Origin of the sequence: Rhodospirillum centenum SW, assembly GCF_000016185.1 — a bacterium.
Taxonomy (GTDB): domain Bacteria; phylum Pseudomonadota; class Alphaproteobacteria; order Azospirillales; family Azospirillaceae; genus Rhodocista; species Rhodocista centena.
Map to the genome: position 1 here is coordinate 562,474 of NC_011420.2, position 56,384 is coordinate 618,857.

General features: G+C 71.2%; 50 protein-coding genes (2 of these 50 only partly in view). 28 read left to right on the plus strand and 22 right to left on the minus strand.

What is annotated here, in order from left to right; genetic code table 11:
- The 7 genes from RC1_RS02485 to RC1_RS02515 form a co-directional block, all read left to right on the plus strand.
- Positions 1–979, plus strand: partial view of an NAD-dependent epimerase/dehydratase family protein gene (locus RC1_RS02485; protein WP_083759233.1) — the 3' portion only. 167 nt of this gene lie to the left of the window's left edge; only the last 979 of its 1,146 coding nucleotides appear in the window; its start codon lies off the left edge, out of view; the stop codon is at positions 977–979.
- 37 nt (positions 980–1,016) lie between these two features.
- A complete protein-coding gene (locus tag RC1_RS02490; protein WP_012565757.1) occupies positions 1,017–2,303 on the plus strand; it encodes a TIGR04295 family B12-binding domain-containing radical SAM protein in 1,287 nt (428 codons plus the stop codon).
- On the plus strand, positions 2,296–3,435 hold the full coding sequence (locus RC1_RS02495) for a glycosyltransferase family 4 protein (RefSeq protein WP_012565758.1): 1,140 nt from the start codon (positions 2,296–2,298) through the stop codon (positions 3,433–3,435). Before RC1_RS02490 ends, RC1_RS02495 begins: the two co-directional genes overlap by 8 nt.
- Positions 3,436–3,440: 5 nt before the next feature.
- A complete protein-coding gene (locus RC1_RS02500) occupies positions 3,441–4,577 on the plus strand; it encodes a CgeB family protein (RefSeq protein WP_012565759.1) in 1,137 nt (378 codons plus the stop codon).
- Positions 4,578–4,580: 3 nt separating this feature from the next.
- Positions 4,581–5,699 (plus strand): CgeB family protein, encoded by a 1,119-nt coding sequence (locus RC1_RS02505; RefSeq protein WP_012565760.1) that lies wholly within the window; start codon positions 4,581–4,583, stop codon positions 5,697–5,699.
- On the plus strand, positions 5,696–6,880 hold the full coding sequence (locus RC1_RS02510; RefSeq protein ID WP_012565761.1) for a CgeB family protein: 1,185 nt from the start codon (positions 5,696–5,698) through the stop codon (positions 6,878–6,880). Before RC1_RS02505 ends, RC1_RS02510 begins: the two co-directional genes overlap by 4 nt.
- Before the next feature lie 97 nt (positions 6,881–6,977).
- Positions 6,978–7,691 carry a protein tyrosine phosphatase family protein gene (locus tag RC1_RS02515; RefSeq protein ID WP_012565762.1) on the plus strand — a complete coding sequence of 238 codons (714 nt, stop codon included), beginning with the start codon at positions 6,978–6,980 and terminating at the stop codon, positions 7,689–7,691.
- A 48-nt stretch (positions 7,692–7,739) separates the two neighbouring features.
- Here RC1_RS02515 and RC1_RS02520 read toward each other — a convergent pair whose 3' ends face one another.
- The 5 genes from RC1_RS02520 to RC1_RS02540 all read right to left on the minus strand — a co-directional run bounded on the left by RC1_RS02520 (position 7,740) and on the right by RC1_RS02540 (position 14,901).
- Positions 7,740–8,885 carry an acyl-CoA dehydrogenase family protein gene (locus RC1_RS02520; protein ID WP_012565763.1) on the minus strand — a complete coding sequence of 382 codons (1,146 nt, stop codon included), beginning with the start codon at positions 8,883–8,885 and terminating at the stop codon, positions 7,740–7,742.
- Between the two features lie 296 nt (positions 8,886–9,181).
- Positions 9,182–9,511, minus strand: coding sequence for a hypothetical protein (locus RC1_RS02525; protein ID WP_012565764.1), 330 nt, complete (start codon positions 9,509–9,511; stop codon positions 9,182–9,184).
- Between the two features lie 498 nt (positions 9,512–10,009).
- Positions 10,010–10,426: a nuclear transport factor 2 family protein gene (locus tag RC1_RS02530; protein WP_012565765.1), complete on the minus strand. Its 417-nt coding sequence runs from the start codon at positions 10,424–10,426 to the stop codon at positions 10,010–10,012.
- Positions 10,427–10,510: 84 nt separating this feature from the next.
- Positions 10,511–11,884 (minus strand): ergothioneine biosynthesis protein EgtB, encoded by a 1,374-nt coding sequence (gene egtB, locus RC1_RS02535; protein WP_012565766.1) that lies wholly within the window; start codon positions 11,882–11,884, stop codon positions 10,511–10,513.
- Positions 11,885–12,273: 389 nt separating this feature from the next.
- The gene (locus tag RC1_RS02540; protein ID WP_012565767.1) at positions 12,274–14,901 is read right to left on the minus strand and encodes a glycosyltransferase; all 2,628 of its coding nucleotides are present in this window, start codon (positions 14,899–14,901) and stop codon (positions 12,274–12,276) included.
- Between the two features lie 364 nt (positions 14,902–15,265).
- On the opposite strand from RC1_RS02540, the gene RC1_RS02545 reads away from it, so the two are divergent.
- Complete coding sequence (locus tag RC1_RS02545) at positions 15,266–15,709, plus strand: HIT domain-containing protein (protein WP_012565768.1); 444 nt, start codon at positions 15,266–15,268, stop codon at positions 15,707–15,709.
- Between the two features lie 175 nt (positions 15,710–15,884).
- Positions 15,885–17,555 (plus strand): methyl-accepting chemotaxis protein, encoded by a 1,671-nt coding sequence (locus RC1_RS02550; protein ID WP_012565769.1) that lies wholly within the window; start codon positions 15,885–15,887, stop codon positions 17,553–17,555.
- Positions 17,556–17,587: 32 nt separating this feature from the next.
- Here the strand turns inward: RC1_RS02550 and RC1_RS02555 are convergent, their stop codons facing one another.
- Positions 17,588–18,709, minus strand: coding sequence for an alpha/beta fold hydrolase (locus tag RC1_RS02555; protein WP_234703819.1), 1,122 nt, complete (start codon positions 18,707–18,709; stop codon positions 17,588–17,590).
- A gap of 591 nt (positions 18,710–19,300) precedes the next feature.
- Between RC1_RS02555 and phaR the strand changes: the two genes are divergently transcribed.
- Positions 19,301–19,900, plus strand: a complete 600-nt coding sequence (phaR, locus tag RC1_RS02560) for a polyhydroxyalkanoate synthesis repressor PhaR (RefSeq protein WP_012565772.1) — start codon at positions 19,301–19,303, stop codon at positions 19,898–19,900.
- 419 nt (positions 19,901–20,319) lie between these two features.
- Here the strand turns inward: phaR and RC1_RS02565 are convergent, their stop codons facing one another.
- The 3 genes from RC1_RS02565 to RC1_RS02575 all read right to left on the minus strand — a co-directional run bounded on the left by RC1_RS02565 (position 20,320) and on the right by RC1_RS02575 (position 23,216).
- Positions 20,320–20,673 (minus strand): type II toxin-antitoxin system HicB family antitoxin, encoded by a 354-nt coding sequence (locus tag RC1_RS02565; RefSeq protein ID WP_041785095.1) that lies wholly within the window; start codon positions 20,671–20,673, stop codon positions 20,320–20,322.
- Positions 20,670–20,924, minus strand: a complete 255-nt coding sequence (locus RC1_RS02570) for a type II toxin-antitoxin system HicA family toxin (RefSeq protein WP_012565775.1) — start codon at positions 20,922–20,924, stop codon at positions 20,670–20,672. The genes RC1_RS02565 and RC1_RS02570 overlap by 4 nt, the downstream gene beginning before the upstream one ends.
- 195 nt (positions 20,925–21,119) lie before the next feature.
- Positions 21,120–23,216, minus strand: coding sequence for a 3-hydroxyacyl-CoA dehydrogenase NAD-binding domain-containing protein (locus RC1_RS02575; protein WP_012565776.1), 2,097 nt, complete (start codon positions 23,214–23,216; stop codon positions 21,120–21,122).
- 235 nt (positions 23,217–23,451) lie between these two features.
- Here RC1_RS02575 and RC1_RS02580 point away from each other — a divergent pair, with 235 nt between their 5' ends.
- The 5 genes from RC1_RS02580 (at position 23,452) to RC1_RS02600 (ending at position 27,947) form a co-directional block, all read left to right on the plus strand.
- Positions 23,452–24,477, plus strand: coding sequence for an NADP-dependent oxidoreductase (locus RC1_RS02580; RefSeq protein WP_012565777.1), 1,026 nt, complete (start codon positions 23,452–23,454; stop codon positions 24,475–24,477).
- A gap of 70 nt (positions 24,478–24,547) precedes the next feature.
- Positions 24,548–25,312 carry a glucose 1-dehydrogenase gene (locus RC1_RS02585; protein WP_012565778.1) on the plus strand — a complete coding sequence of 255 codons (765 nt, stop codon included), beginning with the start codon at positions 24,548–24,550 and terminating at the stop codon, positions 25,310–25,312.
- A 63-nt stretch (positions 25,313–25,375) separates the two neighbouring features.
- The gene (locus RC1_RS02590; protein ID WP_012565779.1) at positions 25,376–26,161 is read left to right on the plus strand and encodes an SDR family NAD(P)-dependent oxidoreductase; all 786 of its coding nucleotides are present in this window, start codon (positions 25,376–25,378) and stop codon (positions 26,159–26,161) included.
- Between the two features lie 14 nt (positions 26,162–26,175).
- On the plus strand, positions 26,176–27,231 hold the full coding sequence (locus RC1_RS02595; protein ID WP_012565780.1) for a phosphotransferase: 1,056 nt from the start codon (positions 26,176–26,178) through the stop codon (positions 27,229–27,231).
- A gap of 275 nt (positions 27,232–27,506) precedes the next feature.
- Entirely contained in the window at positions 27,507–27,947 is a 441-nt protein-coding gene (locus tag RC1_RS02600) for an NUDIX hydrolase (protein ID WP_012565781.1), read from the plus strand.
- A 23-nt stretch (positions 27,948–27,970) separates the two neighbouring features.
- Here the strand turns inward: RC1_RS02600 and RC1_RS19800 are convergent, their stop codons facing one another.
- The 4 genes from RC1_RS19800 to RC1_RS02620 form a co-directional block, all read right to left on the minus strand.
- Positions 27,971–28,624: a biliverdin-producing heme oxygenase gene (locus RC1_RS19800; protein WP_049766628.1), complete on the minus strand. Its 654-nt coding sequence runs from the start codon at positions 28,622–28,624 to the stop codon at positions 27,971–27,973.
- 94 nt (positions 28,625–28,718) lie between these two features.
- Complete coding sequence (locus tag RC1_RS19805) at positions 28,719–29,963, minus strand: divergent polysaccharide deacetylase family protein (RefSeq protein ID WP_148213364.1); 1,245 nt, start codon at positions 29,961–29,963, stop codon at positions 28,719–28,721.
- A 103-nt stretch (positions 29,964–30,066) separates the two neighbouring features.
- Positions 30,067–31,434, minus strand: a complete 1,368-nt coding sequence (locus RC1_RS02615) for a S41 family peptidase (RefSeq protein WP_012565783.1) — start codon at positions 31,432–31,434, stop codon at positions 30,067–30,069.
- Between the two features lies 1 nt (position 31,435).
- Positions 31,436–32,689, minus strand: a complete 1,254-nt coding sequence (locus tag RC1_RS02620) for a murein hydrolase activator EnvC family protein (RefSeq protein WP_012565784.1) — start codon at positions 32,687–32,689, stop codon at positions 31,436–31,438.
- A 379-nt stretch (positions 32,690–33,068) separates the two neighbouring features.
- On the opposite strand from RC1_RS02620, the gene rocD reads away from it, so the two are divergent.
- From rocD to RC1_RS02635, 3 genes are read left to right on the plus strand one after another with little or no spacing between them, the layout of a single operon-like run.
- Positions 33,069–34,307 carry an ornithine--oxo-acid transaminase gene (rocD, locus tag RC1_RS02625; protein ID WP_012565785.1) on the plus strand — a complete coding sequence of 413 codons (1,239 nt, stop codon included), beginning with the start codon at positions 33,069–33,071 and terminating at the stop codon, positions 34,305–34,307.
- A gap of 31 nt (positions 34,308–34,338) precedes the next feature.
- On the plus strand, positions 34,339–35,319 hold the full coding sequence (locus RC1_RS02630) for a dimethylarginine dimethylaminohydrolase family protein (RefSeq protein ID WP_012565786.1): 981 nt from the start codon (positions 34,339–34,341) through the stop codon (positions 35,317–35,319).
- A gap of 53 nt (positions 35,320–35,372) precedes the next feature.
- The gene (locus RC1_RS02635) at positions 35,373–35,870 is read left to right on the plus strand and encodes an Lrp/AsnC family transcriptional regulator (RefSeq protein ID WP_012565787.1); all 498 of its coding nucleotides are present in this window, start codon (positions 35,373–35,375) and stop codon (positions 35,868–35,870) included.
- Between the two features lie 19 nt (positions 35,871–35,889).
- On the opposite strand, the gene RC1_RS02640 is transcribed toward RC1_RS02635, so the two are convergent.
- A complete protein-coding gene (locus tag RC1_RS02640; protein ID WP_012565788.1) occupies positions 35,890–36,246 on the minus strand; it encodes an ArsR/SmtB family transcription factor in 357 nt (118 codons plus the stop codon).
- A gap of 97 nt (positions 36,247–36,343) precedes the next feature.
- Here RC1_RS02640 and RC1_RS02645 point away from each other — a divergent pair, with 97 nt between their 5' ends.
- The 5 genes from RC1_RS02645 to dxs all read left to right on the plus strand — a co-directional run bounded on the left by RC1_RS02645 (position 36,344) and on the right by dxs (position 40,795).
- A complete protein-coding gene (locus tag RC1_RS02645) occupies positions 36,344–36,574 on the plus strand; it encodes a sulfurtransferase TusA family protein (RefSeq protein ID WP_012565789.1) in 231 nt (76 codons plus the stop codon).
- Between the two features lie 97 nt (positions 36,575–36,671).
- Positions 36,672–37,598: a histone deacetylase family protein gene (locus RC1_RS02650; RefSeq protein ID WP_012565790.1), complete on the plus strand. Its 927-nt coding sequence runs from the start codon at positions 36,672–36,674 to the stop codon at positions 37,596–37,598.
- A gap of 58 nt (positions 37,599–37,656) precedes the next feature.
- Positions 37,657–37,908: an exodeoxyribonuclease VII small subunit gene (locus tag RC1_RS02655; RefSeq protein WP_012565791.1), complete on the plus strand. Its 252-nt coding sequence runs from the start codon at positions 37,657–37,659 to the stop codon at positions 37,906–37,908.
- Between the two features lie 14 nt (positions 37,909–37,922).
- Entirely contained in the window at positions 37,923–38,822 is a 900-nt protein-coding gene (locus tag RC1_RS02660) for a polyprenyl synthetase family protein (RefSeq protein WP_041785096.1), read from the plus strand.
- 44 nt (positions 38,823–38,866) lie between these two features.
- Positions 38,867–40,795 (plus strand): 1-deoxy-D-xylulose-5-phosphate synthase, encoded by a 1,929-nt coding sequence (gene dxs, locus RC1_RS02665; protein WP_012565793.1) that lies wholly within the window; start codon positions 38,867–38,869, stop codon positions 40,793–40,795.
- A gap of 61 nt (positions 40,796–40,856) precedes the next feature.
- Here the strand turns inward: dxs and RC1_RS02670 are convergent, their stop codons facing one another.
- Complete coding sequence (locus RC1_RS02670; RefSeq protein WP_012565794.1) at positions 40,857–41,045, minus strand: hypothetical protein; 189 nt, start codon at positions 41,043–41,045, stop codon at positions 40,857–40,859.
- Between the two features lie 445 nt (positions 41,046–41,490).
- Positions 41,491–41,646 (minus strand): entericidin A/B family lipoprotein, encoded by a 156-nt coding sequence (locus RC1_RS02675; protein ID WP_012565796.1) that lies wholly within the window; start codon positions 41,644–41,646, stop codon positions 41,491–41,493.
- A 55-nt stretch (positions 41,647–41,701) separates the two neighbouring features.
- Between RC1_RS02675 and RC1_RS02680 the strand changes: the two genes are divergently transcribed.
- Positions 41,702–42,451, plus strand: coding sequence for a TlyA family RNA methyltransferase (locus tag RC1_RS02680; protein ID WP_148213366.1), 750 nt, complete (start codon positions 41,702–41,704; stop codon positions 42,449–42,451).
- Between the two features lie 77 nt (positions 42,452–42,528).
- Here RC1_RS02680 and sppA read toward each other — a convergent pair whose 3' ends face one another.
- Positions 42,529–44,316: a signal peptide peptidase SppA gene (gene sppA, locus RC1_RS02685; protein ID WP_012565798.1), complete on the minus strand. Its 1,788-nt coding sequence runs from the start codon at positions 44,314–44,316 to the stop codon at positions 42,529–42,531.
- 231 nt (positions 44,317–44,547) lie between these two features.
- Between sppA and pabB the strand changes: the two genes are divergently transcribed.
- Together pabB and RC1_RS02695 are read left to right on the plus strand one after the other, a co-directional pair.
- Positions 44,548–46,047: an aminodeoxychorismate synthase component I gene (gene pabB / locus RC1_RS02690; protein ID WP_012565799.1), complete on the plus strand. Its 1,500-nt coding sequence runs from the start codon at positions 44,548–44,550 to the stop codon at positions 46,045–46,047.
- Positions 46,044–46,859: an aminotransferase class IV gene (locus RC1_RS02695; protein WP_012565800.1), complete on the plus strand. Its 816-nt coding sequence runs from the start codon at positions 46,044–46,046 to the stop codon at positions 46,857–46,859. The genes pabB and RC1_RS02695 overlap by 4 nt, the downstream gene beginning before the upstream one ends.
- Here RC1_RS02695 and RC1_RS02700 read toward each other — a convergent pair.
- The 5 genes from RC1_RS02700 to fabI form a co-directional block, all read right to left on the minus strand.
- A complete protein-coding gene (locus RC1_RS02700) occupies positions 46,834–47,028 on the minus strand; it encodes a YbdD/YjiX family protein (RefSeq protein WP_012565801.1) in 195 nt (64 codons plus the stop codon). The genes RC1_RS02695 and RC1_RS02700 overlap by 26 nt on opposite strands.
- Positions 47,029–47,033: 5 nt before the next feature.
- A complete protein-coding gene (locus RC1_RS02705; protein ID WP_012565802.1) occupies positions 47,034–49,100 on the minus strand; it encodes a carbon starvation CstA family protein in 2,067 nt (688 codons plus the stop codon).
- A 114-nt stretch (positions 49,101–49,214) separates the two neighbouring features.
- Positions 49,215–49,853 carry a 3'-5' exonuclease gene (locus tag RC1_RS02710; RefSeq protein WP_012565803.1) on the minus strand — a complete coding sequence of 213 codons (639 nt, stop codon included), beginning with the start codon at positions 49,851–49,853 and terminating at the stop codon, positions 49,215–49,217.
- Positions 49,854–49,905: 52 nt separating this feature from the next.
- A complete protein-coding gene (gene aroC, locus RC1_RS02715) occupies positions 49,906–51,045 on the minus strand; it encodes a chorismate synthase (protein ID WP_012565804.1) in 1,140 nt (379 codons plus the stop codon).
- A 32-nt stretch (positions 51,046–51,077) separates the two neighbouring features.
- Entirely contained in the window at positions 51,078–51,920 is an 843-nt protein-coding gene (fabI, locus tag RC1_RS02720) for an enoyl-ACP reductase FabI (RefSeq protein WP_012565805.1), read from the minus strand.
- A gap of 230 nt (positions 51,921–52,150) precedes the next feature.
- Here fabI and RC1_RS02725 point away from each other — a divergent pair, with 230 nt between their 5' ends.
- Both RC1_RS02725 and RC1_RS02730 read left to right on the plus strand, forming a co-directional pair.
- The gene (locus RC1_RS02725; protein ID WP_012565806.1) at positions 52,151–53,485 is read left to right on the plus strand and encodes a YihY family inner membrane protein; all 1,335 of its coding nucleotides are present in this window, start codon (positions 52,151–52,153) and stop codon (positions 53,483–53,485) included.
- 332 nt (positions 53,486–53,817) lie between these two features.
- Positions 53,818–56,384: the 5' portion of a TonB-dependent receptor domain-containing protein gene (locus RC1_RS02730; protein ID WP_012565808.1), read on the plus strand. Its footprint extends 400 nt past the window's final position; only the first 2,567 of its 2,967 coding nucleotides appear in the window; the start codon lies at positions 53,818–53,820; its stop codon lies beyond the right edge, outside the window.

Consider the following 56,384-nt stretch of genomic DNA (forward strand, 5'->3'; position numbering starts at 1 on the left):
CGTGCTGGACGATCTGAGCCGCCCCGGCGTGGAGCGCAACCTAGCCTGGCTGCGTGCCATGCACGGCGACCGCATCCTCCCCGAGCTGGCGGACATCCGCGACGGCGAGCGGCTGGGCCGTGCCGTCGCCCGCAGTGCCGCCGTCTTCCACCTTGCCGCCCAGGTGGCGGTGACGACCAGCCTGCGCGACCCCGTCCACGATTTCGAGGTCAATGCCTGCGGCACCCTGCGCGTTCTGGAGGCGGTGCGGGCGCAGCCTGAGCCGCCGCCGCTGGTTTTCAGCTCCACCAACAAGGTCTACGGCGCTCTGCCGGACCTGGAGCTGGTGGAGGAGGCGGACCGCTGCCGTCCGGCAGACCCCGGCCATGCCGGCGGCGTGCGCGAGGACAGGCCGCTGGACTTCCACAGCCCCTACGGCTGTTCCAAGGGGGCGGCGGACCAGTACGTGCTGGACTATGCCCGCAGCTACGGGCTGCCGGCCACGGTCTTCCGCATGAGCTGCATCTACGGCCCGCACCAGTTCGGGACGGAGGACCAGGGCTGGGTGGCGCACTTCCTGATCGCCGCGGCGGAAGGACGGACCATCACCCTGTTCGGCACCGGCCGGCAGGTGCGCGACATCCTGCATGCGGACGATCTGGTGGACGCCTTCCTGCTGGCGCTCGGCAACCGCGACGCGGTTTCCGGCCGCGCCTTCAACATCGGCGGGGGACCCGCCAACGCCGTCAGCCTGCGCGAAGTGCTGGAGCAGATCGCCGGGCTGGACGGCCGCCTGCCGGCCGTGGAGTACGGCCCGTGGCGGACCGGCGACCAGCCCTGGTACGTCGCCGACATCTCCCGCTTCCGGCAGGCCACCGGCTGGACCCCCGGCATCGCGGCTGCCGACGGAATCGCCCGGCTGCACCGCTGGCTGCACGGGGAGCGGCCGGGGCTGCCGCTGGTCGAGGTGGTGGCCCGGTCCCTGCCGGCCGCCCAGTAGCACCCGCCCGACATCCGGGCCGACCGGAGGACAGAGAATGCGCGTGGCGCTGGTGAACCCGAACTGGAGCTTCGAGGGCTCGATCTATTTCGGCTGCCGCGAGCCGCACCTGCCGCTGGAGTTCGGCTACGCCAAGGCCCTGCTGGAGCGCGACGGCCATGTGGCGGAGATCCTGGACGCCCAGCTCCTGGACCTGTCCGACGCGGCGCTGCTGGCCCGGGTGCGGGAGTTCCGGCCGGACATGACGGTGGTGACCACGGCGCCGAGCTATCTGTTCTGGCGCTGCTGTCCGCCGGAACTGCGGGTGCCGCAGGCCGTGGTGCGGCTGCTGCGGCCGGTCGCGGGCACGCTGGTGGGCGTCGGCCCGCACAGCTCCACCACGCCGCGGGCGGCGCTGGCGAAGCTGGGCGTGGACGTGGTGGTGCAGGGCGAGTGCGAGGAGCCGATCGCGCTGCTCGCGTCGGGCCGGGACTGGTGCTCCATCCCCTCCCTCTGCCATGCGCGCGACGGGGCGGTGCGGGTGCAGGGCGGCCCCCATGCCGGGACCTTCACGGATCTGCCGGCGCTGTCCTGGCCCGACGGGTGGATCGCGCGGCACCGCCACCACCATCACCGCTTCGATGCGCCGCCCGCGGGTCCGGGAGCGGAGGTGGAGGCCAGCCGCGGCTGCCCCTATTCCTGCACCTTCTGCGCCAAGGAGAATTTCCGCGACCGCTACCGCCGCCGCCCGGTGGAGGTGGTGATGCGGGAGATCGACGGGCTGATCGCCCAGGGCGTGGAGTATGTCTATTTCATCGACGAGATATTCCTGCCCAACCGGCCGCTGCTGGAGGCGCTGGCGGAGCGGCCGGTGCGCTTCGGGGTACAGACCCGGATCGACATCTGGAAGCCGGAGATGATCGCGCTCCTGGGCCGCGCCGGCTGCGTCTCCATCGAGGCCGGCGTGGAAAGCCTGACGGCGGAAGGGCGGCAGGCGCTCGACAAGGACTGCCGCCTGTCCACGGACGAACTGACGGAGCGGCTGATCCTGGCCCGGCGGCATGTCGCCTTCGTCCAGGCCAACCTGATCGACGCCGGCGACGACGATCCCGAGACGGTCCGCGCCTGGCGCGACCGGCTGCGGCAGCACGGGGTCTGGGCCAACGACCCGGTGCCGCTGTTCCCCTATCCGGGCTCCCCCGACTACCGCAGGCTCTGGGGCCTGCCCGACGACCGCGCCTGGGAACGGGCGCTGGACCATTACCTGGCCGCCCACGGCCGCTTCAGCGACCTCCAGGACGAACGGCCGCGTCCGCTCGCCGAGCTGGAAGCGGCCCATGGCTGAGCGGCCCGAGGTCGAGCGGCCGGCCCGGCCCGGAGAGCCCCTGCATGTCCTGATGACGGCCGACTGCCTGGGCGGCGTCTGGGACCATGCGCTGACGCTGGCGGGACAGCTCGGCCGTGCGGGCGCCCGCACGACCCTGGCCGTGCTGGGCGGACCGCTGGCGCCCGACCAGCGGCAGGCCGCGGCGGCCGTGTCCGGCCTGCACCTGGAGGAGAGCGACTGGCGCCTGGAATGGATGCCGGACGCGGGCGCCGACGTGGCCCGCTCCGGCGACTGGCTGCTGGGGCTGGAGGACCGGCTGCGGCCGAACGTCGTCCATGTCAACGGCTACGCCCACGCCGCCCTGCCGTTCCGGGCGCCGGTGCTGTGCGCGGGGCACTCCTGCGTCCGCTCCTGGTTCGCCGCCGTGCGCGGGGAACCGCCGCTGTCCGACTTCGACCGCTATGCCGAGGGCGTGCGCGCCGGCCTCGCTGCCGCCGGCATGGTGGTGACGCCCAGCCGGACCATGGCGGCGGCGCTGGCCTTCCACTATGGCGTGCCGGTCGAGCCGGTGGTGATCCCCAACGGCGTCGCGGTGGAGGACTTCGCCCCCGCCGCCAAGGACGACCTGATCCTGTCCGTGGGCCGCATCTGGGACGAGGGCAAGAACATCGCCGCCCTGGAGGCCGTGGCCCCCCTGCTGGGCAGCCCGGTTGCCGTGGCCGGGGAGTCGCGGCATCCGGACGGCTCCGAACGGGCGCCGCGCGCCGTGGCCCTGCTGGGCCGGCTGCCGTCGGCGGAGCTGCGCGACTGGTACGCCCGCGCCGCCGTCTTCTGCCTGCCGGCCCGCTACGAGCCGTTCGGGCTGGCCGTGCTGGAAGCGGCGCTGTCGGGCTGCGCCCTGGTGCTGGGGAACAGTCCCGGCCTGCGCGAGAACTGGGACGGAGCGGCGGTCTTCGTCGATCCCGACGACACGGCCGGGCTGGCGCGGGCGCTGAACCGGCTGGTCTGCGACCACGCCCGCCGCTGCGATCTGGCGGAGCGGGCGCGCATCCGCGGCCGCCGCTTCCGGGCCGACACCATGGCCCGGTCCTATCTCGGCGCCTATGCGGCGCTCACCGGGGCGCCGCGGCGCCGCTATGGCGTGGGGTGACGGCCATGCGCTTCGTCTTCTTCGTGCATTCCCTCTTCTCCGACTGGAACCACGGCAATGCGCACTTTCTGCGCGGCGTCGTGACGGAGCTTCTGTCCCGGCGGCACGAGGTCTCCGTCTGGGAGCCGGCGGACGGCTGGAGCCGTGCCAACCTGCTGGCCCAACATGGGGAGGGTGCGCTGGCTGAGATCCGGGCCGCCTTCCCGCACCTGCGATCGCACGACCATGACCTGTCCGATCCCGGTTCCGAGGCGGTGCTGGACCGGGCCCTGGACGGGGCGGACGTGGTGCTGGTCCACGAATGGAACGACCCCGCCCTTGTCGCCGCCCTGGGCAGGCGGCGCGCGCGGGGCGGGCGCTTCCGGCTGCTGTTCCATGACACCCACCACCGCAGCGTCACCGCTCCGGAGGAGATGGCGCGCTACGACCTCTCCGCCTATGACGGGGTGCTGGCCTTCGGTCAGGCGGTGGCGGAGCGCTACCGCGCCCGAGGCTGGGGCCGGCAGGCGCGGGTCTGGCACGAGGCCGCCGACACCCGCCTGTTCCGGCCGCAGCCGACGCCGGAGGCGCGGCGCGACCTGATCTGGATCGGCAACTGGGGCGACGGCGAGCGCACCGCGGAGCTGCACGAGTTCCTGCTGGAGCCGGTGCGCACGCTGGGCCTGCGCGCCCGCGTCCATGGCGTGCGCTATCCGGAGGACGGGCGGCGGGCGCTGGCCGAGGCCGGCATCGCCTACCGCGGCTGGCTGCCGAACCACCGCGCCCCCGCGGCGCTGGCGGCGCACCGGGTGACGGTGCATGTGCCCCGCCGACCCTATGTGAAGGCGCTGCCGGGCATTCCGACCATCCGGGTGTTCGAGGCGCTGGCCTGCGGCATCCCCCTGGTCTCCGCCCCCTGGACGGACAGCGAGGGATTGTTCCGGGCCGGGCGCGACTTCCGCATGGTGCGCTCCGGCACCGAGATGACGAAGGCCCTGCGCGAGCTGCTGTCCGACCCCGACGCCGCGGCGGCGCAGGCGCGCAATGGCGTCGAGACGATCCGCAGCCGCCACACCTGCGCCCACCGGGTGGACGAGCTGCTGGCCTGCTGCGCCGACCTTGGGGTGCGCGGGTCCTCTCCCGCGCTTGCGGAGGTGTCCTGAACCATGACCGGCCTGAGCATCGCCTTCTACGGATCGAGCCTCGTCTCCGCCTACTGGAACGGGGCTGCGACCTACTACCGGGGCATCGTCAAGGAGCTGGCCGCCCGTGGCCACCGCGTCACCTTCTTCGAGCCCGACGCCTATGAACGGCAGAAGCACCGCGACATCCCCGATCCGGACTGGGCCCGCGTCGTCGTCTACGAGGCGACCGAGGCGGGGGTGTCGCGGGCGTTGGAGCAGGGGCGCGGCGCGGACGTGGTGGTGAAGGCCAGCGGCGTCGGCGTCTTCGATGCGCTGCTGGAGGCCGCGGTGCCGGAGATCCGCCGCCCGGACGGGCTGGCCGTGTTCTGGGACGTGGACGCCCCGGCGACGCTCGCGCGCCTGCACGCCGATCCGGCCGATCCCTTCCATGCCGCGCTGCGCCGCTACGATGCGGTGCTGACCTATGGCGGCGGCCAGCCGGTGGTGGACGCCTATGGCGCGCTGGGCGCCCGGGAGTGCGTGCCGGTCTACAACGCCGTCGATCCCGCCACCCACCATCCGGTGCCACCCGACCCGCGCTTCGCGGCGGCGCTGGCCTTCCTGGGCAACCGGCTGCCCGACCGCGAGGCGCGGGTGGAGGAGTCCTTCCTGCGCGCCGCCGCCCTGCTGCCGGGGCGGCCCTGCCTGCTGGGCGGGGCGGGCTGGGGCGACAAGCCGCTGCCGGCCAATGTGCGCCATCTCGGCCATGTCGTCACGGCCGACCACAACGCCTTCAACTGCACCCCGCTGGCCGTGCTGAACGTCAGCCGGGAGAGCATGGCCGCCACCGGCTTCTCCCCCGCCACGCGGGTGTTCGAGGCGGCGGGGGCGGCGGCCTGCCTGATCACCGACGCCTGGGAGGGGATCGGCCAGTTCCTGGAACCGGGACGGGAGGTGCTGGTCGCCCGCGACGGGGCGGAGGTGGCGGAGCTGGTCGCCGGGCTGACGCCGGAGCGCGCCCGCGCCATCGGCGCGGCGGCCCGGACCCGCGTGCTGGCGGAACATACCTACGCCCACCGGGCGGTGCTGGTGGACCGGCTGCTGACCGGGCGGCTGGCGCAGGAGCGGGCGCAGCCGGCCCCGGCGGGGATGCCGGCATGACGGGGGCGCTGGACATCGTCGTGCTGGGCCTGTCCATCACCTCCTCCTGGGGCAACGGGCACGCCACCACCTACCGCGGCCTGCTGCGCGAGCTGGCCGCCCGCGGCCACCGGGTCACCTTCCTGGAGCGCGACGTGCCCTGGTACGCCGCGGCGCGCGACTGCCCCGATCCTGCCGGGGTGCGGACGGCGCTGTACGGCTCCCTGGAGGAGCTGCGCGACCGTTTCGGCGCGGCGGTGCGGGAGGCGGATGCGGTGATCGTCGGCTCCTACGTGCCGGACGGGGTGGCGGTGGGCGACTGGGTGCTGGCCACGGCCCGCGGCCTGACCGCCTTCTACGACATCGACACGCCGGTCACCCTTGCGGCCCTGGCGGGGGGAGGCGGCGGCAACGGGGGCACGGACTATCTGGCGGCTCGCCAGATCGCCGCCTATCGCCTCTATCTCTCCTTCACCGGCGGGCCGACCCTGCGCCGGCTGGAGCGGGAGTTCGGCGCGCCCATGGCGCGGGCGCTCTACTGCTCGGCCGACCCGGCGCTGCACCGGCCGCAGGAGGTCGCGGTGGACTGGGCGCTGGGCTATCTCGGCACCTACAGCCCCGATCGTCAGCCGGTGCTGGAGCGGCTGCTGCTGGAGCCGGCCCGCGCCCTGCCGGGGGAACGCTTCGTCGTTGCCGGGGCGCAGTATCCGGACGGCATCGCCTGGCCCGGCAACGTGGCGCGCATCGCGCATCTGGAGCCGCCCCGCCATCCCGGCTTCTACAGCGCCCAGCGCTTCACCCTGAACGTGACCCGTGCCGACATGGTGCGGGCCGGCTGGTCGCCCAGCGTGCGGCTGTTCGAGGCGGCCTGCTGCGGCACCCCGATCATCAGCGATCCCTGGCCGGGGCTGGACAGCCTGTTCCGGCCGGGGCGGGAGATCGTCGTCGCCCGCACGGCGGCGGAGGTGCTGGAGGTGCTGACCGGGATGACGGCCGAGGCCGCCGCGGCGCTGGGCCGGCGGGCGCGGACACGGGTGCTGGCGGCGCACACGGCCGCCCACCGCGCGGCGGAGCTGGAAGGCCACCTGCACGCGGCCCTGGCCCGTCGCGCGGTGCCTGCCCGGCCCGCGCCCGCTGCGCCGGCAGCACCCCCGTCGGTGTCCGCGCTGCGGCGCATCGCCAAGGGCACGGCGGCCGGCTGACGGCGCCGCATACATTCAGAGGAAATTCACGATCTATGTTGTGGACAGCCGGTCGCCGCTCGGGTTAGCTGGCCCGGGGAGTTGGGGTGAGGCGTCCATGTCTCAGGACCGGGCCGGCGGCGAGCGTGATCTCGCCTGTACCGTCGACCGCTTTGCATTTCTTGCCGACCGGCGCCATCTGGCCGGGCGCTGGATCAATTCGGTGTTCAAGGACCATGCCTTCCTGCGCATGGCCTACAAGAACATGTTCCGGATCTCGCCGGGTATGTACCGGTCGAGCCAGCCGACCCCGGCGCACATCGCCGCCGCCAAGCGGATGGGCATCCGCACCGTCATCAACCTGCGCGGCCGGCGCGACGACTGCGGCTCCTATTTCCTGGAGGAGCGGGCCTGCCGGGAGCACGGGATCACCCTGGTGGACTTCCCGGTCAATTCTCGCGACGCCCCGCGCAAGCACATCCTGCATGCCGCACGCGACATCTGGGCCGGCGTGGAATATCCGGTGCTGATGCACTGCAAGGCCGGGTCGGACCGCGTCGGCTTCATGAGCGCGCTCTACATGCTGGTGCATGAGAAGCGCCCGCTGGAGGAGGCGGTGCGCCAGTTGAACTGGCGCTACGGCCATCTGCGTGCCGCCAAGACCGGCATCCTCGACCAGTTCTTCGAGGAATACGCCGCCCGCAACGCCGAAAGCCCGATCGACTTCTACGACTGGGTGGATCAGGTCTACGATCCGCCGGCGCTGAAGGCCCGCTTCATGTCGCGCTGGTGGGCGAACGTGCTGGTCGACCGCGTGCTGAAGCGGGAATAGCCGGGCAGGGCGGACCCGCCCGGCGCCCCGTGCCGGCTTCCCGCCGCCTCAGGCGGCTTCCTCCAGGCTGCCGAAGCGGCGCAGATGGTGGTCGGTGCTGCCGAAGGCCACCTCGATCGCCATCAGGCGCTTCATGTAGTGCCCGACATTCAGCTCCTCCGTCACGCCCATGGCGCCGTGGAGCTGCACCGCCTGCTGCGCCACGAAGCGGGCGGCCTGCCCGACCTTGGCCTTGGCGGCGGACATGGCGCGGCCCCGCACCGTGGCGTCGGCCGTGTCCCAGTGCCGTGCGGCATAGGCCGCCATGCTGCGGGCCTGCTCCAGGCAGACGGCCATGTCGGCCATCCGGTGCTTGAGCACCTGGAAGCGGGCGATGGGCTGGCCGAACTGCACCCGGGTGCGGGTATACTCCACCGTGGCGGTGACAAGGTGGTCGATGCAGCCCACGGCCTCGGCGCAGAGCGCGGCGATGGCGCGGTCCGTCGCCGCCTCGATGGCCGACAGGGCGCCGCCCTCCGGCCCCAGCAGGGCGTCCGTCGGGACGCTGACTCCGGTCAGCGTCACCTCGGCCGCGCGCTGCCCGTCCAGCGTGGGATAGTCGCGCAGGTCCAGACCCGGCGCTGCACGGTCCACCAGGAACAGGCTGATGCCGTCGCGGTCACGCCGGCCGCCGGCGGTGCGCGCGGCGACGATCAGCCAGTCCGCCGAGGGCGCGTTCAGGACCACGGACTTCCGCCCGTCCAGGACATAGCCGCCGCCCTCCTGCCGCTGCGCCGTCGTGGCGATGTCGAACAGGTCGTAGCGGGCCTGCCGCTCGGCATAGGCCAGCGCGAGCTGGAGCCGGCCCTCCAGCAGGGGTTCCAGCAGCGCCGACCGGCGCCCCCCTTCCGCCAGCGCCGCGACCAGCCCGCCGCACAGGAGGACGGTCGGGAGATAGGGCTCCACCACGAGGCCGCGGCCGAACGCCTCCATCAGGATCGCCACCTCGGGTCCGCCGCCGCCCAGGCCGCCGTCGGCTTCCGCGAAGGGCAGGGCCAGCCAGCCCAGCTCCGCGAAGGTGGCCCAGTGCCGGCGGGAGAAGCCGCCGGCTTCCGCCACCACTGCCTTGCGCTGTTCGAAACCGTAGGCATCGCGGACGAAGCGTTCGACGCTGTCCCGCAGCAGGCGCTGTTCGTCGCTGAGCGACAGATCCATGGCAGACCTCCCCGTTCCGTTCGGTCCGCCGTCCCCGGCGACGGGGCCGGCGGCGTGCGACGTGGCGCGCACGGACTCAGTTCTGGATCGGGGGAGAGGGGCCGTCAACCGGGCGCCCCCGGCCGGACAGGCCCCGCGTCGCGCCCGACCGCTGGGCGGTCTGCGCTGTCCGGGGACAGGGGGCCGGGGCGCAGGGAAGAGAGGAACCGGAAACGACAACGGCCGCCCGGGCGTCCCCGGTGCGGCCGTACCAGACCGCCCCGGCACCGGGCCGGGGCGGGAACCGTCATGTCGGATCAGGCCGCCCAGACTTCGGGCAGCACGCGGCTGGTCATCTTCTCCATGGAGAGCCAGCGGCAGTGCCGGGAGACGGACTGCAGCAGGGCCATGACCGGCTCGTCGCCGTCATTCTCCAGAGTCACCAGACGGAAATACGCGACCATCCGGCCATAGCCGTCGCCGCACACCCGCTCCAGCGCGAAGGCCGTGCCCTGCGCCGCTTCCGCCATCGCCTCGTGGACATCGGCGCCGGCGGGCATGTCGCCCAGCGTCACCGCCACACCGCGCATCGGGAGGTCGCCATGCAGGCCGACCAGGAAATCCGAACACTTCGTGTTCCCGTTCATTCCAACTTCCTTTCAGAACTGAATGGTCGTCGCCCTGGCATTTCCCCGGGTTTCCGCCCGGGTGATTTGCCGGCGCTCCGCCCGGTCCTAACCTGCTGCTCCGCCGACCGCCCTGGTGCGCCGATACCCTGGCGCTCCCGCAGGTTGCATCCCGGACACTCCGCCGTGATCTGCCATCGGACGGCCTGTGCCGGACGACTTTCCCGATGACCTTGACGGGAGATATAATGTCGGCACGCCGAAAAAAACATCTGCCTGGGTGCCGCACCGCGCGCAATGCAGGCCCCACACTGGATTCGTGCGGCCCGACGCCGCAGCGCTCTTCACGGAGCGGGGGTGGCTTCACCAAGTAGAACGCGTTTGAGGTAACGGTCGATTACTTGAATTCGAGTGCCCTGCCGGTTCGTGCAGCGGGGATGCTGCCCGCAGAGTCCTGACCCGGCAGCAGAACCACCTCGGTACGCGGGCCGGGGGGGGCCGGGGCCTGTGCCGGCGCGGTCAGTGCAGGACAGGCGGACCGGAGTGGGGCCGGGCCACATCCCCGGTCCGGATGCGCGCCAGCGGCGTGGCGTGATGCAGCGCCAGACGCCAGACACCGTCCTCCAGCACGAACCCGTTGCAGGCGGCCGTCAGCCCGATGCTGACCTCCTCCTGGCAGATCACCAGGGCAGTGTCCGCCGTCAGTTGCAGCACCTGCTCCCTCTCGATGCGGATCTCCAGAGTGCGTCTCGTGGTGAAGATCTCCCGCCAGCTCCGCAGGATTTCCTCGCGGTCGGTCATGGGGTGCCAGCCGGGATGGATGCAGGCGACCGGGTGGACCCAGGCCCACACGGCCTCCATCACCGGCAGGTCGCCGCCCAGGAAGGCTGCATAGAACCGCCGGTTGACCTCCAGCACCCGATCCCGCTCGTCCATGACACCCGCCCCGCCTGTCCTTTTCTCCGCGAACACTCTATTATGATAGCGGGTCGCGGGGCGGGGTGCACGGACGCGGTTGCCTCAGACATCCTCCGCCAACCGGATACCCGTCATGTGCCAGCGGGATGCGGGCGTCAGATGGTGGCGGAAGCTGGCCCGCACCAGATCGCCCGGCGTCAGCGCGCTGCCGCCCTTCAGCACCATGCGCCCGGCGGCGGGAAGGCCGGCATGTTCGCCCACGGTCTTGTCGCCGGGCGACCAGCGCGGATAGGCGATCAGCGGGCTGGAGGTCCATTCCCAGCAGTCGCCGTAGATCTGCCAGGGACCGTCACCGATGCAGGTGGCCACGGCGGGATGCAGCCGCCCGTAGTCCAGCAGGTTGCCGGTGCGGCGCAGCGGCTGCGCCGCCGCCTCCCATTCCGCTTCGGTCGGCAGGCGCCGGCCGTCCCAGCGGGCGAAGGCCGCGGCCTCATGCCAGCTCACATGGCAGACGGGTTCCTCGCCATCCAGCAGCCTGGTTCCGGAGAGGGTGAACTGGAACCAGTCCGGTCCCCGCCTGAACCAGTAGAGGGGGGCCCGCCAGCCCTCGCGCTGGGCCGTGGCCCAGCCATCGGGGTCCCAGAGGGTCGCGTCGGCATAGCCGCCGTCCTCGATGAATTCCAGGTACTCGGCATTGGTGACCAGCCGGCCGGACAGGCGGAACGGTTCCAGCCAGACGACATGGCGTGGCTCTTCCAGGTCGAAGACGACACCGGGGCCGTCATGCCCGATCCCCTCCGGGCCGCCCGGATGCACGCTCCAGCTCTGCCCTGCGGCGGTCGTCAGGGCCGCGGGCTGCGGCGGCTGATAGGTCGGGCGCAGCGGGTTCTGCCAGAAGGCGTGCTTGATGTCGGCCAGTAGCCGCTCCTGGCAGTACTGCTCATGCTGGAGGGCCAGTTCGATCCGGCGGGCGACACCGCTCCAGTCGGCGTCCGGCGTCTCGTCGATCAGACGCAGCACGGCGGCGTTCACATGGTCGCGGTACTGTCGCAGTTCCTCATGGCCGGGCCGGGAGAGCAGGCCTCGCGCCGCGGCGGGATGGCAGGTCGGCTGCGGTTCGACACAGGTGTTGAAAAGAAAGGCGAAGCGGTCGTCGAAGGCGCGGTAGCCGGGCGCGAAGCGTTCCAGCACATGGCGTTCCAGGGACCAGGAGGTGTGCGCCAGATGCCACTTCACGGGGCTCGTCTCCGGCGCCGACTGGACCATCTGGTCCTCGGGCGTCAGCGGGGCCGCGAGCTGCCCGGTCACGGTGCGGATGCGCCGGAAGCGGGCGGCCAGCAGCGGCCGCAGGTCGGCGGCCGGGGTGACGGTCCGAGCAGTGGGCGGTGGCCGGGCGGTGGCGGTGGCATCGCCGGAGCCGGCACGCTGCGGGGGCTGGAAGGCGGGACCGGCCATGGCCGGGTCGGGCGTGATCATCGGTGCGATCTCCCCTGTCGTCCGCCCGCGGGGCCGTCCCCGCGGGAGTACCGCCGATACCCGACCTTGCCGGGCATGGCGGATCATGGTCCCGGTGAGTGAACGTCACCGGGAAGCAACAGGACCAGTACGCGGATCAGGCGTCGCTCAGTTCAATCGGATGTCCGGCCCCCTTCGGCGGGGGCTCTCCCGGCGGCGCCGGTCGGACCCGTTCCCGGACTGTGCGGGGAGCGGGTGGGCACCGCCTGCCGGGTCTATCTCCCGGGATCAACTGGTCCCGGTTCCCGGTCTTTGCCGTGGCACGCATGATACACCCGCGCGCTTCCCACGGTCCAGGACACTCCGCCGCAGCCCCGCCCGCGAAGGCGCGGGCTGCGGGCGGTGTCGCGTCAGTCGTTGCCGCCGGCTCCCGCCGGGGCCGGCAGGGCGTCGTCGGCGGCGTCGCGGCCCTTGGGCAGGACGTTGAGGCAGGAGACGACCAGGGCCGCGATGTAGGGCAGAGACTGCACCACCAGCATCAGCGACCAGATGTAGGCATCCCGGTTGTCGCCGCCGATGCGCCATGCCACGGCGGCGGCCGCGATCCACAGCCCCAGCATCAGGTAGACCTCCTCCTTGGCGTTGAGGAAGCCCTGGATCAGGGCCGGCTGGTTCTCGCATTTCGGGGTGCGGACGAAGGGGCGGCCCTGCGTGAACAGGCCCTGCCAGACGGCACGGCCGACCGTGTGGGTCAGCGCCATGCCGGCGACGGCGGCGCTGATCTTGTCCAAGAGGCTGCACTGCACCCGCGCCTCGTAGAGCCAGAGGCCGCAGATCACCTTGAAGAAGAACACCGACAGGGTGGGGAACAGGAACACGGTCGGCGGCAGTTCGAAGTAGCGCGGCAGCAGCAGCAGCCCCGCCGACCAGAACACGCCGCCGATCACGAAGGCCATGTGCGCGGCGTCCGCGAACCAGGGCAGCCAGCCGGTGACGAAGTGGTACTTCTGGCCGAAGGTCAGGCGCTTGCCGCCGGGCAGGAACTCCCGCCAGTGGCGCTTGATGATCTGCACCGCACCGTAGGCCCAGCGGAAGCGCTGCGTCTTGTAGCCGGCGAAGCTGTCCGGAACGAGGCCCTGGCCGAAGCTGTCGGGCATGTAGACGGACTCGTAGCCCTGCTCGAACAGGCGCAGACCCAGTTCCGCGTCCTCGCAGATGCACCACTCGGCCCACCAGCCCACATCCTTCAGCACCTGGGTGCGGATCAGGGTCATGGTGCCGTGCTGGATGATCGCGTTGCGCTCGTTGCGCTGGATCATGCCGATCTTGAAGAAGCCCTGGTACTCCCAGTTGATCATCCGGTGGAACGGATGGTCGTTCCACTCCCGGTAGTCCTGCGGCGACTGCACGAAGGCCACCTTGGGATTGCGGAAGTAGGGCACCGTGGCGGACAGCCAGTCCGGCCGCACCTGATAGTCGCTGTCGATGACCGCGATCACCTCGGCGTCCGGTGCCGTCATGGCGATGCCGAAATTCAGCGCGCCGGCCTTGTAGCCCGGCCATTTCGGCAGGTGGAAGAAGCGGAAATTGGCGCCCAGCTTGCGGCAGTGCTCCTCCAGCGGCTTCCAGACCGCCTCGTCCCTGGTGTTGTTGTCGATCACCAGGACTTCGAAGTTCGGGTAGGTCATCCGGGCGAGCGCGTCCAGCGTCTCAATCACCATGTGCGCCGGCTCGTTGTAGCAGGGCACGTGGATGGAGACCTTGGGCGCGTAGCCCGAACTGTCGCCGCGGATCGGTTCGAACCGGCGCTTCCAGTTCTGCGTCCACACCACCTCGGTCAGTTCCAGCCCGTCGATCAGCATGACCGCCAGCAGGATGATCTGCGCCGTCAGCAGCAGCGCGAAGACGATGGTGGAGAGCGGCCCCATGCCCGCGGTCACGGCCTCCGTCCAGGTCCAGACCAGGGCCGAGGCGACCGTCTGGATCAGGGCGCCGTAGAAGAACTGGCCGGCCGGTTTCAGGTCGTCGCGCCGCAGCACGAACCAGAAGATCGGCAGGAAGGCCAGCGCCGTGGCGATGGCGCACAGCACGGGCCAGCCCGGCACCTCCCAGACGCTGCCGTCCATGGGGAATTTGAGCTGACGGTCGGCGTTCCAGATGCCCCAGTTGGCTTCCACGGGGCCGCCCAGCACCCGCTTCCAGGGCTGGTCGAACGCCTCCATGATGTAGAAGTCCCAGCGCTGCTCCCCGGCGAGGTTCAGGAAGCTGCGGATGAAGGTCGCCTGGTTGACCAGGCTGGCCTCCGCCCCGCCGCGGTAGGGACCGTCCGACGGCCAGCCGACCTCACCGATCAGGATGTGCTTGTCGGGATAGGCGGTCTTGATCCGGTTGTATTCGGTCAGGATCTGGTCCATCGCCTGCTCGATCGGGACCTTCTCCCAGTACGGCAGCAGGTGGATGGTGATGAAGTCCACCGCCTCGGCCAGTTCCGGATGCTCATGCCAGACATAGGGCGGTTCGGCGGTGGAGACGGGGACGTCCACCTGCCGCTTCACCCGCTGCACGTAGTCGATGAGCTGCTCGACCTCCAGGTCGCCGCGGTACATGACCTCGTTGCCGACCATCACGCGCTTGACGTTGTCGTTGCGCCGCGCGATGCGGACGAGCGCGTTGATCTGCTGCTCGTTGGCGCCGAGATCCTGGCTGATCCAGGCACCGGCCGTCGCCAGCAGGCCGCGCTGGGCCGCCAGTTCGGGGATGGCCTCCAGCCCGTCCAGCGCGGAATAGGTCCGCACCGACAGCACGTAGGGCGCCACCACGTCCAGGTCGCCGGCGATGTCCTGGCGGGAGGGGTGCTTGCCCTCCGTCGGGTCCTGGCCGACCTTGTAGGGATTGAAGGCGACGCCGGCGATGGTGCCGGACCAGGGGCGCTCGGGCATGGCCGGGCGGTTGGAAAAGGCCCAGGCGCCGATGTTGCCCAGCACGAGCAGCACCAGCACGGCCCAGGCTGAGCCGCGCATCGTCAGGATCTTGCGCATATGCCGTCCTTACAGAGCCCCAGTTCCCCACGCCGGCGGCGCACCGGATGGACCGGGCGCCGACCCGCAACCGCATCAGACCCGCCCCGCCGGGGGTCTTCCGGCCGGTCATCCCGACCGAGCATCCCGATGTGGCAGCCGAATCCGGTATTTCCGTGATTGCCCCACGGCGACCGTCGGACCCCTGCCTTGTCGCATCGGCATGGCTCGGCCCCTGTCGCCGCCGGAATAACAGGATAAGCATCGCCGGAAATACGTCCAGCGGTACTTCTTTCGAGGAGTGATGCGTTTTCCGCAGTCGCACAGACCTGCGCCGTGAATGCCGCGGACTCCCGTATGATCCCGTGACAAGATTGCGACCCCGATGACGACACCCGACGGTTTCGACCTGCATCCCCGGCTCGCGGCGGACACGCTGCCCGTGACGGACCTGCCGCTCTGCCGCGTGCTGCTGATGCGCAACCGCGCCTTTCCCTGGCTGATCCTGGTGCCGCGCCGCGCCGGGGCGCGGGAGATCCACCGGCTGGACGCTGCCGACCGGATGCTGCTGACCGAAGAGCTGGCGCAGGTCTCCGCCGCGCTGGAAGCGGCGGTGCGGCCGGACAAGCTGAACGTGGGGGCGCTCGGCAATCTGGTGCCGCAGCTCCATGTCCATGTCGTCGCCCGCCGCGAGGGCGATCCCGCCTGGCCGGGTCCGGTCTGGGGCAGCGGCGTCCACGAATCCTATGCTGCGGGGGAGGGGGAGGCGCTGGCGGCACGGCTGGCCGCGGCACTGCGTCAGAAGCATGGGCAGAAGGATACATACTGAAGTTAAGGAACGCCGCAGCACCATATCCTTAAGACTATCGCAGCTTCTGGGCGCTTAACATCCTTCCGTGTCAGAATATCCTCGCTCGCCATGACGGCATTCCCTGTCGGAAGACGGATGATTTCTTCCGGCTGGAATGATCGGTTCCACCCGAGCATGATTGCGGAGCGGACCCATGACGACGATCCGTGCCAGACTGCTGGCGGCCATCGGCATCCTTGCCCTGACCATCCTGGCCATTGCGGCCGCAGGCTGGGCGGGTCTCGGCGACTCCCATCGCCGCATCGGTACGATCTATTCCGACCGCGTTGTGCCGCTGCGCGACCTCAAGGTCGTGGCCGATCTCTACGCCGTGAACATCGTGGACGCGGTCCACAAGGTCCGTGGCGGCAGCCTGACCTGGGACCAGGGCACGGCATCGGTGGAGACGGCCAAGGCCGGCATCCGGCAACACTGGGACGCCTACATGGCCACCTGGATGGTGCCGGAGGAAAAGGCGCTGGCCGCGGAGGTGCAGCGGCGGCTGGGACCGGCCGACGCCATGGTGGCCGACCTGCTGCGCATCCTCGCTGCCCGGGACGCCGACGCCCTGGTCCGGCTCGCCGAGAAGAGCCTCTATCCCGTCATCGACCCGGTGAGCGAGGCCGTCACCGCCCTCATCGAGCTTCAGCTCCGCGTCGCCGACCAGGAGTATCAGACCAATGAGATCGTCTCCGGACAGTTCCGCCTGGTCATGACGGGACTGACCCTGCTCGGCTCCGTGGCGGTCGCCTTCGCCCTCTACACGGTGCTGCGCAAGGTGCTGCATCCGCTCAACGGCATCACCGCCGTGATGGGCCGCATGGCCAGCGGCGACCTGCGGGTCGAGGTCGCGGGGGCCGACGGACGCGACGAGGTGGCGGCCATGGCCCGCGCCTTGCGGGTCTTTCGTGACGGGCTGCTGGAGAGCGAGCGGCTGGCCCAGGCCCAGGAGGCGGAGCGCGCCGCCAAGGAACGCCGGGCGGCGGAGGTGGACCGGCTGGTCCGCGGCTTCGACCAGGAGGCGGCTGCCGTGCTGCGCGCCGTCGGCGCCGCCGCGACCGAACTGGACTCCACGGCGCAGTCCATGGCCTCCATCGCCGAGGAGACGAGCCGGCAGGCGGGCGCCGCCGCCACGGCCGCCGGCCAGACGACGGGCAATGTGCGGACCGTCGCCGCCGCGTCGGAAGAGATGGCGGCGAGCATCCGCGAGATCGCCGAGCAGGTCGTCCGCTCCAAGACCGTGGCCGATCAGGCGACCGAGGATCTGCGCCAGACGAACCGCTCCGTCGCCGGCCTTTCCGCCGCGACCGACCGGATCGGGACCGTCGTGCAGCTCATCCAGGAGATCGCCGCCCAGACCAACCTGCTGGCGCTGAACGCCACCATCGAAGCGGCCCGCGCCGGGGAGGCGGGCAAGGGCTTCGCCGTCGTCGCGGCGGAGGTCAAGGCGCTGGCCAACCAGACGGCGAAGGCGACGGAGGAGATCGGGCAGCAGATCGCGGCCGTGCAGTCCGTCTCGGCCGAGGTGGTCGCTGCCATCCGCGGCATCAGCCGGACGGTCGAGGCGGTCAACGAGATCTCCTCCTCCATCGCCGCCGCGATGGACGAGCAGGAGGCCGCGACCTCGGAGATCAGCCGCAACGTCGCCCAGGCCGCCGTCGGCACCGAAGGCGTCTCCGGCAATGTCGAGCAGGTGCTGGAGGCGGCCGGGCAGACCGGCGCCGCCTCCAGCCAGGTGCTCGGCGCCGCGCGGGAACTGGCGCAGCAGTCGGAGACCCTGCGCGCCCGAGTGGAGACGTTCCTGGCCGCGATCCGCGCCGCCTGACCCGCGAGGGGCAGGGGCTTCAGGCAGGGGCTTCAGGCCGGCACCGTCCGCACCAGCCAGTCCCGCAAGGGGCGCCACAGCGTCGCTTCGGCCCCGCCGCTGACGACCATGCCGATATGGCCCAGCGGCGGGTCCCAGCGCTCGGCCCCCGGGATCGCGGCCGCCAGCGCGGCGGCGGAGGCCGGGGGCACGATGCGGTCGCGCGCCGGCACCACCACCAGGGTCGGAAGGGTCAGCCGGGCCGGCCCGACCGGCTCCCCCGCCACATGCCAGCGGCCCCGGCCGGGATCGTTGCGGCCGTACCAGCCGCCCAGGCACTCCCGCGCCACCGGGGCCGGGAGCGGCACCCCGTCGTTCAGCCAGTCCTCCAGCGCCACGAAGTCGTCCGCCTCCTCCGATCCCTCGGGCAGCTCGGCGAAGCGGCTGAACTTCTTCAGTCCCAGCAGCGGGTCCAGCATCAGGAACAGGGTCTGGATCGCGTCCACCGGCAGCTCGCCCAGGACGCCCAGGGCCGGCTCGAAGACCGGCAGCAGCGCCGCCGTCCGCCGGGCTCCGGCGGGGGTGTCGGCATGGAAGTCCCACGGTGTCGCCAGCGCCACCAGGGCGGCCACGTCGTCGGGCCGGCGCTGCGCCGCGGCCACCGTCAGCAGTCCGCCCATGCAGTAGCCGACCAGGGCCGGCCGGCGCCCGTCCAGGTGCCGGCGCGCCGCGGCCAGCGCGCGGGTCAGCCGCCCGGCGATCAGGTCGGTCAGGTCGAAGCTCCGCTCCGCCGCCACCGGCCGGCCCCAGTCCAGCAGCAGCGGCCGCACCCCGTTGCCGGCCAGCCAGCGCAGCAGGCTCCGGTGGCGGGAGAGGTCCAGGATGTAGCCGCGGTTGACCAGCGACGGCACGAACAGGGCGGGCGCGCCCCGCCCGCCGAAGTCCAGCAGCCGTGCGGCGCCTTCCGCCCAGACGGTGGGCGGGTCCTCCAGGTCGCGGTGGTAGGGGTGCCGGCGGTAGCGCTCAATCCCCGTCAGCAGCCGGTCCAGCCGGTGGCGCATCTCCCGATCGACGGCGCGGGCGAGGGCGTCCGCCCCGACGGCCGCGAGGTGCGGTTGCAGCATCGCCGCCCGCTCCCGCAGTTCCGGCCGCCAGGGCAGCGATCCGCTCCTCAAGAAGGGCAATCCGGCGGGACAGCTCAGCAGCACGCTCAGACTCGCCGCCAGATGCAGCCCCAGCGGCCGCGGGCCCTGGCGCCGCGGGGGCGGCGGGGGCGGCGGAGGAGGCGGGGCGGGGCTCATCGGGCCGGCCCGTCCGGTCGGGCACGCCCCAGGGCGCCATCGTGCCGGGCGGAACGGTGAAGGCGGCGGTCGCCATGCGGGTGGCCTGCTCCAGGGTGCGGGCGACATGCTGTGCGGTGCGGACCGCCATGTCCGCCATCTCCGGATCGGCGGCCAGCGCCGCCCACTGGTCCTGCCACAGGTCCAGGCAGCGCCGGGCCAGTTCCTCCAGCGGGGGCGGCTCCTCCCGCGGCGGTTGCTGACCCCCGGGGGGACGGTCGTCGCTCTGCGTCATGGTTCCTGCCTTCCGGCATCCTCTCCCCGCCGGGTTCCGTCCTCCCTGGGCGCAGCGGCGCCGACGGCCGGTATTCCGACCGCGCGGGCGCTGCGGCAGGGCCTGTTCGCCAATGCGGGATGCTTGCGCCGGGACCGCTGCATCGCGTACTTCTACCAAGGACGACGCACATTGCCGGAAAGCGCCCCGATATGGCCGATAAAGAAGATAGCAAGCCCGCGCCGGTCACGATCAAGAAGTATGCTAACCGGCGGCTCTACAACACCGCGACCAGCAGCTATGTGACCCTCGACCATCTCTGCCAGATGGTCAAGGAGGGGACGGATTTCGTGGTGTACGACGCCAAGACGGGGGATGACATCACCCGTTCGGTGCTGACCCAGATCATCGTGGAGGAGGAGGCGAAGGGTCAGAACCTGCTGCCCATCCCGTTCCTCCGGCAGTTGATCAGCTTCTACGGCGACAACATGCAGTGGCTGGTGCCCCGGTATCTGGAGTACAGCATGCAGTCGTTCACCCGCAACCAGGAGAAGATGCGCGACTATTTCCAGAACGCGTTCGGCGGCATGTTCCCGTTCGGACCGTTCGAGGAGATGGGCAAGCAGAACATCGCCATGTTCGAGCGGGCCATGCGCATGTTCGCCCCCTTCGCCGGGGCCGAACCGCCGAAGCCCGACAGCCCCGCGGGGGAGTTCCGCAAGGGCGCGGACGACAAGTTCTCCGAATTGCAGCAGCGCCTGGACGAGTTGCAGAGCCAGCTCGAAACCCTGACGCGCAACAAGGGGTCCTGACCCCCTTCCGTGCGGGGCAGGCCGGGGGTTCCCAGCCCTTCGGTCCTGCCGCCACCGGGCCGGCAGCGCCACCGTCTGCACCCCTGCAACCCGCCCCGACCCCGCCTAGGCTGGGGGGATGCGTGCTGCCCGATTTTCACTTCCCCGTCTGCTCCCCCGGCCGCTCCGTTGCGATGCGCGGTCCGGTTCCCCGGCTCCGTGCTGCCAGCCTGTCCGTGATACCACAGGCCGCGACTCCCCGGACTGTCGGGGGGAGCCGCCCGTCATCGACGCCGAGTTCGTGACGCTGGAGCCGGAGGCCCTTCCACCGCCCCGCCGGCCGGCCGCGGACCTCCCGGCCTTTCGCCGTGCCTGCGCCGCCTACCGCCGGGCCGCCGCCCTGGACGGGGCCGCGGGGCATGAGGTGGAGGTCTGATCCGTCAGGCCGGACCTTGAGCCTCACTGTCGAGATAGCGGCGCAGCGCGTCACTGACGACGGTGTTGAGGGTCTCGCCCCGACGTCTGGCGAGGAGCATGGCACGGCGGTGCAGGTCGGGGCCGGGCCGGACGTTGAAGCTGCCCTTCAGCGGCACATCGGGCTGGCGCCCCTCCGCCTCGCACAGATCAAGATAATCGTCCACGGCCTCGTGGAACGCTGCCTTGAGGCCCCTTGCGTCCACGCCTTCGTAGGTTACCAGATCGCGGATGAACTCCAGCCGGCCATGCAGCACCTCATCCGTGTCGCTGTACTCGACCGAGCCGATATATCCCTTGTATTCCAGCATCGTACTCATATCAGGCCCTCTTCGGCGAGCACCCGCAGCAGGTCTTCGATGACGTACATCTTCACGATGCTGCCGGGGTGGGGCTTGTGCAGCGCGATGGTCGGTGCGGTGGCATGGACAAACCGTCGCCGGGACCCGCCTGTCCTGCCGGTCGGTGCTTCGCTGTAGCCCAGCCCTTCCAGCAGCCTGACCAGTTCGTCCCAGGTGAAGTCCGTCGGCCTGCCCTTGAGCCGGTCCACCAGTTTGTCGCGCCGGCTCATGACGCCGTGCCGCCTCCGTCCCGACTTTCCCTGTCAGTATGGCCCCTTCCCGCCCATTTGCAACCGGACGCGGTTGCAGGTCTGGGACGATGCGGGGTACGGCCAGCGCGGATTCTGGCCGTACTCCGTCCTTCCGCCCCCTGCGGTCGGGCTCTCGACTTATCCACAGGTTGCGTACCACCGGGGGGCCTGGTCCTACCGCCGGCGGTCGTGGGCGGCGAAGCTGCTGCCCTCGGCGGCCAGCCGCTCCAGCAGTGGCGCCGGCGTCCAGTCGCCGCCGAACCGCTGCTGGAAGTCGCGGATGTCGGCCAGCACCGTGGGCAGCCCGACGCTGTCGGCGTAGTGCATCGGGCCGCCGCGCCATGCCGGGAAGCCGTAGCCGTAGAGATAGATGACGTCGATGTCCGACGCCCGCAGGGCCATGCCCTCCTCCAGCGCCTTGGCGCCTTCGTTCACCAGGGCGTAGATCATCCGCTTCACGATCTCCTCGTCGGAGATGGCGCGCGGCTGGATCTGGTGGGTTTCGCGGTGGTTCTCGATCATCCGCTTCACCACGTCGTCGGGCAAGGGCGTGCGCGACCCGGCCTCATAGCGGAACCAGCCGGCGCCGGTCTTCTGGCCGTAGCGGTCCATCAGGTAGAGCCGGTCGGTCAGGGGCGAGCCGGCGGCCTTGCCCTCCGCCAGCCGGCGCTGGCGGATGCGCCAGGTCACGTCCACCCCGGCCAGATCGCCCATGGCGAAGGGCCCCATGGCCATGCCCCAGTCCTGCAGGGCCTTGTCCACCTGCTCCGGCCATGCACCCTCTTCGACCAGCAGTTCCGCCTGCCGGCTGTAGGGCATCAGCATGCGGTTGCCGACGAAGCCGTCGCAGTTGCCGACCAGGACGGAAACCTTGCCGATCTTCCGGCCGGTCTGCATCGCCGTGGCGATGACGTCCCTGGCCGTGGCGCTGCCGCGCACGACCTCCAGCAGCTTCATCACGTTGGCCGGGGAGAAGAAGTGCATGCCGATCACGTCCGCGGGGCGGGAGGTGACGGCGGCGATGGCGTCGATGTCCAGGGTGGAGGTGTTGGTCGCCAGCACGGCACCCGGCTTCGCAACGGTGTCCAGCCGGCGGAACACGTCCTGCTTCACGGCCATGTCCTCGAACACCGCCTCCACCACCATGTCGGCCCCGGCCAGGGCGGCCATGTCCAGGGTAGGGGTGATGAGCGACAGGCGCCGGTCCATCTCCGCCTGGGTCAGCCGGCCCTTGGCGACGGTGCCGGCGTAGTTGCGGGCGATGGTGGCGAGGCCGCGGTCCAGCGCCTCCTGCGAGGTCTCCAGCAGGGTGACGGGGATGCCGGCATTGGCGAAGTTCATGGCGATGCCGCCGCCCATGGTGCCGGCCCCCAGCACGGCCGCCGTCGCCACCGGCCGCGCCGGCGTGTCGGCCGGCACGTCGGGGATCTTGCCGATGGCCCGCTCGGCGAAGAAGACATGGATCAGCGCCGCCGACTGCGGATGCGCCATGCACTGGCCGAACAGCTCGCGCTCGCGCTTCAGCCCTTCCTCGAAGGGCAGCTCGGCCGCGGCCTGCACGGCGTCCACGCAGCGCTGCGGCGCGAACAGGCCGCGCGCCGTCTTCTCCAGGGCGCGGCGCTTCTCGTCGAAGACGGCGCTGCCGCGGTCGGCGGCGATGCGCTCGGCCCGGTCGCGCACCCGCGGGTACGGCCCGGCGAGGTCCAGCGCCTCGGCGAAGCGCACGGCGCCGTCCACCGGATCGCCCTCCACGATGGCATCCAGGATGCCCAGCTCATGCGCCTTGGGGGCGGGCACGAACTCGCCGCTGGTGATCATGGTCAGCGCCACATGGGCACCGACCAGCCGCGGCAGCCGCTGCGTGCCGCCGGCCCCGGGCAGGATGCCCAGCTTCACCTCCGGCAGGCCGACCATGGCCTTCGCCACCGCCACGCGGTAGTGGCAGCCCAGCGCCACCTCCAGCCCGCCGCCGAGTGCCGTGCCGTGGATGGCGGCGACCACCGGCTTCGCGGCGCCCTCGAAGGCGGCGATGACGTCGTTCAGGTCGGGCGGGGCCAGCGGCCGGCCGAATTCGGCGATGTCGGCCCCGGCGATGAAGGTGCGGCCGCCGCCGGCCAGCACCAGCGCCCGGGCGCCATCGTCCTCCAGCCCCTGCCGCAGCGCGTCCAGCAGACCCTGGCGCACCGCCTGGGACAGGGCGTTGACCGGCGGATTCTCCACCAGGATGACGCCGACGGCGCCGCGGCGGCTGTACTGGACGACCTGGGTCATGGTTTCCTCACCCGTCTTGGTTCGCGTTTGCCAGGAACAGACAGGATCGGCCGCGCCGCGGTCAAGCGCACGGTCGGCGGAGAGGCGGCCTTCTCCGGGAGGCGGCCCGCTGGGCGGACATCCTCGGCGGCGCCTGTCGTTCCGGGGCGGGTCTGGTCTATCGTGCCGCGCCGGTCGCCGAGAAGCCGGGCAGGACGCCGTCCCGGCGCAGGAACTTGGGAAAGGAAACAGAGACATGCCCGTGAACCGTCGTATCGTGCTGGCCGAACGGCCGCAGGGGATGCCGACGCCGGAGACCTTCCGGCTGGAGGAAGGGCCGGTTCCGACGGCCGGCCCCGACCAGGTGCTGTTGCGGACCGTCTGGCTGTCGCTCGACCCCTACATGCGCGGCCGGATGAGCGCCGCGAAATCCTATGCCCAGCCGGTGGAGATCGGCGACGTCATGGTCGGCGGCACCGTCTGCGAGGTGGTGCAGTCGAACGCCGAGGGATTCGCGCCCGGCGATCTGGTGCTGGCCCAGACCGGCTGGCAGGACTATGCCGCCGCCGGGGCCAAGGCCGTACAGAAGCTGGACCCCGGCGCCTTTCCGCCCAGTCTGGCGCTGGGCACGCTCGGCATGCCGGGTCTGACCGCCTATGTCGGCCTGCTGGACATCGGGGAGCCGCGCAACGGGGAGACGGTCGTCGTCTCCGCCGCGGCCGGGGCGGTGGGCTCCGTCGTCGGGCAGATCGCCCGGATCAGGGGCTGCCGCGCCGTGGGCATCGCCGGCGGCAAGGACAAGTGCGACTACGTCACCGGCACGCTGGGGTTCGACGCCTGCGTGGACTACAAGGCGCCCGACTTCATGCAGCGCCTGAAGGAAGCCTGCCCCAGCGGCATCGACGTCTATTTCGACAATGTCGGCGGGGACGTGGCGGACGCCTGCATGGCGCTGCTGAACAATTTCGCCCGCGTGCCGGTCTGCGGCCGCATCGCCAACTACAACGACACCGAACTGCCGCCGGGGCCGAACCGGGTGCCGCAGCTCATGGGGCTCGTGCTGACCCGCCGGCTGAAGGTGCAGGGCTTCATCGTCTCCGACCGCTGGCACCGCATGGCGGATTTCCACCACGACATGGGCGCCTGGCTGCGCGACGGCCGGATAAAGTACCGCGAGGACGTGGTGGAAGGGCTGGAAAAGGCGCCGGAGGCGTTCATCGGCCTGCTCCAGGGCCGCAACTTCGGCAAGCTGCTGGTCCGCGTCGGGCCCGACCGGGCCTGACCCGCCGGGCAGGACGACGCGCAGAACCAAAGGCCGGACCCCACCGGCCGGAACGACGGGAGGAACGCCCATGACGGGCCGTCTCAAGGACAAGGTCATCCTCATCACCGGCGGGGCGGGCGGCATCGGGTCCGCCACCGCGCGCCACGCTGCCCGCGAGGGCGCGCGGGTCGTCATCACCGACCTGAGCGCCGCCCGGGGCGAGCAGGCGGCGGCCGAGATCGGCCACGGCACCCTGTTCCTGGAACAGGACGTGCGCGACGAGGCACGCTGGCAGGACGTGGTGGACGCCGTGCTGCGCCACCACGGCCGGCTGGACGGGCTGGTCAACAATGCCGGCGTCGGGGTGCGCGGCTCCATCGTGGAGACGACGCTGGAGGACTGGCGCTTCGTCCACGCGGTCAACACCGAGGGCGTCTTCCTGGGCTGCAAGCACGGCATCCTGGCGATGCGGGAGACGGGGGGCGGGTCCATCGTGAACCTGTCCTCCGTCGCCGGGATGATCGGTGCGCCGGACCTGACCGCCTACTGCTCGTCCAAGGGGGCGGTGCGGCTGCTGACCAAGTCCGTCGCCGTCTGGTGCGCCGAGCAGAAGAACGGCATCCGGGTGAACTCCGTCCACCCGTCGTTCTTGATGACGCCCATGGTGCAGATGATGATCGACACGGCCCCCGACCCGGCCATGGCGCACAGGATGCTGTCGCGCGCCGCCCCGATGGGCCGGCTGGGCGAGCCGGAGGATGCCGCCGGCATGATCGTCTTCCTGCTGTCGGACGAGGCCGGGTTCATGACCGGCGGCGAGTATGTCGTGGACGGCGGCCTGACGGCCCGCTGATCCCCCGCCCGTCCAGGCCAGCAATCACAAGTCTGCAATCATAAGAAGGAAGGAAACGACCCGATGCATCCGTTGTTCGACCTCACCGGCAAGGTCGCCCTCATCACCGGCTCCTCCCGCGGCATCGGCCGCGCCATCGCCGAGGAATACGCCCGCGCCGGCGCCCGCGTGGTGATCTCCTCGCGCAAGCTGGACGTCTGCGAACAGGTGCGCGACGCCATCAACGCCGAGCACGGCGCCGGCCGCGCCATCGCCGTGGCCTGCAACATCGGCCGCAAGGAGGATCTGGAGCGGCTGGTCGCCGAGACGAAGGCGGCGTTCGGACAGATCGACATCCTGGTGGCGAACGCGGCCATCAACCCGGTCTACGGCCCCCTGGCCGCCGTCAGCGACGACGCCTGGGACAAGATCATGGGCACCAACCTGCGCAGCACCTGGTGGCTGTGCAACATGGTGATGCCGGAGATGGCGGAGCGGAAGGGCGGCAGCGTCATCGTGCTGTCCTCCATCGCCGGACTGCGCGGCAACCCGGTGATCGGCGCCTACGGCATCTCCAAGGCGGCGGAAGCCGCACTGGTGCGCAACCTCGCCGTCGAGTACGGCCGCGCCGGGGTCCGCATCAATGCCATCGCCCCCGGCATCATCGAGACGGACTTCGCCAAGGCCCTGACCGACAATCCGGAGATCGCCAAGGCGACGATGCGCAAGACCCCGCTCGGCCGCTTCGGCCGGCCGGTGGAGATCGCCGGCGTTGCCCTGATGCTGGCATCGCCCGCGGGCGGCTACCTGACCGGCCAGACGCTCGTGGTGGACGGCGGCGCCACCATCGGCGATCCCTTGACGGTCTAGGCGGGGAGACGGCCATGGCGTCCGGCGCCGTCCTGATCGACGTCCTGCCACAGCACCGCTTCGACGAGGCGGCGCTGTGGCGCTATCTCTCCACCGCCCTGCCGGAGTTCCAGGAGCCGGCGGAGATCCGGCAGTTCCAGGGCGGGCAGTCGAACCCGACCTTCCTCGTCACCACGCCCTCGGCGCGCTACGTCCTGCGCAAGAAGCCGCCCGGCAAGCTGCTGCCCAGCGCCCACATGGTCGAGCGGGAATACCGCGCCATGCGGGCGCTGCACGACACGGCGGCGCCGGTGCCGACCGTCCGCCTGCTCTGCGAGGACGCGGGTGTGATCGGCACCCCGTTCTACGTGATGGACTACATCGACGGGCGCATCTTCACCGACGTGACCCTGCCCGACCTCGCGCCGGCGGAGCGGACGGCGCTCTACGACAGCATGAACGCCACCCTGGCGGCGCTGCACCAGGTGGACTGGCAGGCCTGCGGGCTGGGCGACTTCGGCCGGCCGGAACAGTACGTGGCCCGGCAGGTGGACCGCTGGACCAAGCAGTACCTCGCCGCCCGGACGGACGAGATTCCGGCCATGGACCGGCTGGTCGACTGGTTGCCGCGGAACATCCCGGCGGGCGACGAGACGACCATCGCGCACGGCGACTTCCGCCTGGGCAACCTGATGGTGGACCGGGACGAGCCCCGCGTCGTCGCCATCCTGGACTGGGAGCTGGCGACCCTGGGCCATCCGCTCAGCGATCTCGCCTACAACTGCATGGCGTGGCATCTGCCGGCGGGAGTGAAGGAGTTCCCGGGCCTGAAGGGCATCGACCTCACGGCCCAGGGCATCCCGACGGAGGAGGAATACGTCGCCGCCTACTGCCGCCGCACGGGCCGCGGGGGCATCCCCGACTGGCCGTTCTACATGGCCTTCTCCTTCTTCCGCATTGCCAGCATCTGCCAGGGGGTCTATGCCCGGGCCTTGCAGGGCAACGCCGCCGACCGCCGCGCCATCGGCTATGGCGAGGTGGCGCGCGTCACGGCCGGGATCGGCTGGTCGCTGATCTCCGACCGGGCCTGACGGGGAGACGGCGGGTCGCGGTGGCGGCGGCCCTGCCTGCCGCCCGGGTGCCCGTGGCCGGCCTCCGACGGGGGGCCGGCAGAGCCGCGCCCGGATGCCGGCAGGGGCCGCATGCTGTGACGACAGGTCCCGTTAACCAATTTGACATTTTCGTTACAGCGTGGGATCGCTGACCCTATCCTTAGGTTTCCGCAAGGAATTGGATTTATGTAGAGCCTGCCCCGGAGGCGCTATCCTGGGGCATGGATGGGCTCATCCCGACGTCAGGAGGGGCTGTGGCGAAGAAGCAGGCGGCCAAGAAGAAGAGAATGCAGGTGGCCGCCCTGCCGTACCAGATGGAGGACGGCCATCTGCGCGTGCTGCTGGTGACATCCCGCGAGACGCGCCGGTGGATTCTGCCCAAGGGCTGGACCGAGAAGGACCTCGACGGTCCCGGCGTGGCTGCGCTCGAAGCCTATGAGGAGGCGGGGGTGCGCGGCGTCGCGGCGCCGAAGCCGATCGGCTCCTACCAGTATTTCAAGCGGCTGAGCACGGGCCGGACGGTTCCGTGCGACGTGAAGGTCTACGCCCTTGAGGTGATGGAGGAGCTGGAGGACTGGCCCGAGGCCAAGGAGCGCCAGCGCCGCTGGATGTCGCCATCGCAGGCGGCGCTGCACATCTCCGAGACGGGGCTGGTGGACCTGCTGCTCCGCCTGGGCATGCCGACGGTCGATTAGGGCCGGATCAGTTTGAACCCGGATCAGACGGGCCGGGGCGCCGCCGCGTCGCACCGCGCCACCCAGGCGTGCAGCGCGTCGAACGTCTCCTGTGCCGCGGCGATGCAGGCGGTTTCCGCCTCCGGATCGGCGCAGGCGGTGGCCAGTGCCTGCTGGAAGGCCCGCCACTGCCGCCCGATGTTGGCGCCGTAGGAGGTGTAGTAGCGCATGGCCCGGCCCCCCAGGCCGCCGAACACCTCCCCGTACTGGCGCACCACCACCTGGCCGCCCAGGGTCGATCCCTCCAGCACGTAGAGCGCGCCGAAGGCCCGTGCCAGCCCGTCCACCGGCGGCAGGTCTGGGCAGTCCGGCGCCGAGTCCGGGTCCAGGCCCAGATCCTCCAGGTCGGCGGCCAGCAGGGCGGTGCGGCGGCGCTGGTCGAAATCCAGCCCCGTCTCCGACCAGTCGAGGCCGCCCAGCACCGACTCGAGCGGGCGGTGGAAGCCCAGCAGGATGCCCAGCCAGCCAAGATAGCCGTCCAGAGTCCGCAGCCGCCGCTCGGGATCGACCTGCGCCTCCAGGGCCACATGCTGGTCGCGGGTGGCGAGGCGGAGCCTCACCGGCAGGTCGGTCTTCCGCGGGGGAGTCCTGGTGGCCTCCGGTCCCGTCGAGCCCGCCTCGATCATCGTACTGTCCATTCCTCTTCCGTATGGCACGGCTGACCCTACGCTCCGACAGGCGGAGTTCCAAGTGCGTGCGATAAAAAAAGGACCATCGCGGCGGCCCCCGTCCTCAGCGGTCGGCCTGCCGGTTCAGCACCGCCGTCACGGGCGCCAGCACGATGCCCCGGTCCTTCAGTCCGGCGGCCCAGGCGGCCAGCCGCTCCAGCGTCGCGGGGAAGGGCTGGGCGAAGCCGACCGCCGCGCCGTTGGCCCGGGCCAGACGCTCCAGCTCCTGCAACTGGGCATCGATGCCGCCGGCGCTGGCCACCCTGTCCACCAGCAGGTCGCTGGTGGCGCGCGGCAGGCCCAGTTCCGTGGACAGCCGGGTGGCGGTGCTCCGCGGCGTCATCCAGGCATCGACGAAGACCAGCCCGCGTCGCTTGAGCTGTTGCAGCACGGCACGCAGATGGTCCCCCTCCGCGGTGAAGCGGGTGCCGCTGGGGCTGGTCAGCCCGACATAGCCGGACGCGGCCGCCAGCGCCTTCTCCAGCCGGCCCAGATTGTCCTGGTCGGTCAGCCGGGTCAGCAGCGTGCCGGGGCCGGGATCGTTGCGGGGATAGCCCTCCGGCTCCATCGGCACGGAGAGCAGGACCTCATGCCCGTTCGTGCGGGAGCGGTCGATCATCTCCTGCACCCCGGTCAGGCCCGCCGGGAAGGCGAAGGTCACCGCCCCCGGCAGCCGGTCGATGGCGCTCTCCAGCATCGTCCGGGACAGGCCGAGATCGAACAGCACGATGGCGATGCGGGGGCGGGTATCCTCCTGCGGGAAGGGGCGGGCGTAGAACTGCCAGGGCGCCACCCCGTCCTCCCCGATCCGGGGCAGCAGGCCGGCCCGGGTCCGCTCCTGCAGGTCCGGATTGCGGGACGGACCCAGGGTCACCGGCAGGTCCACCGGGTCCACGGCGGGTTCCGGGGCCGGCGTTTCCGGCGTCCCGGTCGCGGCGGGTCCGGCGGGGTCCGCATCGGCAGCGGAAGACGCTCCGGGGGCAGCGTCGGGGAAGCGGGGCGTGCCGTCCACGGCCAGCACGGGCGTGCGCAGGACAGGTCCCTGGCGGGCGGCCGCCTCCATCCGGGCCAGCGTGTCCGGGGCGGCCAGCGACAGCCAGACGAGCGTTCCGGCGACGGCCAGCACGAGGCCGGCCACCGTCAGCGGAAAGGCGAGGGCGCGCGTCGGCCGTGCGACGGCCGGCGTGTCCAGGTCGATGTAGGACTCCCCGCCGGCCGCGGCGGCAGCCGTCCCGGCGGCGTTGCCGCGGCGCAGGCCGAAACGGCTGGCCAGCACTGCGGCGCTGTCGGACAGGTTCCCGTCGGTCATGGCCCGCCCGTCCCCGACGCGATCGTCCGCGTCGGGGGTCGGGGCGCCGGCGGCCGCCTTGGCTCGGAACCGGAACAGGGCCACGGGTCGGGACCGCGCAGCGTCAGTTGATCGACTTGCCCTGCGCGAACAGGGCGACCCCGCGCAGCAGGTCCACCGCCCGGGCGAGCTGGTAGTCGAAGGGCTGCTCCTGCCCGGGGCCCTGGGCCGTGGTCGGCTGGGGGGCTGCCGGGGCCTGCACCTCGCCACCAGCCGGGGCCTGCGGGGCCTGCGGGGCGGCGGGGGCGGCCGGCTGCTGGCCCGCGGGCCGGTCGGTGTTGCGCAGGGCGTGCGGGAGGTCCGCCTCGCGCCGGCGCTGGCCCTGCTGGATCTCCTCCAGCCGGGCGGGTTGCACCTCGATGTCCGGGCTGATGCCGAGCTGCTGGATCGAGCGGCCCGACGGCGTGTAGTAGCGCGCCGTCGTCAGCCGCATGGCGCCCTGGCCCTGCAACGGGATGATGGTCTGGACCGAGCCTTTGCCGAAGGACTGCGTGCCCAGGATGATGGCGCGGTGGTGGTCCTGCAAGGCGCCGGCCACGATCTCCGACGCCGAGGCGGAGCCGCCGTTGACCAGCACGACGATGGGCTTGCCGCGGGCCAGATCGCCCGACTTGGCGTTGTAGCGTTCGCCGGTGCCGTTCTTGCGGCCGCGGGTGGAGACGATCTCCCCGCGCTCCAGGAAGGTGTCGGAGACGGAGATCGCCTGCTCCAGCAGGCCGCCGGGGTTGTTGCGCAGGTCGATGACGTAGCCGACCAGCTTGTCGCCCACCTGCTCCTCGATCTTGGCGATGGCCTTCTCCAGCCCCGGCTGGGTCTGCTCGTTGAAGCTGGAGATGCGGATGTAGCCGATGTTCTCCGCCTCCACGCGGAAGCGCACCGACTGCACCTTGATGACCGCGCGGGTCAGGGTGAACTGCAACGGCTCGGCCTGCTCGGCGCGGCGGACCGTGATCCTGATGTCGGTGCCGGCGGGACCGCGCATCTTCTCCACGGCGTCGCTGACCGACATGCCGAGCACGGCCTCGTCATTGATGTGGGTGATGTAGTCGCCCGGCAGGATGCCGGCGCGGTAAGCCGGCGTGTCGTCGATCGGCGACACCACCTTGACGACCCCGTTCTCCTGCGTCACCTCGATGCCCAGCCCGCCGAACTCGCCGCGCGTCTGCACCTGCATGTCGGTGAAGTTCTTGCGGTTCAGATAGCTGGAGTGCGGGTCCAGCGAGGTCAGCATGCCGTTGATCGCTGCCTCGATCAGCTCCTCGTCCGAGACCTGCTCCACATATTCGGAGCGCACCCGCTCGAACACGTCCACGAACAGGTCGAGCTGCTTGTAGGTGTCGGACTTGGCCGGCTGCTTCGACTGGGCGGCGGCGCAGGCCGGCGCGGTGAACAGCAGCGCCACGGTGGCGACCGATGTCAGGAACTTCCTCATGTCAACCTTGTCCTTTGCCGTCGGAGGGCGCAAAGCCGCGCAGGGGGTTGATCGGCTGACCGCCCCGCCGCAGTTCGAAATACAGGGATTGAGATCCATCGGTGGCCATGGCGCCCACAGGTTCGCCCGTCAGTACACGCTGGCCGACCTGACTGTCGATCCTGCCCAAGCCCGCCAAGAGGGAATGATATCCATTGGCGTGTTCCACGATCAAGATCAGCCCATACCCCTTGAAAGGTCCCGCGAACAGGACGGACCCGTCATAGGGGGCCACGACCACGGCGCCGGACCGGCCCTTGAAGGTCAGGCCGCGGCTGGTTCCGCCGAAGGCGTCGGCCTGACCGTAGCGGGTCGTCACCTCACCGGCCACCGGCATGATCATGCCGGTCAATCTGGGCACGCCGGTGGCGCGCCCCAGGGCGGCGACGCTGTCCCGCGCGCGCTTCTCCCGCTCGGCCTCCGCCGTGGCACGGCGGGCGGCCTCTGCCGCGGCCTTGCGGTCCCGCTCCCGGCGCTCGGCTTCCAGCCGGTCCACCAGATCCTTCAGGTCCCCGGCCTTTGCCGCCAGTCCGGTCAGTTTCGTGTCCAGCGCCTTGCGCTCGGCGGCGGTGCTGCGCGACAGCTCCTCCCGCCGGGCCACCAGCACGGCCATTTCCCGCTGCTGCCTGCCCAGGGCCGCCGCCGCGGTTGCCGCGGCGTCGCGGCGGGCCGCCAGATCCGTGCGGACCTCGGCCAGCTTCTCCAGGTCGGCCGCCAGCCCGTCGGCGCGGGTCTTCAGCTCCGGCACCAGCGCGCGCAGCAGCAGCGCGCTGCGCACCGTGTCCGCCGGCTGCTCCGGCCGCGCGATCAGCGCCTCCGGCGGCAGGCGGGACAGCCGTTGCAGAGCCCCCAGCAGCTCGGCCATGGCGGCGCGGTCGGCGTCGATGCGGCGGCTGCGCTCCGCCTCGTCCCGGGCGACGGCCTCCAGGGCGGCCTCGGCATGGGCCAGGGCCTCCTCCTGCCGGCGCTGCTCCGTGGCGGCCTGGACCGCCCGGGCGCGCAGGTCCGCCAGTTCGGACTCCAGTGCCTCCGCAGCGGAGTCGAGTTGCCGGCGCTGCGCCTCGCCCGCCTTCAGGTCCTGCTGCACCCGGTCCAGTTCGCGCTGCGGATCGGGCTGCTTCGTGTCGGCCGCGGTGACCTGCCCGGCCAGCAGGACGGCCAGCAGGCCGGCGCCCGCCGTGGCGATCCGTCTCTTCCGTGCTGGGCCCGTTGCCATCGGCGCCTTTCCTTCCGGGGTATCGTGCGCGGCGGAGTGTAGGCGGCCGGCCGATCGCCGTCGATTGCGCTGTCCGCATCGGACCGTTCCCGCGGCGGACCGTTTCCCCTGCCACCCGACTGAACCCGGTTCCTGGTTAACGGCTGCTTTCCGGACCGCCGGAAGGCACCGGCGAAATGGGGGTGCGCCATGCCTCGGCGCGGTCCGCGATGGCACGGGGCCGCATCGTCGCGGCGGCCGGAACCGGTGCTGGCGGGCGGTCCCGCGGCCCGGTCCTGTCGCCTGCGGCGGCCACTTCGGCCGTTTCGGCTGCCGGCCCCGTGTCATGCTGTTCCGGAAGGGCCGGCACAGGCCCGGCCATGGCAGGCGGGAGAGGCGGATGGACGGCGGCTTCGGAGCGGCGGGCGGCGCGATGGCCATCGAGGCGCGCTGGTGCGCCCGGAACTACCGGCCGCTGCCGGTCGTCATCAGCCGGGCCAAGGGCGTCTGGCTCTGGGACTCCGACGGCCGCCGCTACCTGGACATGATGAGCGCCTATTCGGCCGTCAATGTCGGCCACGGCCATCCACGGGTGCTCGACGCGCTGCAGCAGCAGGCCGGCCGGGTCGCCGTCGTCTCCCGCGCCTTCCACACCGACCGGCTGGGGCCGTTCCTGGCCCGGCTCTGCGCCCTGGCGGGGCTGGACGCCGCCTGCCCCATGAACACCGGGGCGGAGGCGGTGGAGACGGCGATCAAGGCGGCGCGGCGCTGGGGCCACCGGGTCAAGGGCATCCCCGACGGCCATGCGGAGATCATCGTGGCCGAGGGCAACTTCCACGGCCGCACCACGACCATCGTCGGGTTCTCCTCGGAAGCCGACTACCGCGACGGCTTCGGCCCCTTCGCCCCCGGATTCCGGGCGGTGCCCTTCGGCGACGCCGCGGCGGTGGAGGCCGCCATCGGCCCGCACACCGCCGCCGTGCTGGTGGAGCCGATCCAGGGCGAGGCCGGGATCGTGGTGCCGCCCGGGGGCTATCTGCGGCGGCTGCGCGAGATCTGCGACCGCCACGGCGTCCTGCTGATCCTGGACGAGGTGCAGTCCGGCCTGGGCCGTACGGGCGCCTGGTTCGCCTTCGAGCACGAGGGCATCCGCCCCGACGGGCTGTGCCTGGGCAAGGCGCTGGGCGGCGGGGTGATGCCCGTCTCCGCCTTCGTGGCGCGGCGCGGGCTGATCGACATGTTCGAGCCGGGCAACCACGGTTCCACCTTCGGCGGCAACCCGCTGGCCGCGGCCGTGGGCGAGGCCGCCCTGGCGGTGATCGAGGAGGAGGGGCTGGTGGCCCGCTCCGCCGAACTGGGCGCCCACCTGATGGAACGGCTGCGCCGGATCGACTCGCCCCTGGTGCGGGAGGTGCGCGGCCGCGGCCTCTGGGTCGGGGTCGAGATCGACCCGGCCCGCGTCTCCGCCCGGGCCGTCTGCGAGGAACTGATGCGCCGCGGCGTGCTGAGCAAGGAGACGCACGAGACCGTGATCCGGCTGGCGCCGCCGCTGGTGATCGACCGCGAAACCCTGGACCACGGCATCGACCGGCTGGAGGAGGCGCTCGCCGCCCTCGCGGCCGGGCCGGCCGCGGCCTGACCCGCCCCCCATCGCCGACGCGAGGACGACCGTGACCATCGACGTGACCGCACCCGGCCAGCGGCCTTCCGCGCAGCCCGAGCCCGCCCCGCCGCGCATCATCATGTGCGCCCCCGATCATTTCGAGGTCAGCTACACCATCAATCCCTGGATGCGCCCCGACGAATGGGAGGCCCGGCGGTCGGAGCTGAGCGGGGCCGCCGCCGCCGGCTGGTCGGCGCTGCGCCGCCGCCTGCAACAGCTCGGCGCGGCCGTCGAGCTGGTGGCGCCGCGCTCCGGCCTGCCCGATCTGGTCTTCACCGCGAACGCCGCGGTCGTGCTGGACGGCAAGGCGCTGGTCGCCCGCTTCCGCCATCCCGAGCGCCGGCCGGAGGAGCCGCACTTCCGCCGCTTCTTCGACGGGCTGGCCGCCCGCGGGCTGCTGGACGAGGTCCACGACATGCCGCCGGGCGTCTGCCTGGAAGGGGCGGGGGACTGCGTCCACGACGCCGGGCGGGGCGTCTTCTTCCTGGGCCATGGCTTCCGCTCCGACCGGGAGGCCGCGGCGGTCGTGGCCGACCTGTTCGGGGAGGAGGTGGAGCCGCTGGAACTGGTGGACCCGCGTTTCTACCACATGGACACCGCCCTCTGCCCGCTCTCGGGCGGCGAGGTGCTGTACGTGCCGGGCGCCTTCTCCGCCGAGGGGCGCGGCCGGCTGCGCGAGCGGATCGGGGCCGACCGGCTGATCGAGGTGCCGGAGGCGGATGCCGTGCGGCTGGCCGCCAACGCCGTCAATCTCGGCCGCGACGTGGTGCTGGCCGAGGCGTCGGACGATCTGAAGGCGGCGCTGGCCGAGCGGGGCTACAGCGTCCACGAGGTGCCGATCCGCAGCTTCGGGCTTTCCGGCGGATCGGCCTTCTGCCTGACCCTGCGGCTGGACCGCCGTTCCAACCGCCGCTCCGGCCGCCCTGTCGGCGGGACCGGGCCGGGGGCGGCCGCCGACGCACCGGGTCAGCCCGCGCTGCTGGACTGATCCGGCGGCATCGGACAAGCTGGCGCCCGCGGAAACCGGGGGCCGGGGAGGCCATGCGACGCAGGCTGGACCAGATCGACCTGAGAATCCTCCAGGAACTCCAGGACGACGGGCGCATCACCAACCAGGCCCTGTCCGAGCGGGTGGGGCTGTCGCCCCGTCCCTGCCTGGAACGGGTGCGCCGGCTGGAGAAGGAGGGGCTGATCGTCCGCTACCAGGCGCTGGTGGACGTGCGCAAGCTGCAGTCCTGCGTCTTCGTGCTGGCCCAGGTGGCGCTGGAGAAGCAGGGCAGGGACGCGCGGCACCGCTTCGAGCGGCGCCTGCGCGACACGCCCGAGGTGATCGAGTGCTTCGAGGTCAGCGGCCCCTTCGACTACATCGCCAAGCTGGTGTGCGAGGACCTGGACGCCTATCAGGACCTGACCACGGGCTGGATCGACGACCCCGAACTGGGCGTCGCCCGCGTCGTCACCAACGTGGTGCTGCGGCCGGTGCGCGACTTCGGCCGCTATCCCATCTTCGCCGGCGAGGGGCCGGCATCCGCGGGATAGGGCCGGGTGCGGGAGGGGGTCAGAACCCGACCGGCTCCGGCGCACAGGGCGGGCTCTTGCCGTCGCGGCGCACGCGCGGCCCCTCGCTCCCGAACAGCTCCAGGAGCGAGGCCATGATGAGCGGGGCGGCGTCGCCGTTCAGCGAGTAGTAGATGGTCTGGGCGCTGCGGCGGGTCCGCACCAGCTTGTCCCGGCGCAGCCGGGCAAGGTGCTGCGACAGGGCCGACTGGGACAGGCCCACCAGACGCTCCAGCTCACCGACCGATCGCTCCTGCTCCATCAGGTGGCAGAGGATCAGGATGCGGCGCTCGTTCGCCATCGCCTTGAGCAAGGCGGCGGCCCGGCGTGCGTTGACTTTGAGGACGTTCACATTCATGTCAGGGAAATCGGTCGCGCGGCCGTCCGGTCAAGCGGTTCCGGAAAAATTAAGAAAAACACCCTCGGCGCGAACAGAAACAAGGGAAACTCCCCCGATGGATGCCGACCGCAGCCTGGACTGCACCGGCCTGGTCTGCCCGCTTCCGGTCCTGCGGGCGCGCAAGGTGCTGAGCGGCATGGCGCCGGGCCAGGTGCTGGCGGTCAGCGCCACCGATCCCGCCGCCCCGCGCGACTTCGACGCGTTCTGCGCCGCCGCCGGCCACACCCTGCTGGACCGGGAGGAGCGCGACGGCGTCTTCGGCTTCCGCATCCGGCGCGGCGGCTGACCCGGCCCGGCAAACATCGGCCCCATCACAGATTCTTCATGAATCCCGATGCCGTTTGCGGGATGATGCGGGTGGAGGAAGCCACCCAGGAAAAACGATGCATACGGCGTTGTTCACCCACTCCGCCTGTCTCGACCACGACACGGGCGAGGGGCATCCCGAATGCCAGGAGCGGCTGCGGGCCGTGCTGCGGGCGCTGGAGGATGAGGCCTTCATGTTCCTGGACCGGCGCGAAGCCCCCCGCGTGACGCGGGAACAGCTTGAGCGCGTCCACCCGGCCAGCTACCTCGACAGCCTGGAAGCGGCCATGCCGCAGAGCGGCTACGCCACCCTGGATGCCGACACCCTGGTCTCCCCCGGCTCGTGGGAAGCCGCCCTGCGCTCGGCCGGCGCCGTCTGCGCCGCCATCGACGCCGTGCTGGCGGGGGAGGCCCGCAACGCCTTCTGCGCCGTCCGCCCGCCCGGCCACCATGCCGAACCCGACAAGGCCATGGGCTTCTGCCTGTTCAACAATGTCGCGGTCGGGGCTGCCCATGCCCGGGCCTGCGGGCTGCGCCGGGTGGCCATCATCGACTTCGACGTCCACCACGGCAACGGCACCCAGACCTACTGCCAGCACGACCCGTCCCTGCTCTATCTCTCCACCCACCAGTGGCCGCTCTATCCCGGCACCGGCTCCGCGCGGGAGCACGGCGACTACGACAACGTGGTGAACGCCTGCCTGGGGCCGATGTCCGGCAGCCCGGAGTTCCGCCACGCGGTGCAGACCAAGCTGCTGCCGCGGCTGGACGCCTTCCGGCCGGAGATCCTGCTGATCTCCGCCGGGTTCGACGCGCACAGCCGCGACCCCATGGCCGGCCTGCACCTGATGGAGGACGATTTCGCCTGGGTGACGGAGAAGCTGGGGGAGGTGGCGGCGAAGCACGCAGCAGGTCGCATGGTGTCCGCCCTCGAAGGCGGGTACGATCTGCGCGCCTTGGCCAACTCCGCCGCCGTCCACGTCAAGGTGCTGATGGCGGTCTAGCTTGCGGTGATGCGCCAGTGGTCATAGAGTCTCCGGCTCCGCAACGGAACCTGCCGACATGACCGATTCCAGTCTGCCGTCCGACATCGCGGCCCTGTCCTTCGAGGACGCCCTTGCCGAGCTGGAGCGCATCGTGCGCCAGCTCGAAGAGGGCAAAGCCCGGCTGGACGACGCCATTCGATTCTATGAACGCGGGACGCTTCTGAAGCGGCATTGCGAGATGAAACTCCGCGATGCGCAGCAGAAGGTGGACCGCATCACCGTCGCGGCCGACGGCGCGCTTGCCGCCGAACCGGCGCGGCTCGACTGACGCCTCATTTCCGGATGCCCAGCTTGCCCAAGACGCTCACCGCCGCCATGGCCGACACCGTCGAACAGGTGGAAGCCGCCATCGACGTCCTGTTGCCCCGTGTCGACCTGCCCGAAGCCCGCCTGTTCGAGGCGATGCGCTACGGCTGCCTCGGCGGCGGCAAGAGGTTGCGTCCCTTCCTGGTCATGGAAAGCGCGCGCCTGTTCGGGGTGAACCCGGCCTGCGCCCTGCGCGCGGCGGCGGCGGTGGAGTTCATCCACTGCTACAGCCTGGTCCATGACGATCTGCCGGCGATGGACGATTCCGACCTGCGCCGCGGCCGCCCGACCCTGCATCTGGAGTATGACGAGGCCACGGCGATCCTGGCGGGCGACGCCCTGCTGACGGTGGCTTTCGAGATCCTGGCCGATCCGGAGACGCACGAGGATGCGCAGGTGCGCTGCCGTCTCGTCTCCGCCCTGGCCAAGGCGGCCGGCCCGCGCGGCATGGTCGGCGGTCAGATGCTGGACCTGATGGCCGAGGACCGGACCTTCGACATCGGCGCCATCACCCGGCTGCAGCGCCTGAAGACCGGGGAGCTGATCGCCTTCTCCGCGACGGCCGGTGCGATCCTAGGTCGCGCTTCCCCGCCGCAGCATCATGCGCTTCAAGCATACGCGCACGACCTGGGCCTCGCCTTCCAGATCGCCGACGACCTGCTGGACGTCGAGGGGACCGAGGCCGAGACCGGGAAGTCCGTGGGCCGCGACGAGGGCGCCAACAAGGCGACCTTCGTGTCGATCCTGGGCGTGGAACGGGCGCGCGAGCAGGCAGGCCGCCTCGCCGATCAGGCGATGGCGCACCTGGATATTTTCGAGGACCGGGCGGACATGCTGAAGCAGGTCGCCCGCTACGTTGTCGATCGGCGTTCGTGATGCCCCCCGCAGACGGCGGCCCGGCGCTTGGTGGAAGGAATGGGATGATGGTGGAGTCGAAGACGCCGTTGCTCGACACGGTCAATACGCCGGAGGATCTGCGCAAGCTCGACCCCTCGCAACTGCGGCAGTTCGCGGACGAACTGCGCACGGAGACGATCAACGCCGTCTCCGTGACCGGCGGCCATCTCGGCGCCGGGCTGGGTGTCGTCGAGCTGACGGTCGCCCTGCACTATGTCTTCAACACCCCGGCGGACCGGCTGATCTGGGACGTCGGCCACCAGTGCTATCCGCACAAGATCCTGACCGGGCGGCGCGACCGCATCCGCACCCTGCGCATGGGCGGCGGCCTGTCGGGCTTCACCAAGCGGGCGGAGAGCGAGTACGACCCCTTCGGCGCCGGGCACAGCTCGACCAGCATCTCCGCCGCCCTGGGCATGGCGGTGGGGCGCGACCAGCTCGGCCACAAGAACCACGTCATCTGCGTCATCGGTGACGGCTCCATCAGCGCCGGCATGGCCTACGAGGCCATGAACAACGCGGGCGCGATGAACAGCCGCATGATCGTCATCCTGAACGACAACGACATGTCCATCGCCCCGCCGGTGGGCGCGATGAGCGGCTACCTGTCGCGGCTGATCTCCTCGCGCCAGTACCGCGGCCTGCGCGAGCTGGGCAAGCAGGTGGCCGAGCGGCTGCCGCGGCCCTTGCAGGAGGCCGCCCGCCGGGCCGAGGAATACGCCCGCGGCTTCGTCACCGGCGGCACGCTGTTCGAGGAGATGGGCTTCTACTATGTGGGGCCGATCGACGGACACAACCTGGACCACCTGCTGCCGGTCCTGGAGAACATCCGCGACGACCAGGGCACCGGCCCCGTCCTGATCCATGCCGTGACCCAGAAGGGCCGCGGCTACGGCCCGGCCGAGCGGTCCGCGGACAAGCTGCACGCCGTCAGCAAGTTCGACGTCATCACCGGCGCCCAGGCGAAGGCGAAGGCGAACGCGCCGAGCTACACCCGGGTCTTCGCCGACAGCCTGATCCAGGAGGCCGAGGCCGACAGCCGCGTCGTCGCCATCACCGCGGCCATGCCGTCGGGCACCGGCCTGGATCTGTTCGAGAAGCGTTTCCCCGACCGCACCTACGATGTCGGGATCGCCGAGCAGCATGCGGTCACCTTCGCCGCCGGCCTCGCGGCGGAGGGGCTGAAGCCGTTCTGCGCCATCTACTCCACCTTCCTGCAGCGCGCCTACGACCAGGTGGTCCACGACGTCTGCATCCAGAACCTGCCGGTGCGCTTCGCCATCGACCGCGCCGGTCTGGTCGGGTCGGACGGCTGCACCCATGCCGGCAGCTTCGACGTCGCCTATCTCGGCTGCGTGCCGAACATCGTCATCATGGCGGCGGCGGACGAGGCCGAGCTGAAGCACATGGTCGCCACGGCTGCGGCCTACGACCACGGCCCCATCGCCGTGCGCTATCCGCGCGGCGAGGGCGTCGGTCTGGAGATGCCGGAGCGCGGTCAGGTGCTGGAGATCGGCAAGGGCCGCATCGTGAAGGAGGGCACGAAGGTCGCCATCCTGTCGCTGGGCACCCGCCTGAAGGAGGCCCTGCTGGCGGCGGAGGACCTGAACGCCCGCGGTCTTTCCACCACCGTGGCGGACGCCCGCTTCGCCAAGCCGATCGACGAGGCGCTGATCCGCCGGCTGGCGCAGGACCATGAGGTGCTGATCACCGTCGAGGAAGGCTCGATCGGCGGATTCGGCAGCTACGTGCTGCACTTCCTGGCGCAGTCCGGCCTCCTCGACCAGGGCCTGAAGGTGCGGCCGATGGTGCTGCCCGACATCTTCCAGGACCAGGACGCGCCCGCGAAGCAGTACGACGAGGCCGGGCTGAACGCCCGCCACATCGTGGAGACGGCGCTGAAGGCGCTGGGCACGGGTCTGGCGGCGGAAACCCCGGCGGCGCGGGCCTGACCGTCCCGTCACCGGATGCGCGAAGGCCGCGCCGGAGGGGTCCGGCGCGGCCTTTGTCGTGTCATGGGGGCTGGCAGGGGCCGTCCGCCGCCGACAGGGCACGGATCTCGGCCAGGAAGAGCGCCGCATCCTCGCTGTGGATCCGCGTCTCCTCCTCCGAGGGATCGCGCCCGGAACAGTCCGTCTCCATCCGGGCGGCGAAGGCGGCGCTGTAGCGTTCCATGGCATCGAGCGACAGACGGCCGGTCACAGCACCAGCCGCTGGCCCAGCAGGGTCCGCACCCCGGCATGTGCGCGCGGAAACAGGCCCAGAGCGGCCAGCGCCGCGGATGCCGCATGGAACATGGCGTAGCAGGCGCGGTTCAGCGCGGTCCCGGCGAAGCCGCCGGCGAGGGTGGGCTGCCGCCAGGGTCTGCTCTGCCCGTGCCAGCAGGATCTGGACGGACGGTTCCGTCGTCACACCGCGCCCCGTCGCGCACGACCTTCCGGTAGAAGGGATGCTGCTGGTCGATCCCCTTCACCGTCCGCAGCACGGGCGAGATGATGCCCCTGTCCCGCAGTTCGATCGGCACCGCCAGCCGGGTAAGCTGACGCTGTTCGGCCGCCCGGGGCGGATGCGCGCGTCCATGGGGCGCAGCATAGCACCGCTGCCCCGGCGCGGGGAGGCGCGGGTTTGACCGGACCCGGGCGGGCGGCTACTTCTTCCCCTTCTGCCCGGCGCCTTCGATGGCCTGACCGGCCTTCTGGATATCCTTGCCGATGCCCTCGACGGTGTTGCAGGCGGCAAGGGCGAACAGGGCCGCGGCCAGCGTGAGGGCGGCGGCGATGCGGTGGCGTGGCGTGCGCTGCATGGCTGTCCCGGCGGATGGAAACCCGAACGGCCCCCTTACCACGAACGTGCGAACCATGTCCAAAGTGCCGAAGACACGGGTGGACCAGGCCCTGGTGGACCGTGGCCTTGCCGAAAGCCGCAGCAAGGCGCAGGCCCTGGTCCTGGCCGGCCTGGTCTTCACCGGCACGCGGCGGATCGACAAGGCCGGCGATACGGTGGCGGCGGATCAGCCGCTGACCGTGAAGGGGCAGGAGCATCCCTGGGTCAGCCGCGGCGGGCTGAAGCTGGTCAAGGGGCTGGACACCTTCGGCATCGACCCGGCGGGGTTCGTCTGTCTGGATGTCGGGGCCTCCACCGGCGGCTTCACGGACGTGCTGCTCTCCCGCGGGGCGGCGCGGGTCTACGCCGTGGATGTCGGCCACGGCCAGCTTGCCTGGAAGCTGCGCGAGGACCCGCGCGTCGTGGTGCTGGAGAAGACGAACGCCCGCCATCTGACGGCGGAACAGGTGCCCGAGCCGGTGGATCTGGTGGTCTGCGATGCCAGCTTCATCGGGCTGGAGACGGTGCTGCCGGCCCCGCTGGCGCTGGCCCGGCCGGGGGCGGGGCTGGTCGCGCTGATCAAGCCGCAGTTCGAGGTCGGCAAGGGCCGCGTCGGCAAGGGCGGCGTCGTGCGCGAGCCGGAGCTGCACCAGGAGGTCTGCGAGCGCATCGGCGGCTGGCTGGCAGGGCTGCCGGGCTGGAGCGTGCTGGGGATCGTGGAGAGCCCGATTCAGGGGCCGGAGGGCAACCGCGAATTCCTGATCGGCGGCCGCCGGGACGGATAGGGCAGGGGCTCGGAGGCACCGCCGCCCCGCCGGGACGGGTCCCGGCAGGGCGGTCGGCGGCGGACTCAGCGATGGCTTCAGTGGCCGGCGATGCCGACCGGGGGCATCAGCACGGTCTGTTCCTCCGTCCGGGTGGCCCGCAGCAGCGGCTCCACCTGGGTCAGCAGCGGCCGGTACTCCGCCAGCGCGTCGGCCAGCACCCACTGGCCGAGCTGGACCCGCGCACCGCCGTCGAACAGGCTCATGATCAGCTCGAACTGCGACTTCGGCTTCGGGAAGAGGGCGACCCGGACCGGCGCGTCGGCGCTCAGCCCCATCACTTCCCGCGCCAGGGAGAGGGCGGTGGCGTAGCCGCCGAGCGCATCGACCAGCCCGATCTCCTTGGCCTGCCGGCCGGTCCAGACGCGGCCCTTGGCCACCTCCTGCACCTTCTCCAGCGGCAGGTTGCGGCCGGCCGAGACGCCGGTGGTGAACTGCGCGTAGATGTCGTCCAGCAGCGCGGCGCGGCGGTCCAGCTCGGCCGGGGTGTAGGGCTGCTGCGTCGTCCACATGGTGGCGTTCCTGCCGCGGGACGTCATGCCGTAGTTCACGCCCAGCATGTCCGTCAGCCCGCTGGTGACCAGCTTGCCCCCCAGCACGCCGATGGAGCCGGTGAAGGTGCCCGGCTGGGCCACGATGCGGTCGGCGTCCATCGACACCCAGTAGCCGCCCGAGGCCGCGAGGTCGCCCATGGAGACGATCACCGGCTTGCCCTGCTCGCGGGCCCGCTTCACCGCCCGGCGCACGACCTCCGAGCCGACGGCGGAGCCGCCGGGGCTGTTCACCCGGAACAGGATGGCCTTGACGCTGCTGTCGGCGGCGGCGGCGTTGATCGCCTTGGCGACGTCGGTGGCGCCGAAGCCTTCGCTGCCCGTCACCGGGTTGTCGTCGCTCTCGCCGCGGGCGATGCCGCCCTCGCCCACGACCAGGGCGACGACCGGGGCCTGCGCGTCGGTCTCCTCCGCGGCGTCGCGGTAGGCGGTCAGCGCCACCGTCTTCGCCGTCCCCTTGTCGGAGCGGGTGCGCTCCTTGGCCGTTTCGACCAGCTCGTCATAGTAGCCGAGCCGGTCCACCAGCTTCAGCTCCAGCGCCTCCTTGTCCAGCAGGGGGGCGCGGTCCACGGCGGCGTTCACGGCGTCGATGGGCAGCTTGCGGTCGGCCGCGATGCCGGCGACCATCTGCTCGTAGAGATCGCCGATCAGCGACTCCGTCATCTCCTCGTTGGCCGGGGTCGGCTCGCGCTCCATGAACTGCTCGGCGGCGGTCTTGTATTCGTAGCGCTTGTCGATCTGCGGCTCGATCTTCAGCTTCTCCAGCGTGCCGCGCAGCAGCGGCCGCTCCGACAGGATGCCGGTGATGCCCACGGTGCCGACCGGTTGCAGCCAGATCTCGTCGAACGCGGTGGCTAGATAGTAGGACTGCATCCCGGGGGAGAATTCGCCGAACGTCTCGGCATGCACCAGGGCGAACTTGCCGGCGGCACGGAACCGCTCGACGGCGTCGCGCAGCTCCTGGAGGGTGGCGACGCCGCCCTCGGCCGTGCCGGCACGGGCGATCAGCCCCTTCACCCGCGGGTCGCGGGCGGCGCGGTCCAGGGTGGCGACCACATCATGCAGGGTGGCGGTCTGGTCGGAGGACAGGGCGGCAAAGGGGTTGCCCGGCGCCTGTTCCGACAGGGGCTTCTCCAGATCCAGTTCCAGCACGACGCTGTCGGGCAGGGTCGGACGGCCCGGCGACAGCATCATGCCGATGGCGACCGCGCCGCCGACCAGCAGGACGGCAAGCAGGCCGATCACGGCGAATATCCTGACGATGACCTTCATCATGGCGGGTAATGTCGTATCCTGTTGGAAAGGGCGGGCGGGGCCGGACCTGGACAGGTTCCTCTTCCGGCCGGGACATCCCACCACAAAGGCGCGGACCACGCCAGTACCGTTCCGTTACGCGCCGGTTGCTGAACGGTTTCGCTCATCGCGCGGTTGGCGTGTCCCCGGGTGTTCCGGCGGGCATTCCGGCGATGCTTGGCGGTCCGGAGCCGTGCGGCTAAGGTCGCCGCCATGACCGCTGCCCCCGTGATCCTGGACCTGCCGCCGTTCGACCCGGCGGACGCCTTCACCGCCCTGGCCGGGCGCCCGCGCGCCCTGTTGCTGGACGGGGCCGCGTCGCCCGACCGCGGCCGCTTCTCCTACATCGTGGCCGATCCGCTGGCGTGGCTGGAGGCGGGGCCGACCGGCGTGACGCTGGACGGCGTGGCCCCGGAGTCCTGCGGCGGGTCGGGCGATCCCTTCGCCCTGCTGGAGACGCTGCTGGCCCGCGGCCGGCGGCCGGCCGTGCCGGGACTGCCGCCCTTCCAGGGCGGGGCCGTCGGCATCCTGGGCTACGAACTGGGCGGGCGGCTGGAACGGCTGCCACTACCGCAGGCCGCGGGGCTGGCGTTCCCCGACATGGCGGTGGGGCTCTACGACACGGTGGCGGCCTTCGACCATGCGGCCGGGCGGGCCTGGGTGATCGGCCCCGACCGTGCCCGGGCGCAGGCCCTGGCGGATGATCTCCGTCGGGGTGCCGCCCTGGCAGCGGAAACGGCGGCGGGCGAGGCTTCGGCCGGGGAAGGCGAGAGCCTGCTGACCCCGCCGGGCTGGCAGGCGGAACAGACGCCGGAGCGGTTCCGCGCCGCCATCGCCCGCATCCTGGACTACATCCGGGCCGGCGACGTCTATCAGGTCAACTACACCCAGCGTTTCCTGGGCCGGCTGGCGCCGGGGGCGACGCCCTGGCGGGCCTACCGCGCCCTGCGCCGGCGCACCGCCGCGCCGTTCAGCGCCTGTCTCGACCTCGGCGGCGGCCGGGTGGTGGCGTCGGGCTCGCCCGAGCGGTTTCTCTCGCTGACGGCGGACGGCCGCATCGAGACGCGGCCGATCAAGGGGACCCGCCCGCGCGGGGCCACGCCGGAGGCCGACGCCGCCCTTGCCGCCGAGCTGCTGGCCAGCGGCAAGGACCGGGCGGAGAACCTGATGATCGTGGACCTGTTGCGCAACGACCTGTCGCGGGTGGCGGCGGTGGGCAGCGTCCGCGTGCCCGCCCTCCAGACGCTGGAGAGCTACCGCACCGTCCACCATATGGTCTCGGTGGTGGAGGCGCGGCTGCGCCCCGGCCTGGGGCCGGTGGACCTGTTGCGCGCCGCCTTCCCCGGCGGCTCCATCACGGGGGCGCCGAAGATCCGGGCCATGCAGATCATCCGCGATCTGGAACCCGCCCGCCGCGGCCCCTACTGCGGCTCGGTCGTCTGGATCGGCTGGGACGGGGCGATGGACAGCTCCATCGTCATCCGCACCCTCTGCGCCGCCGGCGACCGGGTGCAGGTGCAGGCCGGTGGCGGCATCGTCGCCGACAGCGACCCGGAGGCGGAATACCAGGAGAGCCTGACCAAGGCCCGCGCCGTCCTGCTCGCCCTCGACCCCGCCATGCCCTGGCCCGCCGCGCCCCGGCCCGCCACGCCCCGGCCCGCCACGCCCTGTCCCCCCGCCGCGGACGACGGCGGACAGGAGGCGGCGGAATGACCCCCATCCTCTGGCTTGACGGGACCCTGCGGCCGGCGGGGGAGGGGCGGGTCGATCCGGGGGACCGGGGCCTGCTGCTGGGCGACGGGCTGTTCGAGACGATCTGCGTCCGCGGCGGCCGGGCGCTCCGGCTGGAGGCGCACTTCGCCCGGCTGCGGACAGGGGCGGGCATCCTCGGCCTGCCGGTGCCGGCCGGCGACGACGCCCTGGCCGATGCGCTGGAGCAGGTGGTGCGGGCCAACGGGCTGGCGGACGCCGTCGTGCGGCTGACGCTGACGGCGGGGCCGGGGCCGCGCGGGCTGCCGCGGCCGGCGCCGCCGCGGCCGACGCTGCTGCTGACGGCGGGCCCGCTGCCGCTGCCCCCGCCGCCCGCGCGGCTGCTGGTGGCGCGCAGCACCCGGCGCAACGAGCACTCCCCGCTCAGCCGGGTGAAGAGCCTGAACTACCTGGATTCCATCCTGGCAAGGCGGGAGGCGGCGGCGGCCGGGGCGGACGACGCCGTGCTGCTGAACACCGCCGGACGGGTGGCGGAGGCCAGTGCCGCGAACCTGTTCCTGCGGCTGGACTGCGGCTGGGTCACCCCGCCGGTGAGCGAGGGGGCGCTGCCCGGCACCATGCGCGCCGTGCTGGCGGAGGCCTGGGACGCGGCGGAGCGGCCGGTGACCGTGGCCGACCTGCACCGCGCCGACGCCATCGTCCTGACCACGGCGCTGGGCGTGCGCGAGGTGGCGGGGATGCTGGAGCCCGCCGCGCTTCCCGAGGCAGCCCCGCCCGGGACCTCACCGCTCAGCAGCAACGGGTCACCCCGCTGAACCGCCGGTCCAGTTCCGAGAGGTAGAAGGCCTCCCGGTCCAGCGGCGGTTCCTCGGGGTGGGTGGCGGCGTGCCGCTCCAGGTAGCGGTCATAGGCGTCGTCGCCGGAGATCTCCCGCAACGCCTGCCACGCCGTGCGCAGGAAGGAGGCCGGCCCCGCCACCGCCATGGGGCTCAGTCCCCCGCCGCCGGAACGGCGCCCAGCGGCACCCGCGGCGTCTCCGTCAGCGGCGGCACCGACCGGCCGGCGATGTGCCGGCGGGAGATGCGGACGGCCTCCACGATCGTGACCCAGAGCACGATGACGAAGAAGACCGTCAGCGCCGCGTCCAGGCGCTGGTTGAAGATCAGCTTCGGTGCGGCCGCGAGCTGTGCCGCCGGCAGGGTGCCGGCCGCCAGCTTCGCCGCCAGCGCGTCCGCCCCGGCCAGGAAGCCCACCCGAGGGTCGGCGGAGAACAGCTTCTCCCAGGCCGCGACGGTCGTCGTCACCGCCAGGAAGGCGGCCGGGGCCGCCGTGACCCAGACGTAGCGGAGCTTGCCCGACTTCACCAGGATGGTGGAGGCCACGGCCAGCGCGATGGCCGCCAGCATCTGGTTGGAGATGCCGAACAGCGGCCAGAGGATGTTGATGCCGCCCAGCGGATCGATGACGCCGATATAGAGGAAATACCCCCACATGGCGACGAACACGGCCGAGCAGACGACCGTGGACGGGTAGGAGGAGGTGTTGCCGAGGGGGCGCCAGAGATTGCCCAGCATGTCCTGGAGCATGAAGCGGCCGACGCGGGTGCCGGCATCCACCGCCGTCAGGATGAACAGCGCCTCGAACATGATGGCGAAGTGATACCAGACGGCCAGCAGGCCCTGGCCGAAGGCGCCGGCGAAGATCGTCGCCATGCCCACCGCCAGCGACGGCGCGCCGCCGGTGCGGTGGAACAGCGTGCTCTCCCCCATGGCGGTAGCCAGTTCCTGCATCCGCTCCGGGGTCACCGGGAAGCCCCAGGCGGTGATCGTGGCGGTCGCCTGTTCCGCCGTGGCCCCGACGACGCCGGCGGCGCTGTTGATGGCGAAGTAGACGCCCGGCTCCAGCACGCAGGCGGCGACCAGCGCCATGATGCCGACGAAGCTCTCCATCGCCATGCTGCCGTAGCCGACCAGCCGCAGGTCGGCCTCGTTGGCGATCAGCTTCGGCGTCGTGCCGGAGGAGATCAGGGCATGGAAGCCGGAGACCGCGCCGCAGGCGATGGTGATGAAGAGGAAGGGATAGATGTCGCCCGCCACGACCGGGCCGGTGCCGTCCACGAACCGGGTCAGGGCCGGCATGTGCATGTCCGGTCGCAGGATCACGACGGCGAAGGCCAGCAGCAGGATGGCACCGATCTTGATGAAGGTGCTGATGTAGTCGCGCGGCGCCAGCAGCAGCCAGACCGGCATGATGGCGGCCACCAGACCGTAGCCGATCACCATCAGCGCCAGTTCCGGCCCGTCGAAGTCGAACAGCGGCCCCAGTACCGGGTGATGCGCGACCCAGCCGCCGCCGACGGTGGCGGCCAGCAGCAGGACAAGGCCGATCAGCGAGCCCTCCAGCACCCGGCCGGGGCGGATGGTGCGCATGTAGATGCCGACCAGGATGGCGATGGGGATGGTCATGGCCACCGTGAAGGTGCCCCAGGGGCTGTGCTTCATGGCGTTGACGACGACGAGCCCCAGCACGGCGACGATCAGCACCATGATCAGCAGGGTGCCGATCAGGGCGGCGGTGCCGGCGATCGGCCCCATCTCGTCGCGCGCCATCTGGCCCAGGGTGCGCCCGTCGCGGCGGGTGGAGCACCACAGGATGATCATGTCCTGCACGCAGCCGCCCAGCACGGCGCCGGCCAAGAGCCACAGCGTTCCCGGCAGGTAGCCGAACTGCGCCGCCAGCGTCGGGCCGACCAGCGGCCCCGCGCCGGCGATGGCCGCGAAATGGTGGCCGAAGGTGATCCAGCGGTGGGTCGGAACATAGTCCCGGCCGTCGTTCAGCCGCTGCGCCGGGGTGGCCCGGCCGGGATCGGCCGACATCACCCGCGCCGCGATCCAGCCCGCATAGAGACGGTAGGCGACGGCATAGACGCCCGCCGCGGCGGCGATGAACCAGAAGGCGTTGATCGTCTCGCCCCGGTTCAGGGCGATGACTCCCAGACAGACGGCGCCCAGCGCGCCGATGACGACCCATACCAGATTGCGCATCACCGCTGACATGATCGTTCCGTTCCTCTCCCGACGGCCTGCCCGACTTCGCGGGTCATCCAGGGTAGAACAGGCGATGGGGGCGGAAGGTGCGACGCCATGGCATGGCTGCCCACCCGCGGCGGCTCAGCGCATCACCGCTGTGCGGACAGGCTTCGTGGCGGACCGGGGCAGGGCACGGCAGGGCTGGTGCGTCGCCGGCCCCAGGGCGCCGAGCCCGATCCCCAGCGCCGCTGCCAGTTCCGCCGGGCCCGCGGCACCGCAGTCGGCCATCGCCCGCAAGGCGATCGCGGCGCAGGCGCGGGCATCGCTGCCGGCGCGGTGGTGCTCCAGCTCGATGCCGAACTGCCGGGCCAGGTGGTTCAGCCTGTGCTTCTCAAGATCGGGCCAGGCCCGCCGTGCCGCCACCAGGGTGCAGAGATAGCCGTGGTCCGGCACCGCCAGCCCGTAGGTCCCCAGCATCGCGCGCAGCACGCTCATGTCGAAGCTGGCGTTGTGGGCCAGCAGCACCGCCCCCTCCAGTTCCGGGCGCATCGCGTCCCAGATGTCCGGGAACTCCGGCGCATCGACCACATCCTCCGGCCGGATGCCGTGGATGGCGATGGTGAAGGGGGTGAAGCGCAGTTCCGGCGGCCGGATCAGATACTCGGCCGTCCGCACCACCCGCCCGTTCTCCACCCGGCACAGCCCGATGGAACAGGCGCTGGCGCGCTGTTCGTTGGCGGTCTCGAAATCAATGGCGAGGAGGGGAGGCGGGACAGGCATGACCCGTCCAGCATACACCCGACCGGGCCGCGGAAGGGAAGCGCCGTCGGCGTCAGCCCCCGACCGGGTCGCCGTCTTCGACCGGACCGCCGTTTCCGACCGGGCCAGGGGCGCCGACCAGGGCGCGGTGGCGCAGGAAATGGTCCGCCAGCACGCAGGCCATCATGGCCTCGCCCACCGGCACGGCGCGGATGCCGACGCAGGGGTCGTGCCGGCCCTTGGTGACGATCTCGGTCTCGTGGCCGGCGGTGTCGATGGTCCGGCGCGGCGTCAGGATGGAGCTGGTGGGCTTCACCGCGAAGCGCACCACGATGTCCTGGCCGGTGCTGATGCCGCCCAGGATGCCGCCCGCCCGGTTGGAAAGGAACAGCGGCTGCCCGTCGGGGCCGGCCCGCATCTCGTCGGCGTTCTCCTCCCCCGACAGTTCGGCCGCGGCAAAGCCGGCGCCGATCTCCACGCCCTTGACGGCGTTGATCGTCATCATGGCGCGGGCGAGGTCGCCGTCCAGCTTGTCGTAGATCGGCTCGCCCCAGCCGGCCGGCACGCCCGAGGCCACCACCTCGACCACGGCGCCGATGGAGGAGCCGGCCTTGCGCACGCCGTCCAGATAGTCGGCCCACAGCGCCGCCGTGCCGGCGTCGGGGCAGAAGAAGGGATTGCGCTCCACCTCGGCCCAGTCCCAGCGGGCGCGGTCCACCCGGTGCGGACCGACCTGGACCAGGGCGCCGCGGACCGTCACCGGAGCGGGGGCGGTCTCCAGCACCCGGCGGGCGACGGCGCCGGCCGCGACGCGGCTGGCCGTCTCCCGCGCGGAGGAGCGGCCGCCGCCGCGGTGGTCGCGGATGCCGTACTTGGCCTGATAGGTCCAGTCGGCATGGCCGGGCCGGAACCTGTCCCTGATCTCCCCGTAATCGCGGGAGCGCTGGTCCTGGTTCACGATCTCCAGCATCACCGGCGTGCCGGTGGTCAGACCCTCGAACACGCCCGACAGGATGCGGACCGCGTCCGGCTCCTGCCGCTGGGTGACGAAGCGGGACTGGCCCGGCCGGCGCCGGTCCAGGAACCCCTGGATGAAGGCTTCGTCCAGCGGCAGGCGCGGCGGCACCCCGTCCACGATACAGCCGATGGCGGGGCCATGGCTCTCGCCGAAGGTGGTGAAGCGGAACAGGGTGCCGAAGCTGTTGCCGGCCACGGTCGCGGTTTCCTTGTCTCAGGCCGCCGGGATCAGCCGGCGTCGCCGCCCAGGCTCTGCAGCAGCTTCGCCGTCTCCGCCGCGCTGTCCACGGCGGCCATGCCGACCGTGTGGTAGCCGGCATCGACGTGCAGGTTCTCGCCCGTGACCCCGCCGCCCAGGTCGGACAGCAGGAACAGGGCGGCGTTGCCGACATCCTGGATGGTGACGTTGCGGCGCAGGGGCGCGTTCAGCTCGTTCCACTTCAGGATGAAGCGGAAGTCGCCGATGCCGCTGGCAGCCAGGGTCTTGATCGGGCCGGCGGAGATCGAGTTGACCCGGATGCCCTTCGGCCCGAGATCGTTCGCCAGATACATGACGCTGGATTCCAGCGCGGCCTTGGCGACGCCCATCACGTTGTAGTGCGGCATCACCTGCTCGGCGCCGTAGTAGCTGAGCGTCAGCAGGCTGCCGCCGGGCTGCATCAGCGGCACGGCGCGCTGCGCCACGGCGGTGAAGGAGTAGCAGGAGATGTCCATGGTCCGGGCGAAATTGGCCCGGGTGGTGTTGAGGTAGAGACCGTCCAGCTCGTTCTTGTCGGAGAAGGCGATCGCATGCACCACGAAGTCGAGCCCGCCCCAGCGTTCCTTGACGGTGGCGAAGGCGGCGTCGATGCTGGCCTCGTCGGTCACGTCGCAGGGCAGGATCAGGTCCGATCCGGCCTGTTCGGCCAGCGGCCGGACCCGCTTCAGCAGGGCGTCGCCGACATAGGTGAATCCGAGCTGTGCCCCCTGGGCCCGCACCGCCTGGGCGATGCCCCAGGCAATCGAACGGTCGTTGGCAACGCCCATGATCAGGCCGCGCTTGCCGGCCATGAGGCTGGAACTGGTCGTCATAAAATGCGCTCCGCTGGGAGTGGAATCGCCCTGGCGCGGGCCGTTTCGCGGAAACCGGCCCGGAAAAGCGGCGCGCATCCTACACGAACGTCCTTTGGGGTCAAACAGATGCCGCCCGCCCGGCGGTCGCAGGCCGGGACGGGGGATGCCGCCGGAGGCACCCTGGCACCGATGTCTACGGCGAGAGCGCGGTCGCAGGCCGGGACGGGGGATGCCGCCGGAGGGTGGCGATGCTGACATCCGACCGGCTGCGCGGGATGCTGCGGCGCCTGCCGGGCCGGCTGCCCGACGCCGTCGGGGTGGTCCGCCATGCCGTGCCGCGCTTCTGGAACAACAACGGCTTCGCCATCGCCGCGTCGCTGACCTACACGACGCTGCTGGCGCTGGTGCCGCTGCTGACCGTCACTTTCGCCATCTTCTCCGCGTTTCCGGCCTACGGCCGGCTGCGCGACACGGCGCGGGAACTGATCTTCGACAGCCTCGCCCCGTCCGTCAGCGACGAGGTGCAGGCCTATTTCGACCAGTTCATCAGCAACGCCGCCGCCCTCACCGGGTTCGGGGTGATCGGCCTGTCGCTCACCTCCATCCTGCTGTTCTTCTCCGTCGAAGCGGCGCTGAACGTGATCTTCCGGGCGACCGAGCCGCGGCCGCTGGTGATCCGCCTGCTCTCCTTCTGGGCGGTGCTGACGATCATGCCGCTGCTGCTGGGGGCCAGCCTCTCCGTCACCTCCGGCGTCGTCGCGGACCTCCAGGCAACGGGGCGGGATGCGGTCACCGTTCTGCGCTTCATGCTGCCGGGACTGCTGGAGGCGGCGGCCTTCACGCTGATGTTCCTGATGATTCCGAATCGGGAGGTGCAGTGGTTCGACGCCCTGGTCGGCGGGATCGCGGCGGCCCTGCTGATGGAGGTGTCCAAGGTCGGGTTCGGGCTCTACATCGCCGCCTTCCCGACCTATGAGACGATCTACGGCGCGCTGTCGGTGATCCCGATCTTCCTGTTCTGGCTCTATACCGTGTGGTCGGTCGTGCTGTTCGGGGCGGAGATCACGGCCACCCTGCCGGAATGGCGGGCCGGCAAGATCACCCAGGTCGGGCCGGAGGGGCTGCTGTCGGCGCAGCGGATCGTCGTGGCGGTGGCCATCCTGCACGAGTTGCAGCGGGCCGCGCGGCTGGGCGTCGGCATCCGCCGCGGCACGCTGTCCACCCGCGTGCCGGTGGGGGCCAACGTCATCGACGGCATGCTGGAACAGCTCCAGGCCGCGCACTGGGTGGCGCGGACCCGCGACGGCGCCTGGGTGGCGACGCGCAACCTGAGCGATGCCACGGTGGACGACCTGCGCCACAGCCTGGGCATGGCGATCCGGGGCAATCTGCGCTCGGTCGGCCACCTCAGCGCCGGGTGGCAGAACCGGCTGGCCGATCTGTTCGAGCGGGCCGAGGCGGCCGACCGCGAGGTCCTGGGCGTCTGCTTCGCCGACCTCTTCGCCGATCCACCGTCCGGACAGCCTTCCGGGCAGGTCGAAACGGCCGTGCGCCAGAGGACGGGTCTGCAGGGACGCATCTGACCGCCCTGGAAACCGTTTCAATCAATCATAAGTAGCGATCCGGTCCGGACGGGGCAGGAAATGCCGTCTCTTGCCCGGATGGGTGGGTCTGAGAAACAAACAGCGTCTCCCGGTATGCAAAAATGCAACGCTTCCCCAGGATCTGCTTATGGGTTCTGCCGAAGCGTTGCACCTCCGTGAAGATCGTCTGATATTTCGGGCAGCCAGCTATGCGGAATGCGGAGGGCATGAACCCTCCCGCGCGTATAGCCGCAGCCACAGCTCCCCCGAACGTCGCGTCCAAGCGGCGGATGGGGAGCGACAGTGGACTTCACGGAAAGGGAAAAGAACGGATGAAGATGACTGACACGCAACGCCGGGTTCGGCGCGCGGCCCTTCTGGCCGGCGCGGCCGTCGCGCTCGCCATGCCCGCGATGGTCCCGGTTCATGCGGTCGCCCAGGAAGCGGGCGCTCTTGAGGAGATCGTCGTCACGGGGTCGCGCATCCGCGCGCCGAACCTCGTCAGCACCAGCCCCGTGACCGCCGTCACCGGCGAGGACATCAAGGCCCAGGGCGTGACCCGCGTCGAGGACCTGGTGAACTCGCTGCCGCAGGCGTTCGCCGCCCAGGGCGGGCAGGTCTCCAACGGCTCCACCGGCACGGCGACCGTCAACCTGCGCGGCCTGGGTTCGTCCCGCACCCTGGTCCTGATCGACGGCCGGCGCCTGATGCCGGGCGACCCCTCGGTCCCGTCGCCCGACCTGAACTTCATTCCGTCCTCGCTGGTCCAGCGCGTGGACGTCAACACCGGCGGCGCTTCGGCGGTGTACGGTTCCGACGCCATCGCCGGCGTCGTGAACTTCATCATGGAGCGCGACTTCGAGGGCGTCCGCGTCGATGTGCAGCATGGCTTCTACATGCATCACAACGAGAACGACGACGTCCAGTCGATCATCCGGGCGAAGTCCGCTTCCGCCTCGGTCCCGACGGACTTCGCCGTTCCGGATTCCAACGTGACGGACGGTGAGCAGTCCGAGGCGACCCTGGTGATCGGTGCCAACAGCGCCGACGGCAAGGGCAACGTGACGGCCTATGCCGGCTACCGCGAGATCAAGGCGGTGCTCCAGGGCGACCGCGACTTCAGCGCCTGTTCGCTGAATTCCGGCGACGTGTTCACCTGCGGCGGTTCCGGCACGGCCTATCCGGCCCGCTTCGGTAACTGGGTCGTCGATCCGGCCGGCCCGGGCAACACCTTCCGCGCCCGCAACGCCAGCACCGACGTCTACAACTTCGGTCCGACGAACTACTACCAGCGCCCGGACGAGCGCTACGTGCTGGGCGCCTTCGCCCATTACGAGATCCAGCCGTGGGCGGACGTCTATGCCGACGTCATGTACATGGACGACCGCTCGATCTACCAGATCGCGCCGGGCGGTATCTTCGCCGGCACCTTCTCGGTGAACTGCGACAACCCGTTCATGACCCCGACGCAGCAGCAGCAGCTCTGCGGCGCGAATGCGGGAACCCAGAACAACTTCACCGGCACGATCGCCCGCCGCAACATCGAGGGCGGCGGCCGCCAGGGTGACATGCGTCACTCCGCCTACCGGTTCGTGACGGGTGTCCGCGGCGACATCACCGACGAGTGGAATTACGACGCCTACCTGCAATACGGCGCCACCTCGTTCAACCGGGCTCAGACCGGCTTCTTCCAGACCCAGAAGATCCGCAACGCGCTGATCGCGCGGCGCGACGCCAACGGCAACATCGTCTGCCAAGCGGCGATCGACGGCAGTGACACGAGCTGCGTGCCGTACAACATCTTCAAGATCGGCGGCGTGACGCAGGAAGCGCTGGACTATCTGGAGACCCCCAGCTACGCCACCGGCAACACCGAGGAGATGATCCTCAGCGCCTCGCTGGCGGGTGATCTGACCAACTACGGCGTCGTGTCCCCCTTCGCGACCAGCGGTGTGGGCGTGGCGTTCGGTATCGAGTACCGCAGCGAGTATCTCGACTCCGCCTCCGACTACACGGCGGCTGCCGGCCTGCTGAACGGGTCGGGCGGCGCCAGCCTGCCGGTCGAGGGCGACTTCGACACGAAGGAAATCTACGGCGAAATCCGTATCCCGCTGGTCGAAGACAAGCCCTTCGCCCAGTCGCTGGAGCTGGATGCCGGCTTCCGGTACTCGGAATATTCCTCGGTCGGTTCGACGGACGCCTACAAGGCGGGTCTGATCTGGTCGCCCGTCTCCGATCTCCGCTTCCGCGGCAGCTTCCAGCGCGCCGTCCGCGCGCCGAACATCCTGGAACTGTACGATCCGCAGGTCGTGCAGCTCGACGGTTCGACCGATCCCTGCGCCGGCCTGTCCGCGGGCGACGCCCTGGTCGCCCGCTGCGCCCAGGCGTTCGGCCTGACGGCAGCCCAGGTGCTGGCCATCGAGGAGAACCCGGCTTCCCAGTACAACGGGCAGAACGGCGGTAATCCGAACCTCGATCCGGAAACCTCCGACACCTACTCGATCGGCGTGGTGCTGACCCCCGAGTTCGCCCCGGGCCTGACCGTGTCGTTCGACTACTTCGACATCAAGGTGGAGGACTACATCAGCGGCATCGGCGCCGACCTGATCATCTCCCGCTGCCTTGAGACCCTGGATCCGTACTTCTGCGGTCTGGTGAACCGCGACGCCAACGGTTCGCTGTGGCTGTCCGACCAGGGTTACATCACCAACACCACGCTCAACACCGGCTCGCTGAAGACCACCGGCATCGACGTCAACATCGACTACTCCCTCGACCTGGAGGATGTCGGTCTGAACAATGCCGGCTCGCTGGCCTTCACCATGGCCGGCACCTGGCTGGACACGCTGAAGACCCAGCCGCTGCCGAACGACAAGGCCTATGACTGCACCGGCTACTA

Coding starts and splice junctions, on each gene's coding strand:
- RC1_RS02490 (WP_012565757.1), top strand. CDS start 1,017: ATGCGCGTGGCGCTGGTGAACCCGAACTGGAGCTTCGAGGGCTCGATC.
- RC1_RS02495 (WP_012565758.1), top strand. CDS start 2,296: ATGGCTGAGCGGCCCGAGGTCGAGCGGCCGGCCCGGCCCGGAGAGCCC.
- RC1_RS02500 (WP_012565759.1), top strand. CDS start 3,441: ATGCGCTTCGTCTTCTTCGTGCATTCCCTCTTCTCCGACTGGAACCAC.
- RC1_RS02505 (WP_012565760.1), top strand. CDS start 4,581: ATGACCGGCCTGAGCATCGCCTTCTACGGATCGAGCCTCGTCTCCGCC.
- RC1_RS02510 (WP_012565761.1), top strand. CDS start 5,696: ATGACGGGGGCGCTGGACATCGTCGTGCTGGGCCTGTCCATCACCTCC.
- RC1_RS02515 (WP_012565762.1), top strand. CDS start 6,978: ATGTCTCAGGACCGGGCCGGCGGCGAGCGTGATCTCGCCTGTACCGTC.
- RC1_RS02520 (WP_012565763.1), bottom strand. CDS start 8,885: ATGGATCTGTCGCTCAGCGACGAACAGCGCCTGCTGCGGGACAGCGTC.
- RC1_RS02525 (WP_012565764.1), bottom strand. CDS start 9,511: ATGAACGGGAACACGAAGTGTTCGGATTTCCTGGTCGGCCTGCATGGC.
- RC1_RS02530 (WP_012565765.1), bottom strand. CDS start 10,426: ATGGACGAGCGGGATCGGGTGCTGGAGGTCAACCGGCGGTTCTATGCA.
- egtB (WP_012565766.1), bottom strand. CDS start 11,884: ATGATCACGCCCGACCCGGCCATGGCCGGTCCCGCCTTCCAGCCCCCG.
- RC1_RS02540 (WP_012565767.1), bottom strand. CDS start 14,901: ATGCGCAAGATCCTGACGATGCGCGGCTCAGCCTGGGCCGTGCTGGTG.
- RC1_RS02545 (WP_012565768.1), top strand. CDS start 15,266: ATGACGACACCCGACGGTTTCGACCTGCATCCCCGGCTCGCGGCGGAC.
- RC1_RS02550 (WP_012565769.1), top strand. CDS start 15,885: ATGACGACGATCCGTGCCAGACTGCTGGCGGCCATCGGCATCCTTGCC.
- phaR (WP_012565772.1), top strand. CDS start 19,301: ATGGCCGATAAAGAAGATAGCAAGCCCGCGCCGGTCACGATCAAGAAG.
- RC1_RS02565 (WP_041785095.1), bottom strand. CDS start 20,673: ATGAGTACGATGCTGGAATACAAGGGATATATCGGCTCGGTCGAGTAC.
- RC1_RS02570 (WP_012565775.1), bottom strand. CDS start 20,924: ATGAGCCGGCGCGACAAACTGGTGGACCGGCTCAAGGGCAGGCCGACG.
- RC1_RS02575 (WP_012565776.1), bottom strand. CDS start 23,216: ATGACCCAGGTCGTCCAGTACAGCCGCCGCGGCGCCGTCGGCGTCATC.
- RC1_RS02580 (WP_012565777.1), top strand. CDS start 23,452: ATGCCCGTGAACCGTCGTATCGTGCTGGCCGAACGGCCGCAGGGGATG.
- RC1_RS02585 (WP_012565778.1), top strand. CDS start 24,548: ATGACGGGCCGTCTCAAGGACAAGGTCATCCTCATCACCGGCGGGGCG.
- RC1_RS02590 (WP_012565779.1), top strand. CDS start 25,376: ATGCATCCGTTGTTCGACCTCACCGGCAAGGTCGCCCTCATCACCGGC.
- RC1_RS02595 (WP_012565780.1), top strand. CDS start 26,176: ATGGCGTCCGGCGCCGTCCTGATCGACGTCCTGCCACAGCACCGCTTC.
- RC1_RS19800 (WP_049766628.1), bottom strand. CDS start 28,624: ATGGACAGTACGATGATCGAGGCGGGCTCGACGGGACCGGAGGCCACC.
- RC1_RS19805 (WP_148213364.1), bottom strand. CDS start 29,963: ATGACCGACGGGAACCTGTCCGACAGCGCCGCAGTGCTGGCCAGCCGT.
- RC1_RS02615 (WP_012565783.1), bottom strand. CDS start 31,434: ATGAGGAAGTTCCTGACATCGGTCGCCACCGTGGCGCTGCTGTTCACC.
- RC1_RS02620 (WP_012565784.1), bottom strand. CDS start 32,689: ATGGCAACGGGCCCAGCACGGAAGAGACGGATCGCCACGGCGGGCGCC.
- rocD (WP_012565785.1), top strand. CDS start 33,069: ATGGACGGCGGCTTCGGAGCGGCGGGCGGCGCGATGGCCATCGAGGCG.
- RC1_RS02635 (WP_012565787.1), top strand. CDS start 35,373: ATGCGACGCAGGCTGGACCAGATCGACCTGAGAATCCTCCAGGAACTC.
- RC1_RS02640 (WP_012565788.1), bottom strand. CDS start 36,246: ATGAATGTGAACGTCCTCAAAGTCAACGCACGCCGGGCCGCCGCCTTG.
- RC1_RS02645 (WP_012565789.1), top strand. CDS start 36,344: ATGGATGCCGACCGCAGCCTGGACTGCACCGGCCTGGTCTGCCCGCTT.
- RC1_RS02650 (WP_012565790.1), top strand. CDS start 36,672: ATGCATACGGCGTTGTTCACCCACTCCGCCTGTCTCGACCACGACACG.
- RC1_RS02655 (WP_012565791.1), top strand. CDS start 37,657: ATGACCGATTCCAGTCTGCCGTCCGACATCGCGGCCCTGTCCTTCGAG.
- RC1_RS02660 (WP_041785096.1), top strand. CDS start 37,923: ATGCCCAGCTTGCCCAAGACGCTCACCGCCGCCATGGCCGACACCGTC.
- dxs (WP_012565793.1), top strand. CDS start 38,867: ATGATGGTGGAGTCGAAGACGCCGTTGCTCGACACGGTCAATACGCCG.
- RC1_RS02675 (WP_012565796.1), bottom strand. CDS start 41,646: ATGCAGCGCACGCCACGCCACCGCATCGCCGCCGCCCTCACGCTGGCC.
- RC1_RS02680 (WP_148213366.1), top strand. CDS start 41,702: ATGTCCAAAGTGCCGAAGACACGGGTGGACCAGGCCCTGGTGGACCGT.
- sppA (WP_012565798.1), bottom strand. CDS start 44,316: ATGATGAAGGTCATCGTCAGGATATTCGCCGTGATCGGCCTGCTTGCC.
- pabB (WP_012565799.1), top strand. CDS start 44,548: ATGACCGCTGCCCCCGTGATCCTGGACCTGCCGCCGTTCGACCCGGCG.
- RC1_RS02695 (WP_012565800.1), top strand. CDS start 46,044: ATGACCCCCATCCTCTGGCTTGACGGGACCCTGCGGCCGGCGGGGGAG.
- RC1_RS02700 (WP_012565801.1), bottom strand. CDS start 47,028: ATGGCGGTGGCGGGGCCGGCCTCCTTCCTGCGCACGGCGTGGCAGGCG.
- RC1_RS02705 (WP_012565802.1), bottom strand. CDS start 49,100: ATGTCAGCGGTGATGCGCAATCTGGTATGGGTCGTCATCGGCGCGCTG.
- RC1_RS02710 (WP_012565803.1), bottom strand. CDS start 49,853: ATGCCTGTCCCGCCTCCCCTCCTCGCCATTGATTTCGAGACCGCCAAC.
- fabI (WP_012565805.1), bottom strand. CDS start 51,920: ATGACGACCAGTTCCAGCCTCATGGCCGGCAAGCGCGGCCTGATCATG.
- RC1_RS02725 (WP_012565806.1), top strand. CDS start 52,151: ATGCTGACATCCGACCGGCTGCGCGGGATGCTGCGGCGCCTGCCGGGC.